This window comes from Desulfurococcus mucosus DSM 2162, from assembly GCF_000186365.1.
In the GTDB taxonomy this organism is placed as follows: Archaea; Thermoproteota; Thermoprotei_A; order Sulfolobales; family Desulfurococcaceae; genus Desulfurococcus; species Desulfurococcus mucosus.
In genome coordinates this window covers 1,199,166-1,256,836 of sequence record NC_014961.1, presented here as the reverse complement: position 1 = coordinate 1,256,836, position 57,671 = coordinate 1,199,166, and the positions used below count along the sequence as shown (strand labels likewise).

Annotated in this window: 54 protein-coding genes, 2 tRNA genes and 1 other RNA gene (2 of these 57 cut by a window edge); 26 read left to right on the top strand and 31 right to left on the bottom strand. The window is 53.8% G+C overall.

The features are described from left to right. Positions 1-1,032 carry the 3' portion of a glycosyltransferase family 39 protein gene (locus tag DESMU_RS06630; protein WP_013562818.1) on the top strand. Its footprint begins 381 nt before the window's first position, so 1,032 of the gene's 1,413 nt are visible here — the last part of the coding sequence; its start codon lies beyond the left edge, outside the window; the stop codon is at positions 1,030-1,032. Positions 1,033-1,104: 72 nt separating this feature from the next. After that, positions 1,105-1,284, top strand: coding sequence for a ribbon-helix-helix domain-containing protein (locus DESMU_RS06625; RefSeq protein WP_013562817.1), 180 nt, complete (start codon positions 1,105-1,107; stop codon positions 1,282-1,284). A 39-nt stretch (positions 1,285-1,323) separates the two neighbouring features. Here the strand turns inward: DESMU_RS06625 and DESMU_RS06620 are convergent, their stop codons facing one another. Then, positions 1,324-1,782, bottom strand: a complete 459-nt coding sequence (locus DESMU_RS06620; RefSeq protein WP_013562816.1) for an ASCH domain-containing protein — start codon at positions 1,780-1,782, stop codon at positions 1,324-1,326. A gap of 115 nt (positions 1,783-1,897) precedes the next feature. Between DESMU_RS06620 and DESMU_RS06615 the strand changes: the two genes are divergently transcribed. Together DESMU_RS06615 and DESMU_RS06610 are read left to right on the top strand one after the other, a co-directional pair. After that, the gene (locus DESMU_RS06615) at positions 1,898-2,680 is read left to right on the top strand and encodes a tRNA (adenine-N1)-methyltransferase (protein WP_013562815.1); all 783 of its coding nucleotides are present in this window, start codon (positions 1,898-1,900) and stop codon (positions 2,678-2,680) included. 194 nt (positions 2,681-2,874) lie between these two features. Next, positions 2,875-3,531, top strand: coding sequence for an ABC transporter permease (locus DESMU_RS06610; protein WP_013562814.1), 657 nt, complete (start codon positions 2,875-2,877; stop codon positions 3,529-3,531). Between the two features lie 386 nt (positions 3,532-3,917). On the opposite strand, the gene DESMU_RS06605 is transcribed toward DESMU_RS06610, so the two are convergent. Beyond that, positions 3,918-4,940 (bottom strand): dipeptidase, encoded by a 1,023-nt coding sequence (locus DESMU_RS06605; RefSeq protein WP_013562813.1) that lies wholly within the window; start codon positions 4,938-4,940, stop codon positions 3,918-3,920. A gap of 92 nt (positions 4,941-5,032) precedes the next feature. On the opposite strand from DESMU_RS06605, the gene DESMU_RS06600 reads away from it, so the two are divergent. Both DESMU_RS06600 and DESMU_RS06595 read left to right on the top strand, forming a co-directional pair. Continuing rightward, the gene (locus DESMU_RS06600) at positions 5,033-6,466 is read left to right on the top strand and encodes an APC family permease (protein ID WP_013562812.1); all 1,434 of its coding nucleotides are present in this window, start codon (positions 5,033-5,035) and stop codon (positions 6,464-6,466) included. Positions 6,467-6,509: 43 nt separating this feature from the next. Further along, positions 6,510-7,358, top strand: coding sequence for a M55 family metallopeptidase (locus DESMU_RS06595; RefSeq protein WP_013562811.1), 849 nt, complete (start codon positions 6,510-6,512; stop codon positions 7,356-7,358). 305 nt (positions 7,359-7,663) lie between these two features. On the opposite strand, the gene DESMU_RS06590 is transcribed toward DESMU_RS06595, so the two are convergent. The 11 genes from DESMU_RS06590 to DESMU_RS06550 all read right to left on the bottom strand — a co-directional run bounded on the left by DESMU_RS06590 (position 7,664) and on the right by DESMU_RS06550 (position 18,589). After that, on the bottom strand, positions 7,664-8,695 hold the full coding sequence (locus DESMU_RS06590) for an aspartate aminotransferase family protein (RefSeq protein ID WP_280980701.1): 1,032 nt from the start codon (positions 8,693-8,695) through the stop codon (positions 7,664-7,666). A 7-nt stretch (positions 8,696-8,702) separates the two neighbouring features. Further along, positions 8,703-9,044 (bottom strand): aminotransferase class III-fold pyridoxal phosphate-dependent enzyme, encoded by a 342-nt coding sequence (locus DESMU_RS07285; protein ID WP_280980699.1) that lies wholly within the window; start codon positions 9,042-9,044, stop codon positions 8,703-8,705. A 682-nt stretch (positions 9,045-9,726) separates the two neighbouring features. Next, the gene (locus DESMU_RS06585) at positions 9,727-10,413 is read right to left on the bottom strand and encodes a hypothetical protein (RefSeq protein WP_013562810.1); all 687 of its coding nucleotides are present in this window, start codon (positions 10,411-10,413) and stop codon (positions 9,727-9,729) included. Continuing rightward, positions 10,410-13,160, bottom strand: coding sequence for a hypothetical protein (locus DESMU_RS06580; protein WP_013562809.1), 2,751 nt, complete (start codon positions 13,158-13,160; stop codon positions 10,410-10,412). Before DESMU_RS06580 ends, DESMU_RS06585 begins: the two co-directional genes overlap by 4 nt. A 6-nt stretch (positions 13,161-13,166) precedes the next feature. After that, the gene (locus DESMU_RS06575) at positions 13,167-15,980 is read right to left on the bottom strand and encodes a DUF1156 domain-containing protein (RefSeq protein ID WP_013562808.1); all 2,814 of its coding nucleotides are present in this window, start codon (positions 15,978-15,980) and stop codon (positions 13,167-13,169) included. A gap of 2 nt (positions 15,981-15,982) precedes the next feature. Further along, the gene (locus DESMU_RS06570; protein WP_013562807.1) at positions 15,983-16,432 is read right to left on the bottom strand and encodes a hypothetical protein; all 450 of its coding nucleotides are present in this window, start codon (positions 16,430-16,432) and stop codon (positions 15,983-15,985) included. 318 nt (positions 16,433-16,750) lie between these two features. Further along, on the bottom strand, positions 16,751-16,897 hold the full coding sequence (locus DESMU_RS07215; RefSeq protein WP_187286334.1) for a hypothetical protein: 147 nt from the start codon (positions 16,895-16,897) through the stop codon (positions 16,751-16,753). A 229-nt stretch (positions 16,898-17,126) separates the two neighbouring features. Beyond that, positions 17,127-17,255: a hypothetical protein gene (locus DESMU_RS07280; RefSeq protein ID WP_280980694.1), complete on the bottom strand. Its 129-nt coding sequence runs from the start codon at positions 17,253-17,255 to the stop codon at positions 17,127-17,129. 84 nt (positions 17,256-17,339) lie between these two features. Next, entirely contained in the window at positions 17,340-17,822 is a 483-nt protein-coding gene (locus tag DESMU_RS06560) for a protein-lysine N-methyltransferase (protein WP_013562806.1), read from the bottom strand. Positions 17,823-17,869: 47 nt separating this feature from the next. Beyond that, complete coding sequence (locus DESMU_RS06555) at positions 17,870-18,202, bottom strand: hypothetical protein (RefSeq protein ID WP_013562805.1); 333 nt, start codon at positions 18,200-18,202, stop codon at positions 17,870-17,872. A 99-nt stretch (positions 18,203-18,301) separates the two neighbouring features. Further along, entirely contained in the window at positions 18,302-18,589 is a 288-nt protein-coding gene (locus DESMU_RS06550; RefSeq protein WP_013562804.1) for a 30S ribosomal protein S26e, read from the bottom strand. Positions 18,590-18,729: 140 nt separating this feature from the next. Here DESMU_RS06550 and DESMU_RS06545 point away from each other — a divergent pair, with 140 nt between their 5' ends. After that, positions 18,730-19,791: a threonine synthase gene (locus tag DESMU_RS06545; protein ID WP_013562803.1), complete on the top strand. Its 1,062-nt coding sequence runs from the start codon at positions 18,730-18,732 to the stop codon at positions 19,789-19,791. Between the two features lie 29 nt (positions 19,792-19,820). Here the strand turns inward: DESMU_RS06545 and ffs are convergent. Both ffs and DESMU_RS06540 read right to left on the bottom strand, forming a co-directional pair. Beyond that, positions 19,821-20,088, bottom strand: an RNA gene (gene ffs / locus DESMU_RS07055) — signal recognition particle sRNA. Positions 20,089-20,156: 68 nt separating this feature from the next. Further along, on the bottom strand, positions 20,157-21,239 hold the full coding sequence (locus tag DESMU_RS06540) for a site-2 protease family protein (protein WP_245526437.1): 1,083 nt from the start codon (positions 21,237-21,239) through the stop codon (positions 20,157-20,159). 168 nt (positions 21,240-21,407) lie between these two features. On the opposite strand from DESMU_RS06540, the gene DESMU_RS06535 reads away from it, so the two are divergent. Next, entirely contained in the window at positions 21,408-22,127 is a 720-nt protein-coding gene (locus DESMU_RS06535) for a nucleotidyltransferase domain-containing protein (protein WP_013562801.1), read from the top strand. Here the strand turns inward: DESMU_RS06535 and DESMU_RS06530 are convergent. Further along, the gene (locus tag DESMU_RS06530) at positions 22,113-23,171 is read right to left on the bottom strand and encodes an mRNA surveillance protein pelota (protein ID WP_013562800.1); all 1,059 of its coding nucleotides are present in this window, start codon (positions 23,169-23,171) and stop codon (positions 22,113-22,115) included. The two genes, DESMU_RS06535 and DESMU_RS06530, sit on opposite strands and share 15 nt — an antisense overlap. 118 nt (positions 23,172-23,289) lie before the next feature. Here DESMU_RS06530 and DESMU_RS06525 point away from each other — a divergent pair, with 118 nt between their 5' ends. The 6 genes from DESMU_RS06525 to DESMU_RS06500 all read left to right on the top strand — a co-directional run bounded on the left by DESMU_RS06525 (position 23,290) and on the right by DESMU_RS06500 (position 29,187). Continuing rightward, complete coding sequence (locus DESMU_RS06525) at positions 23,290-25,689, top strand: DNA-directed DNA polymerase (RefSeq protein WP_013562799.1); 2,400 nt, start codon at positions 23,290-23,292, stop codon at positions 25,687-25,689. 120 nt (positions 25,690-25,809) lie between these two features. Then, entirely contained in the window at positions 25,810-26,037 is a 228-nt protein-coding gene (locus tag DESMU_RS06520; protein WP_013562798.1) for an LSM domain-containing protein, read from the top strand. Positions 26,038-26,054: 17 nt separating this feature from the next. Then, entirely contained in the window at positions 26,055-26,243 is a 189-nt protein-coding gene (locus DESMU_RS06515; protein ID WP_013562797.1) for a 50S ribosomal protein L37e, read from the top strand. 82 nt (positions 26,244-26,325) lie between these two features. Further along, a complete protein-coding gene (dnaG, locus tag DESMU_RS06510) occupies positions 26,326-27,555 on the top strand; it encodes a DNA primase DnaG (RefSeq protein ID WP_013562796.1) in 1,230 nt (409 codons plus the stop codon). 394 nt (positions 27,556-27,949) lie between these two features. Continuing rightward, positions 27,950-28,423 (top strand): DUF1947 domain-containing protein, encoded by a 474-nt coding sequence (locus DESMU_RS06505; protein WP_013562795.1) that lies wholly within the window; start codon positions 27,950-27,952, stop codon positions 28,421-28,423. Between the two features lie 41 nt (positions 28,424-28,464). Next, positions 28,465-29,187: an FKBP-type peptidyl-prolyl cis-trans isomerase gene (locus tag DESMU_RS06500; protein ID WP_245526436.1), complete on the top strand. Its 723-nt coding sequence runs from the start codon at positions 28,465-28,467 to the stop codon at positions 29,185-29,187. A 37-nt stretch (positions 29,188-29,224) separates the two neighbouring features. On the opposite strand, the gene DESMU_RS06495 is transcribed toward DESMU_RS06500, so the two are convergent. After that, positions 29,225-30,283 (bottom strand): NAD(P)-dependent glycerol-1-phosphate dehydrogenase, encoded by a 1,059-nt coding sequence (locus DESMU_RS06495; protein WP_013562793.1) that lies wholly within the window; start codon positions 30,281-30,283, stop codon positions 29,225-29,227. 78 nt (positions 30,284-30,361) lie between these two features. Here DESMU_RS06495 and DESMU_RS06490 point away from each other — a divergent pair, with 78 nt between their 5' ends. The 4 genes from DESMU_RS06490 to rtcA all read left to right on the top strand — a co-directional run bounded on the left by DESMU_RS06490 (position 30,362) and on the right by rtcA (position 34,683). Then, a complete protein-coding gene (locus tag DESMU_RS06490) occupies positions 30,362-30,988 on the top strand; it encodes an Ntn hydrolase family protein (RefSeq protein ID WP_013562792.1) in 627 nt (208 codons plus the stop codon). 129 nt (positions 30,989-31,117) lie between these two features. After that, positions 31,118-33,061, top strand: a complete 1,944-nt coding sequence (locus tag DESMU_RS06485; protein WP_013562791.1) for a beta-CASP ribonuclease aCPSF1 — start codon at positions 31,118-31,120, stop codon at positions 33,059-33,061. 40 nt (positions 33,062-33,101) lie between these two features. Next, a complete protein-coding gene (locus DESMU_RS06480; RefSeq protein WP_013562790.1) occupies positions 33,102-33,635 on the top strand; it encodes a nicotinamide-nucleotide adenylyltransferase in 534 nt (177 codons plus the stop codon). Continuing rightward, complete coding sequence (rtcA, locus tag DESMU_RS06475) at positions 33,610-34,683, top strand: RNA 3'-terminal phosphate cyclase (protein ID WP_013562789.1); 1,074 nt, start codon at positions 33,610-33,612, stop codon at positions 34,681-34,683. Before DESMU_RS06480 ends, rtcA begins: the two co-directional genes overlap by 26 nt. Here rtcA and DESMU_RS06470 read toward each other — a convergent pair. The 6 genes from DESMU_RS06470 to DESMU_RS06445 form a co-directional block, all read right to left on the bottom strand. Next, on the bottom strand, positions 34,655-35,671 hold the full coding sequence (locus DESMU_RS06470; RefSeq protein ID WP_013562788.1) for a GTPase: 1,017 nt from the start codon (positions 35,669-35,671) through the stop codon (positions 34,655-34,657). The two genes, rtcA and DESMU_RS06470, sit on opposite strands and share 29 nt — an antisense overlap. A gap of 166 nt (positions 35,672-35,837) precedes the next feature. Continuing rightward, positions 35,838-36,635: a hypothetical protein gene (locus DESMU_RS06465; RefSeq protein ID WP_013562787.1), complete on the bottom strand. Its 798-nt coding sequence runs from the start codon at positions 36,633-36,635 to the stop codon at positions 35,838-35,840. Positions 36,636-36,779: 144 nt separating this feature from the next. Then, a tRNA-Arg gene (locus tag DESMU_RS06460) sits at positions 36,780-36,854 on the bottom strand. 41 nt (positions 36,855-36,895) lie between these two features. Then, complete coding sequence (locus tag DESMU_RS06455; RefSeq protein WP_013562786.1) at positions 36,896-37,525, bottom strand: Ntn hydrolase family protein; 630 nt, start codon at positions 37,523-37,525, stop codon at positions 36,896-36,898. 368 nt (positions 37,526-37,893) lie between these two features. Continuing rightward, on the bottom strand, positions 37,894-38,397 hold the full coding sequence (locus tag DESMU_RS06450) for a ribbon-helix-helix protein, CopG family (protein ID WP_013562785.1): 504 nt from the start codon (positions 38,395-38,397) through the stop codon (positions 37,894-37,896). Beyond that, complete coding sequence (locus tag DESMU_RS06445; RefSeq protein WP_013562784.1) at positions 38,384-38,971, bottom strand: hypothetical protein; 588 nt, start codon at positions 38,969-38,971, stop codon at positions 38,384-38,386. The genes DESMU_RS06450 and DESMU_RS06445 overlap by 14 nt, the downstream gene beginning before the upstream one ends. 257 nt (positions 38,972-39,228) lie before the next feature. On the opposite strand from DESMU_RS06445, the gene DESMU_RS06440 reads away from it, so the two are divergent. The 3 genes from DESMU_RS06440 (at position 39,229) to DESMU_RS06430 (ending at position 47,321) form a co-directional block, all read left to right on the top strand. Further along, the gene (locus tag DESMU_RS06440; protein ID WP_013562783.1) at positions 39,229-43,104 is read left to right on the top strand and encodes a S8 family serine peptidase; all 3,876 of its coding nucleotides are present in this window, start codon (positions 39,229-39,231) and stop codon (positions 43,102-43,104) included. Positions 43,105-43,287: 183 nt separating this feature from the next. Further along, positions 43,288-46,002 carry a hypothetical protein gene (locus DESMU_RS06435; RefSeq protein WP_013562782.1) on the top strand — a complete coding sequence of 905 codons (2,715 nt, stop codon included), beginning with the start codon at positions 43,288-43,290 and terminating at the stop codon, positions 46,000-46,002. A 368-nt stretch (positions 46,003-46,370) separates the two neighbouring features. Further along, the gene (locus DESMU_RS06430) at positions 46,371-47,321 is read left to right on the top strand and encodes a hypothetical protein (protein WP_013562781.1); all 951 of its coding nucleotides are present in this window, start codon (positions 46,371-46,373) and stop codon (positions 47,319-47,321) included. Between the two features lie 14 nt (positions 47,322-47,335). On the opposite strand, the gene DESMU_RS06425 is transcribed toward DESMU_RS06430, so the two are convergent. The 4 genes from DESMU_RS06425 to DESMU_RS06410 form a co-directional block, all read right to left on the bottom strand. After that, on the bottom strand, positions 47,336-47,878 hold the full coding sequence (locus DESMU_RS06425) for a tRNA (cytidine(56)-2'-O)-methyltransferase (RefSeq protein WP_013562780.1): 543 nt from the start codon (positions 47,876-47,878) through the stop codon (positions 47,336-47,338). Continuing rightward, positions 47,875-48,930: a GTPase HflX gene (hflX, locus tag DESMU_RS06420; protein WP_013562779.1), complete on the bottom strand. Its 1,056-nt coding sequence runs from the start codon at positions 48,928-48,930 to the stop codon at positions 47,875-47,877. The genes DESMU_RS06425 and hflX overlap by 4 nt, the downstream gene beginning before the upstream one ends. Before the next feature lie 15 nt (positions 48,931-48,945). Next, positions 48,946-49,431: a multiprotein bridging factor aMBF1 gene (locus DESMU_RS06415; protein WP_013562778.1), complete on the bottom strand. Its 486-nt coding sequence runs from the start codon at positions 49,429-49,431 to the stop codon at positions 48,946-48,948. A gap of 177 nt (positions 49,432-49,608) precedes the next feature. Next, on the bottom strand, positions 49,609-50,559 hold the full coding sequence (locus DESMU_RS06410) for an aldo/keto reductase (protein ID WP_013562777.1): 951 nt from the start codon (positions 50,557-50,559) through the stop codon (positions 49,609-49,611). A gap of 157 nt (positions 50,560-50,716) precedes the next feature. On the opposite strand from DESMU_RS06410, the gene DESMU_RS06405 reads away from it, so the two are divergent. Further along, on the top strand, positions 50,717-51,724 hold the full coding sequence (locus tag DESMU_RS06405) for an NAD(P)/FAD-dependent oxidoreductase (protein ID WP_013562776.1): 1,008 nt from the start codon (positions 50,717-50,719) through the stop codon (positions 51,722-51,724). Positions 51,725-51,807: 83 nt separating this feature from the next. Beyond that, positions 51,808-51,881: transfer RNA gene (locus DESMU_RS06400), tRNA-Ile, on the top strand. Positions 51,882-52,024: 143 nt separating this feature from the next. Here the strand turns inward: DESMU_RS06400 and DESMU_RS06395 are convergent. From DESMU_RS06395 to DESMU_RS06380, 4 genes are all read right to left on the bottom strand, one after another. Continuing rightward, positions 52,025-53,242, bottom strand: a complete 1,218-nt coding sequence (locus tag DESMU_RS06395; protein WP_013562775.1) for a proteasome-activating nucleotidase — start codon at positions 53,240-53,242, stop codon at positions 52,025-52,027. Between the two features lie 94 nt (positions 53,243-53,336). Continuing rightward, positions 53,337-53,783 carry a RecB-family nuclease gene (locus DESMU_RS06390; protein WP_013562774.1) on the bottom strand — a complete coding sequence of 149 codons (447 nt, stop codon included), beginning with the start codon at positions 53,781-53,783 and terminating at the stop codon, positions 53,337-53,339. Beyond that, positions 53,783-54,754, bottom strand: coding sequence for a DNA cytosine methyltransferase (locus tag DESMU_RS06385; protein WP_013562773.1), 972 nt, complete (start codon positions 54,752-54,754; stop codon positions 53,783-53,785). The genes DESMU_RS06390 and DESMU_RS06385 overlap by 1 nt, the downstream gene beginning before the upstream one ends. Further along, on the bottom strand, positions 54,751-55,314 hold the full coding sequence (locus DESMU_RS06380) for a transcription factor TFIIE (RefSeq protein WP_013562772.1): 564 nt from the start codon (positions 55,312-55,314) through the stop codon (positions 54,751-54,753). The genes DESMU_RS06385 and DESMU_RS06380 overlap by 4 nt, the downstream gene beginning before the upstream one ends. Before the next feature lie 171 nt (positions 55,315-55,485). On the opposite strand from DESMU_RS06380, the gene DESMU_RS06375 reads away from it, so the two are divergent. The 3 genes from DESMU_RS06375 to ahcY all read left to right on the top strand — a co-directional run. Beyond that, positions 55,486-55,740, top strand: coding sequence for a hypothetical protein (locus DESMU_RS06375; RefSeq protein WP_013562771.1), 255 nt, complete (start codon positions 55,486-55,488; stop codon positions 55,738-55,740). 118 nt (positions 55,741-55,858) lie between these two features. Further along, complete coding sequence (gene thsB / locus DESMU_RS06370) at positions 55,859-57,508, top strand: thermosome subunit beta (RefSeq protein ID WP_013562770.1); 1,650 nt, start codon at positions 55,859-55,861, stop codon at positions 57,506-57,508. A gap of 152 nt (positions 57,509-57,660) precedes the next feature. Next, positions 57,661-57,671 carry the 5' portion of an adenosylhomocysteinase gene (gene ahcY, locus DESMU_RS06365; protein ID WP_013562769.1) on the top strand. The gene runs 1,246 nt beyond the window's last position, so only the first 11 of its 1,257 coding nucleotides appear in the window; it begins with the start codon at positions 57,661-57,663; its stop codon lies off the right edge, out of view.

The following is a 57,671-nucleotide window of genomic DNA, read 5'->3' as shown; positions in this document are numbered from 1 at the left end:
GAGGTGGGCGACGTGATCCCTGGTTGGATGATGCCTGATCACAGCGGGATAAACAACTACTTGAACCAGGAGCACCCCCCGCTCGGGAAGTACATTATAGCGTTCACAATGTACGTGCTTGGGGATAGGCCTTTCTACTGGAGGATCCCGTTGATAGTGCTCGGTGCCTCCACCACTATACTACTATACCTCTCGCTTAGAAGGCTCACCGGCAGCACTATAGCAGCGCTGGCGGCTTCACTGCTCTTCACAGCCGACCCACTGGTTAGAACCCTCTTCTCCATAGCGCTCCTCGACGGCTTCGTAGCCTTCACATCCACGCTTGCATTCTACCTTGCAGTGGAGAGGAGGCATGGTTTAGCTGTTGCAGCAAGCCTGGTGGGCGGGCTCTTCAAGTTCACCGGGTTGTTCACGCTGATACCGCTCCTCGTACTGTACCTACGGCAGGGGTTGAGGAGGAGGCCTTCACCATACATGCTGGTGTACACGCTTACAGCCTTCACCCTGCTATCCGGGCTTCTCTTCCTCACAGTGCTCGCAGCCGTCTCCCTCCCCTTGATCAACTACATGGGGCTGGGTAACTGGGTCAAGTACTCCCTGCTCGGCTCGATCACATGGCACACCAGCATCAAGTGCAACGGCCCCTGTCCAGGCAGCTCCGCCCCATGGGACTGGTTCCTGGGCGTGAACGCTTTCACCGTCTACGTGGATCCAACGGTGGCGGCCATAGGGTTCTACCCGCTCTGGTCTACTGTGCTCGTCGCATCCATAGTGCTCGCCCCCCTGGTCTTCAGGGATAAGAGGTATGGGCTTCAATGGGTCTTCCTAACCGGGGTTCTCGCAGGCTACGTGGCCGTGTGGCTTGCAGGGGGTAGATCCCAGTACAGCTTCTACAGTGTGCAGCTCGCCCCGTTCGTCTACGGGGGCCTCGTCTACACGGCTGCCTACGCGTTGCGCAGGGAGAACCTGGCTTACCTGGCCGGCTTCTACAGGAGGGTTTCCGCGCTCACAGTATGGTTGCTGACCCGGTGATGCACGGCGGCGTCAAGTGGTCTAGGATTTTTAAGCTTTACGGTTGCCCCATAATATCCACGGGTTTGAGGCATGTCGGGCGTCATACCCAGGATGCGTTTGATAACGGTGAAGATGCCTGAGCTATATGTTGAAGGGATTGATGAACTAGTGAGGATAGGGAGGTATAGTAGTAGGAGTGAGGTTATAAGGGTTGCTATAAGGGACCTGTTGAAGAAGGAGCTCTGGGTTAAGGAGGCTTCTGAAATATAGTGTTTTTAACCCGGCTGGGGAGGCGTAAGGGCAGCACCCCTATGCATCCATACTGCTGGAGAACTCCCTCGCCTTGTCGAAAACCATTCTTACAACGGGGTCAAGTGGATCCAGGAGCCTCATGCTCATAGGCGGGTTGAAGTCCGGGAAAACCCTCCTCAACGCCTGGAGCCTTATGGGCTGCCTGTACATCAAGGGGTCCACGACCTCTATAGCCATGGCGTCCCTTGAGCCAGCTATATACCTGTAGTCCTCGCCTGAAACACCTGTGTCGCCTATTGCTTTAAGCCTCTTCCACACGTACTCGGGCCGCCCCCTTATCACTCTGCCAGCCGTGAACTCCCCCATGACTGCTTTCACCCTCCCCGTCACGTAGAGTATCACCCGGTCTCCTCTCTCAACGCTGAGCCCGAGGAACCTCCGTAGCTCGAATTTCTTGGAGCCTGTGAAAACCCTGTATGCGTAAACGGGTTTAATGCTGAACAGGTATACCTGCATGGCTTCCCGCCGTGCTATGTTTATAAGGATGACGAGGCCTCTTATAGGGATCGATGTTGAGGGTTGGTATTTCTGAGCAGTGATGAGTGACGCCAGGACTGAACGGTTGTTGCCTATGAGCAGCGTGATACGTGAAGGCGACGATGTACTCGTGGTTATAGATGATAAGAGGAGGTTTGTGGCTAAGGCTAGGAGGGGCGGTGTACTGGGCACTGATAAAGGGGTTGTAAGACTCGACGACGTCGTCGGGAAGCCCTATGGCTCCACCGTGGAGACATCGCTGGGGGCTAGGGCACTCGTCTTCAAGCCTCTCCCACACGACTACGCCCTGCTAGCGTCGAGGGTCACACAGATAATATACCCTAAGGACGCCGGCTTAATGATATATCTATCAGGGGTTAAACCCGGGTCAAGGATAGGTGAAGCAGGCGTGGGCTCAGGCGCCCTCACCATAGCCCTAGCAAGCATCATAGGTGAAACCGGCATCCTCTACGGCTTCGACATCTCCGAGAAAAGCCTCGAGAACACGAGGATCAACCTGGAGAAAACAGGCCTCCTAAACAGGGTGAGGCTCCAGAAACACGATGTAAGAGAACCCGTGAAACTCCCCCACGCACTCAACGCATTCTTCCTCGACATACCGGACCCCTGGAACGCCGTAAACACCATCGCAGAACTCCTCGAACCCGGGGGAACCCTACTAGCCTACATCCCCACAGTAAACCAAGTGGAGAAAACCGTGATAACACTACGGGAACACGGAGGCTTCGCAGACATCCACACATATGAAACCCTCCTAAGAGAATACAAAGTAGAGAAAAACGCTGTAAGACCCTTCACCAGGATGATCGGGCACACAGGATACATAGTCTTCGCGAGAAAACTAGCACAACAATAACACATACCACCCTCGCCATATGTCACATTTGTTAAACCTGGCCTCAATATAAAGAGGATTGAAAGAAATAGGTTTACACCTGTACCAGCTATAGTGGTTAATTCAACCTCAATGCAAAGAGGATTGAAAGCTGGGACGTTGTTAATCAACCCTTCCTACCGCCTTCGCCGAAGCACCTACTGGGCACAAACGACGTGGGTCAGGACATATTTAGCGAGCTTGTGTATGGCTCTCGCATATCGCTCTTAGTGGGCCTCTCAGCCGCCTTGGCCACGGTGGTGCTGGGGACTCTAGTGGGCCTCATCGCTGGCTACTACGGCGGCCTCGTGGACGATATCCTCTCCACGATCACCGACATCATGCTCCTGCTTCCGGTGCTGCCCTTCATGATATTGATGGCCGCGTTCATGGGACAGGACTACCAGAACATCGTGATAGCCATAGCGGCCTTCACATGGCCCGGTGTAGCCAGGCTTGTGAGGGCCCAAGTGGCCTCGCTCAAGGGTAGCCTCTACATCGAGGCTGCGAAGGCGTACGGTGCAGGCTCGGGTAGGATAATGAGGGTTCACATACTGCCCCAGCTCTACCCCCTGCTTGTCGCGTTTGTGGTGCTCAGGACGGGTGGTGCGATAATAGCCGAGGCCTCGCTGAGCTTCTTAGGCCTCGGGGATCCCACCCAGAAGTCCTGGGGAGGTATGATCTACTGGGCAATGAACAGCGGGGCCATCTCGAGCGGCAAGTGGTGGTGGATAGTGGCGCCAGGGCTCATGATAACCCTGACGGTCGAGGCCACGGCACTAATAGGGTACGCGATCGAGGAGTACGTCAACCCGAGACTCAGGCATCTCTGAGGCCTTGACACCGTCTAGTGCAAGCATTGTGTCCCAGATACATTAGGAGGATTAAAAGCTTTAACCTTTGTCTTCCCGCTTCATTGACCCTTCGCTAGGCATGGGCAGTGCCTGGTCGCCGACGCTTTCCTCCTTAACTAAGCTCACCATATATGCATGTTTTACCGTTTCCGCTCCAGGCTCGCCTAATTCTCCAGCAGATCCTCGCCCTGCAAGTACCCCTAGGCACATTAGTGCTGGAGGCAGACCGCGAGTATTGCAACCCCTTACATAATATAGCTTCCTGCATTGGAGTCCGAACTATCGTGTATGTCCAGTAGCATTGTCACACTGCCCAAGGCGTAGAGCAACTGGTTACAAAGCAGGTTGAGGTTTGAGACAAAAAACTAGGCAAGGTTGGACTTTATAACCCTCAATGCATTCTCGTAGGCTATTTTCCTTAGATCGTTATCGCCCAGCCCCTTCTCCCCTAACCTTTGAAGGAGCGACTGTATCTTGTCCACGGATTCCAGGCCCTCCGGCGCCGGGAGGCCTAGCAACCCATGGAAGTCCGTCCCTATCGCCAGCAAGTCCGCCCCATATCTTTCATGAATGTAAAGGAAGTGCTGAACAAGGTCCTCCATTGTCGGCTTTGGCTTGCTCGCAATTAGTGGGCCTATTACCGAGAGCCCTACGACGCCCCCGTTTTTATGAAGTGCCTCTAGGACTTCATCGTCAATGTTCCTGGGAGTGTCAACAAATTTTCGCACATTGGCGTGGCTTATTATCACGGGCTTCTTGCTGACGGCCATGGTCTCGAGGGCTGTTTTCTTTCCGGCGTGCGCTAGGTCGATGATTATGCCGAGCTTGTTCGCCATCCTCACAAGTTCCTCCCCCTCGGGTGTTAGCCCGTAGTCTTTTTTAGAGGTGCACCCGGAGCCGTACTTGTTGTTGTAGTTCCACGTAAGCCCAAGGCTCCTCAACCCCATCTTCTTCAGCAACACGAGGTCGTAGGGGTCGTCTATTGCCTCAGCTCCCTCCATGTGAATCAACAACCCTATCTTCCCGTCTTCCGACAGCACCCTCTCCGCATCGCCCGCAGACTCCACCAGGGTTATCTCAGGGTAGGCCTCCGCGAGCCTGTAGTATATCGCGAAGTGCTCTAAGACATCGGTTTGAGGGGCTCTGTAGCCGATCGCCGGGAGCCATTTCCCATACAGCTTTTCCAGCTTCTTGGACTCCTCCGGCCGAAAGGTCTCAATGCCAGGAAATATTGCGGCGAAGACCAGCTTCACATTTCCCCGGAAGTACTTGGGTATGTCGGCATCGCGCCCGGGTATGTCGCTCCTCAGATCTCCGAGTGGCTCGCCGCCTCCGTGGTATAAGAAGTACGCGGATACATCTTCGTGCATGTCTATGACTGGGTACACATTGTTCACCCAACCGATACGGTTTCTTCTTATACATCGAAAGATATATATATCTTTCCATGTATAACTAGAGAGAAGGTGGGGGTGACTATATGTCGCTTAAGAGGGTCCTCGATTGGTACCACATTCTAGCGCTCGGAGTCGCTGGAATTGTAGGGACGAGCTGGGTATACTTGAACACGACGTTCTACGACTTGTACGGCCCGGGAGGGGTAATATTAGGCTACATAGTCGCAACCGTTATGGCGTCGCTAATGGCACTAGCTTACTCCGAGATGGGGTCGGCCATAAACAGGGAGGGGGGCGAAGTCGCGTTCGTGTACCCCGCGCTGGGGGCAGCGGGCTCGTTCTTCGTGGCGTGGATGTTCCTCTTGGGGATGCTCGCCGCGGCTCTCTCGTTCTATGTAATAGGGATAGCGTTCCTCCTCAGCTGGGTGTTCCCCCAGCTAAACACCATGCCGCTCTACTATGTCGCAGGCTACCCGGTCTACCTGCCTTGGATAATAGTGGGCTACATTAGCGCTCTCATAGTGTTCGCACTAAACTACTTTGGCGCCAAGCTCACGGGCAACGTCCAGACCGCGCTCTTTATACTGCTGATACTGTGCGGGGCTATACTAGTCGCGGTGGCAGCTATATATGGCTCGTTAAACAACTTCATGCCCCCGTTCAAACCCGGAACTGACCCCGCTGTGAGTGCCTTCAGGTTCGCGCTCTTGGGCATAGGGTACCTGTCAGGCTTCGAGACCCTCCCCATGATCGCCGAGGAGAGCAAGGTCTCCCCGAGGAAGTTCGGGTACCTGGTGGCCCTCAGCGCTGTGTTGGCTGGCATGTTCTACACGCTAATGATGTTCGCGGGTGCTTTGATAATTCCGTGGCAGGGATCGTCCACCGTTGCCCCACGGGGGTTGATAGACGAGATGTCAATGATACACCCCGCATTGGGATGGGTAGCGTGGCTGGCCTCGTTCCTGGGACTCGTCACTTCATGGATTCCTGCTCTAATGACTGTGTCAAGGATGATCTACGCACTGGCCCGGGGAGGATTGTTCCCCAAGCAATTCGAATACCTCCACCCCAAGTACGGGGTGCCGACCAGGGCCATGGTGTTTGTGCTGGCGATCTCCCTCATCCTAGGCCTGCTGGGCAGGAAGGGCCTCGTGTGGTTCCTAGATGTGAGTGGTGTGACACTGGGTGTTTGCTGGCTAACGACGGTCATAACAATGCTGATATGCAGGAAGAGGTATCCGCAGCTCGAGAGGCCATTTAGAGTACCAGCGGCGTGGCTCGTCGGTCCGCTGGCTCTGATCATTGGTTTGATAGTCGTGGTGACCCCGCTAATTCCTGGAACGGATGTAAGCCTGGTGTGGCCCTACGAGTATGTGCTGCTGATAGCATGGGTGTTGCTGGGCATATTCGTATACTTCGCCTATGTGCGCAAGAGGATCAGGGAAATAGGGTTGGAGAAAGTCGCTAAGGGTTTACTCGGCGAGTACTACGACGAGTTGTACGGTGAAAGGAAGTGATTTTTTACTCCCACATAATCAAACCCGTCCGGGGCGACATTGTATGAGACTGTTCATGTCCATCGATATGGAGGGCATGCCCTTCATAGCCTCTGGCGAGCACCTGTATATAAAAGGCGCCCTCTTCAGTGAGGCTAGGAGAATAGCAACCAGGATAACCCTGTGGACAGCTGAGGCCTTCCACCAGAGGGGATTCAACGAGGTCGTGATTGCAGATAGCCATGGGCCGATGGTAAACCTAGATGTCGAGAGCCTGCCAGAATATGTGACACTCATAAGGGGTTTCCCGAGGCCCCTCAGCATGGTGACCGGGGTTGAGAAGGCTGACGCTGTCGTTTTCTTAGGCTACCACTCAAAGGCTGGGACCCCAAAGTCGACGTTCGATCACACATATAGTAGTGCGATCATTGACTCGCTGGAAATAAACGGCACACCGGCAAGCGAGTTTCTTCTGAACACATATACTGCCGGCCACTTCAACAAGCCCGTGATAATGGTTGCCGGGGACAAGGCGCTGATAGAGGAAGATGTCGCGAGATACACCCCATGGGCCACTAGGGTTACACTTAAAGAGTCCTACTCCAGATTCGCCTCCTCGAGCCCAAGCCTCGAGAAAATTAGGAAAGAGCTTGAAAAAGCAGTTGTAGAGGCTGTGGAGAGGTTGAATAAGGGGGAGGCTAAGCCCCTCAGGGCAAGATACCCGGTTGAGGTCAAAGTGAGGTTTCTCGGCACTGAAATGGCCGATGTAGCCGAGCTACTACCGCTGATAGAAAGAATCGATGGTAAAACAGTGAAGTATGTTGCAAGGGATATCGTTGAGGCATACAGGATATTCGAGCTCCTACTGGCAGCCGCTCCCAAGCTATACCCATATAGCGTGATACCCACCTAGATTTTTATCTCTGCTGGAGCCTTGGAGACAGCTCTCACAATAGTTTCGGAATAGCCTTCCCCGCAGAGAATCGCAAGCCTAGTGTATCAAAGACCACTGGTGTTGAAGCCGAGGCCCACGAATCGCGTTTGTGCTGCGTCCCTTGAACATTCTCGCGGATTCACGCCTTACTATGTTGCAACCACGCTGCAGGCCCTCCAGCAGTTCCCACCGAAGGCCATGCATTCAAATCGAAGCCGGTTGAGTTATAGGGGCGGAATGAATAGTTGGAGAAGCGGGGCAGAAAAACTGTGGGCTTTCTTCTTTCACCATGGCCTCAGGAACTCCAGTACTTCATCGGGCACCCTTCCCTCGAGCACGTCCTTTATGGATTCCTCGATTATGTCTATGCCCCTGTCGAGGTCTTCCCGGGGTATGTTGAGCGGGGGTGCTATCCTGAGGACGTTGCTGTGTTTTCCGAATGTTATGAGTATTAGGCCCTTCTCCCATGCCCTCCAGCATATCTTGAGCGCTGTCTTCTTGTCGGGCTCCCTTGTCCCGGGGTTTTTCACTATGTCGACTCCTATCATTAGGCCTCTTCCCCTCACATCGCCGATCACATGGTATTTCTCCTTGAGTTCCGTGAGCCTCTTCAACGCGTAGTCGCCGAGTATGGCCGCCCTCTCCACCAGGCCCTCCCTCTTGATCGCGTTTATCGTGGCTATGGCGGCAGCCGCGCACACTGAGTGGCCTGTGTGAGTAAACGCGAAGAGCGGTGGAGGGACAGAGTCCAGTATCTCTGCCCTGCCCACCACGGCAGATATAGGCATTCCGCCACCAAGCGCCTTAGCCGATACGAGGAGGTCGGGGACCACCCCGAAGTGCTCCACCGCCCACCACTTGCCAGTCCTACCCATGCCGGCCTGAACCTCCTCGTCGACTAGGACTGCACCATGCTTGTCCGCGATCTCCCTGAGCCCCTTGATGAACTCGGCCGGCGGCACTACGACTCCTGCGTCTCCCTGTATGGGTTCAAATATTATCGCCGCCGCGCCAGCCTCCTTCACCCTTTCCTCAACCTCCTCCAGCGCCAGGTTTGCCAGCTCCACGGGCCTCTCGTAGCCGTCCACACCCCACTTGTTCCTATAGGGATCCGGGTACTCGGCGAACACCACTTCACTCATCGGGTGGACAGCCTCCTTAACGCTCGGCCCGACTATTCCCGTGGCGGAGAGGGCCCCATACGTCATTCCGTGATAGGAGTACAGGAAGGAGACCACCCCCTTCCTCCCCGTGTAGGCCCTCGCAGCCTTTATCGATGAGTCAACGGCGTCGGAGCCGCTGAAGCCGAAGACCACCTTCTTCTTATATCCCCCCGGGCGTTATCTCGACGAGCATTTTAGCGAGCTCAACCGGCTTGACCGCGTAGAAGTATGCAATAGTATAGTTGAGGAACTCGTCCACCTGCTCCTTGACAGCCTTAACCACCTCAGGGTGGCAGTGGCCAACATTGCAGACTGCCGCACTCGACAGGAAGTCAATGTACTCATTGCCGTCGAGATCCCAGACCCTGGACCCCCTGGCCCTGGCAACCGCCACCGGATAGTACTTGAGGGCCATAGCAGGAGGAAACAGCTCCCTGTCCAGCCTGACTACCTCGAGGCTTCTCTCAACCCTCCTGGATGTCAGAGCCCTAACCCTGTCCAAGCCCACCCCAGCCCCCTCAATCATTTAGGCTTTGGCAAGGCATAAAATATTAGCTATGGCACGCTCACCTAGGTGTTCACAGTAGTGTTCCTCGCATCCCTGGCGGCGAGCAGTGCCTACAAGTTGAGAAGGCAGACCGCTTAAACACCCCTTCAAGCGGAGAAGTTTTCCCGCTGCCCCGCACCACCGGATCCCCCATGGGGATCCAGCCTTACAGGGTGCACCAGGGCTACCGGTTGCGCAAAAGTACAGGGGTCCCAGCCTCTGAGGGCAGTAGGCCCCACCCGATCTACTGGGTGTGGGCTGGCACTCCCCGTTACCAGGGAGTGCTTGGCACGAATAAATTTTGGATGCCGGTGGCGGCTCCTTTACCCGGCCCTCGCCGCTCCCCAGTGCTGGTTGACCCAGCAACCCATGCGTCGAGGCTGATGTCTACAGGCTCCTAGCCTAGTTTCCCCGGGGTAATAGGCTTCAGGAGCCGGTTAGCCGGGGTAGGTCAGGGTTAGATGGAAGCATTATTGTTGACGCTGGTGTCGTGGGACGCCTTGGAGCATGGTTTAGCGGGAGGCGATTGCTTAAAGTACGTGTGCTGCGTAATTCATGGCTCCAGGGAATCCTTGTAGCAAGTGTTGAAGTATTTTAGAGATGCGAGGTAATCAATCATGAAGTGAGCAGTATGTTTTCACTTTTTCGATTTCATGATTATGAGCGGCGATATCTTGGCTAGCTTAATTGCTTCTCCATGCTCTAGATAGCACTTACCGTTTCTGCAACCGACATCGTAGCCGTGGTCTGCCACTATGATGGCGGCTCGACTATTTAGAGCATCCCTCGCTATGTCGTCCGCAAGAGGCTTTAACCTTGATTTAGCGAGCTCTACTAGGGTGTCCGGCTCCACGGGGTCCCCTAGGTCTCTGTGCACTGTTTTATCAATATATCTATGTATGGATGCGCCGAGCCTCTTGGCGACCTCAAGCATTGTACCCTCTCCGAAAGCGTATTTGAACCTGTATGTCATTGCCTTGCCGTTTATGTAGGCCTCTACTGTGATGGATAGTGGGTTAACAGCTTCAGCGACATATGTATATATCTCGTATAGCTCGGGGAGCCCTATGCAGTCGACAACAAGTAGTACGTAGCCTTTTCCCTCCAGCTCCCTTACACGGTTAACCATTAAGTCAAGGCTCTCGACAGCTGTGTCCACGGCGTGTGCGAGGCTTAGGAGCCGATTAGTAATAAAAGACACATCAGTTTCAAACCGTGCGGGCACACCGTAGATGGACATGAATGCCTTGAAAAAATCCCTGTACGTTATCTTCCTGTTTCTAGCGGTTTCAAAAACATCGATGATGAGCGACTGAATCCTCAACTACCGGCTCCCTTCCTGCTGTAATCCTTGATTTTAACATACTTCATGATTTGCGACAATGTCTCCTTGACGAGCTCGTAGTTATCCTTGGTTACCTCGATCTCTATTGTTACAACTCCGCCACCGTTCTCAGCAACAGAGTCTATTATCTCCATGATACTGGTAGCAGTGGATGGTCTGGGAGGCAGTACACTAGCCCTGACTGGTTGGTTTACTACTGCTATAGCTCCCTTCGGCTCTAACACTATTTCCATGCAGGTACCGTCGATTACTGTGCGAACCGTATAATCCTTCTCGAAGCTCTTTCTCACCTCCTCCCCAACGCTTTGGAAGGCTTTCTCGATAAAGGAGGGCGGTATATAGTATGATTTCTCGCCCTTCTGTAGCACCGTGTGATCCTTGCAGAGCCGGTACTTGTTTAAAGATTTTAAATCCTCGGTAACAGTGCTGTATATTACTCGCAATGCATCGGATTCCGAAGTGATGAATGATATAGGCCCCTGTGAAATCCACTGATATAACTCCTTCGCTGTATTCTCTATGATATCCATTCTTCTACTTCTCATGATGTCTATCGCCCTGTGCACGTCTTCGAGCCCTGATACCTCTCTCTTCACCGGGGTCAACTTCACATCGGCTTCTCTGACCTCCCCGCTCGGCATGTAGTACAACGCTTTATCCGGTAGGGATGCTACGGCCCTCGAGAACGATGCTAATGCATCGTTTATTTTCGCCACTACTTCAGCCACAATATCCTTGAACTCTATCTTTAGGAGTTCGCGGAAGAGCTCGTCTTCTTCGCTTCTACGGGTTGACTCGTCTTTCTCTACTTTTACAAGGTAGGTGTTAATTATATGGCTCGTCGCATCCTCTACGGCAAGATAGTCAGCCATATCCCTTATAAGGCTTTCCTTAATCCTCGGTAAAACGAAGACCACGTTGTGCATCGCCTTGCGCCTCAGGTATTCCCTAGCTTCATTTAACATTCTGCTGAATGTTCCATCACCTTTTGTCTCATCCCATTTTGATTGAGAGAGTAGGGGTGCATTGAAGTATATGTAGATATAGAGCTTATCCCTGGAATGCGGTGTTTTGTCAAGATCGTTCAGGTTGCCTACGACGGATTGTTGCACAAGAGCTTCATTAAGAGCCAGCTCGTTAACATATTCGCTTAGCTTCTCCACTACATTCTTCTCGTTATTCAAGTAGTTGTACCGATTCCTCGCGATAATATCCCTGTATATTGCTTTCACGTTTCGCGATGGTGCAACAAAGTATGCGTGAGCACCGCCTACGAGTTTAACGCTATGGATGTTTGGATGTATGCTTTCAAGATCCTTAACAACATCCACGACATCTGAGTCCCTGTATCCATGCACCTTGGTGAGTATTTCCTTCAATTCTAATTCCCTAACAAGCGGAATCGCCTCGTCCGAGACCTCTCTGGTTTTAGCAACTCTAACCATTTCAATTATTTTCTTAGCATCACCAACGATTGTGCCTGTGAATACTATGTTTACAGCCAACCGTAGGAGACCTTTCTTCCCTGTATTTTCCATGCTCTCCAATTTGTTGAGTATCTCACTGTATACGGCTCTATAGCGTCTAGCTATGTCTGAGTCTCCGAGCAATACGGTTACCACTGTATCGCTGAAGTGTGCGGGCGAGACTATGGGTGCATTTGATTCAAGAGCGTTCAACGCGTAGATGGCAAACGCCTTAATCAGCGACCTCATGTGGTGGGCGTCTGGAAAGTCGCTGTCAGCTTTAATAACTCTCTCGATAAACCCGTTGAAGGATTCGTGGAAGACCTCGTTAAACGGCTTTCCCAACTTGAGCCTCCTAGCAATGATTCTTTGAGCCTCAGCATTACTCATCCACCTTGATGCAGCCAACCCCTTTACCCGTTCCAGCTGATCAATAAAGGCCTCGAGAACCCCGGCAAAGTCTTTGTCCTCAAACACGGTCTTTATCTCGCTCCATCTTACAAAGTCTCTTCTCGCCGAGGCCACTACTAGTGCCACTCCTCCCCTCTTCTCTTTTTGAATCTCCTTCCTGTAACTCATAAGCGATGACACAAACTTCAGGAACTCCTTAACGATCTCTCTAGAGGACCTTGTGCCTAGAATAGCTGAGTAATGTAGCTCGTCTATGAGTATAAGGATGTGGTTCTTCAGGGGAATGCTTTGGGCGAGTTTCACAGGGTCGGGTAGCCTCCTGTTGCTCAGGGATTCCTCAATGTGGTTGGCAGCGTCTATCGCGCCAGCCCACCTGAGGATCCCGGCTGTCAGCTTAAGATACTCATATATGCTTTCAGGGGTCCTCATGTCGGCTGCTATCACAATGGTATTCTCAGCCAGCTCGAGGTTGAAGCCGGTCTTCTTCCCATAGTCCCTAATGTATCGCGTACAGACATTGGGGTTAAACCGGCAGGACGCGAACAAGTGTAACAGGAGTGTTAACAAGTGTGTTTTACCGGAGCCCATGTCGAGATCAAGAAATATCCCGTCAACGCCTCTGGAGCTGAGGGTGTTGACGATATTCTTGATGATTTCTGCGAAGCCCTCTGTGAGCTCCGTGTTATCGAAGAATACCTCTGGCCTATAGTACGGCCATGCCCCCGATGCATGCTGATCTACTAACGCTCTAATCACTGTTCCAAAGGATGGCGCTAGGTCATCCGGGCTTAGACGGATTATTTCCTCCAAATATGGTTTATCCAGTACTTCTTTGAGACGTGAAGCCATGGTGCGTCACTCACCCGTGCCTGTGGATAGAACCTTGAGTAACACATCCTTCTCGTCCGGCGGTATATTAAGCTTATCCCACGAGTATGCTGCAAGCAGTCTCGCCAGATCCACGGTGCTTCTATCGCTCTTCAACACTATATCCTCGGCTGCTCTCACACCAAGCTCCCTCATAGTCTTCCTCACTTGTTCTACTAATGTGATGCTTTCACCGATAACGGTCTCCGGGTATTTCTTCGCCACCTCCGTCGGGCTTCTCAGCTTAACGGTTCCCTTCCCGCTTCCACCTATCTTCAATTCTTTTACAATGGCTTCATCGACCCTAACTGCTTGACTAACCCTGTTCACGAAGTCGCTTGAAACCACTAGGGCCGGTGAGTTCCTGTCTTTCTCGGACGCCACCAGCAGGAACGTGTACAGCCTTGAAACACTGTCTAATCCACGCACATCGAGTCTGCTTATACCCTCCCTCTTAGCTAGGTACTCAAGGAACGCGTAGACTGCTTCCCTTAGAGCAATGCTCGCAAGGTTCTGGTATACTCCAAGCCACCCTGAGGCACCGATATATGAATACCTGGTCGCGGTCGCGAAGCCGTCGGCAATTGATACCACGGTAGCCTCCCTCAAGGCGTCTAAACCATAGGTGCCGAGTACAAAGCTGGCCACCGACTCAACGCTCCTCCTCACATCGTCTTTGAACATGTTGTCTTCATAGCTTACTATCTGCGTCCTCTTAACCCTCGGTCTAGCAACGATAACTATACTAGTGAAGAACGCGGAAGTATGGAGGGCAATCCTCCTCTGCCCCGACTGCGTCCAGACCTGCCATGTCTTTGTGACACCGTATCCGGCTTCATAGAGCCTGTAGAAGAGCTCCTCCCACCCGTGGAGCTTTCCATACGCATACCACACGACGAGGAGCCCATCGTCTTTGAGGATCCCCGAGGCCGCTTCAAGGAATCTCTTGAAGCTCCCTCCAAACTCGCTTACCTCGCCGACTTTCTTCGGCGGTGCACCCCTAATCTCGGCGTGCCTCGGCAACTCAGGAGACTCGGGCCCCCAGCCCTCGAGCTTCACCCTGTCCCCTGGGAACAGCCCCCTAAGTACGGGCCACACGGCTTTCTGGATAATGACCCAGAAGAACTCTGAGATGCCGGAGTAGTCGTGCTGGTCGTAGTAGGGTGGGTCGACATCGACCACGTCGACGCTCTTCTCGGGCAGATGCTTATCGATTTCCCTAGCATCCCACAGGTAGACGGCGTCCAGCCCGTCCTTCCAGAGGCCCTCGAGCCTATTGCACAGCAACCTGAGCACGGGCAGTATGCCGCCCCTCGTTGATTCAACCTCTTCAGCCTCCTCCTCGGCCTCGCCCTCCTCTACCTCTAAAGCCCATGGAATCGCTTTGAACGGTATGCTCCCCTCGGCATAGTCGCTTCCAAGTTCTACTCCACGGGTTAGAGCGTATTGCCCACCGACGAGGTCTCTTACAGTCCCGTCACCAGGATCCCATTGAGATAAAATGTTGTTAAAGTTCATGATCTTAGCTAACGCAATAGCCATGTATAGGGCCACCGCGTCTCCGAGCTCGCCGTACTGTTCGTGCAGTTGCCGGGCCCGCTCCCTAACGTACTTCGTGAGCTTGTATAGGGCCAACAGCTCGCGCGGCGTGAACAGCTGGTACCAGTACTTTATGCCGTATTTCCTCAGCTCGCTGAACACCTCGTTATCCTGCGGTATCTCGGACACCGGCAGATACCTCCTGATGCTGTCTCCCCTGCTCATCTCCTCGCGGGCGCACCTAGCCAGCTCCTTAGCGGCGTCGACCAGCCTCGCGGCATCCAGCTCGCTTGGCGGAGAATAGCGCTCCCTGGCCTTCTGCACGGCTGCTATCACGTAGGTTTTTCTTGCCTCCTCGGCCCTCTCCTCGTTTCCGTTGAGCAGTTCGCTTAGTATCTCCGTGTGCTTCTTCACCCACTTCATCCTTATGTACTCCTCGCCTAGGGGTTTCCCACAGTACGGGCAGAGAGCGGGGGAGAAGGAGGTGATCTCCGTTGTTATCTCAAAGCTCACGGACTTACTCTCCTTGTTGAAGACGGGCTTCACGTAGATGTGCCTGCTCCTGCTTAGAACTGGGTGCATGGCTAGTGGGATAGTGCCTCCGCAGTCGTGCTCTGCCGTAATGAAGTATATGTAACCTTTATCCTCTTCCCCGTAGAATCTCCCGAGCTCCCTCTCAGTGTACTCCTTCAGCATCCTGAACTCTTCTTCCACGAGCTTCAAGAGCTTCCGCCCGTACTTAGCGGGGAACTCTATCGTGGCCCTCAAGATGAGGTACGAGACCGGGTTGAGGTCGCCCGCAATGGTCCTGAAGCCGAGCCTCAGGCTCTCCAGAGGTATCGAGCCGCCGCCGGCCATCGGGTCGACGACCGTTATCTCCCGGGGATCCTTGCCGAGGAGCCGTTTAACGAGGCCCCTGTCCGGGTCGGCCATGTAGAGCGTGACCAGGGCCCCGCTCTTCTTCGCGAGCTCCCTAGCGTTATCCAGCCCCACGGCCCTCAAGAACACCTCCCTAGACACGGCTGGATCGTAGTTTAGGGCGGAGGCAAGGGTGACGGCCCTCGTCGCAGAAGGCGGTATCCTAGCGGGATAATACATGATGTTGCTGATTTTTGGCAGATTCCGTCCTTTCGGCTCTGGTAGATTATAAAGCTTGCGTAGAGCCTCCTTTAAATCCCTGGGTATCATCTTTAAAAAGCTCATCTCGTACTCCGAGATGAGGTTGACTTCTTTCAGCGGGAACTCTTTCTCGATGAGCTTCACGCCTACGTCACCCCGTGTATTTTGAGGTACCTGCGTATGGTTTTAGCGGTTTCGCGGAGCGTCGCCGCGTCCATGAGTGGCTGCGTCCAGTCCTCTACGACGCCGGGGCTTGACTCGATTTTCTTCCAGATTACGTCTGCAACAGCCTTAGGCGTGGCGTCGAGCAGTTTCTCGAGGAGCTCCTCGGATGGGCGCGCCCCGTATGACGCGGCCAGCCACACGGATACCGCTGGAAACGCTGTTATGGGCAGGAGGATGTCCCTGGAGCCATCGGGGTTATTTCTTGCCAGGAACCTCTTGGATAATGCTTTCCCAACCACCTCAACACTCCTACTGGAATAAGCTAGGATTGGGTTCGTCATCTCCTCATGTAGAAACAGCTTTAACTCGTTGCCGCGGATCTTGACTACTGGTGTGATTTTCCCCACACGATACATCGTGGTAGACTTCACGATCCCACCCACGATACCTTTAACGATCCGGGATTAACTCCGGTTTCCTCAAGGATTAATACCTCTTCGTCACTCACTGCACGCCCCTCGCAATATAGTCTGCTACTTTAAAAATAATAAATTTTCATCCAGCCTCAAAGAATATATGGCTCCATCACCGAGGAAAGCCAAGAGTGTAGAGCAGGTGATTCAGTTTCCCATGGGCTCATTAAGCCGGTGAATATTCTAGAGCACTCAAGGCCTTCCAGCCGAGCCAAGGTATTGGTTTAGCCGACTCACCGATTATACTATAGGATCGCGGGGAATAAGCTACCTGGCTCAGCTCTTCTTCACACGTCTCCCACCAATTTTTATCACATAGCTTTTATGCTTCCCGGTGGGGTCAACCTGGAGCCTGAATCTCCTGCCACACCCAGGGCATTCATAGAAGAAGACATCCCACAAACTATACCTCCAGCTCTTCAACAGTCTCATCTCCCCCTCGTATCCACAGTAGGGGCACTTGACCAGGGAGCCTCACCCATGTATTCTTCTCCAACACCGTAAATAAAAGTTTTTCCAGCGATGTGAAACCACCTGGAGAATGCTTCACGCTAACACATCCTACGCGTAGATTTAAATGCTTGAAGCAGTAAAAACCCAATGCCCCTCGCTGGTTTTTGGTCGAAGTGATCGCTTTATACAAACAGGTTGATCACCCGATTCTGGATCCCTCCCGTTGATACTGGTCGAAGTTGCTCCACGCATCCTCACCAGTTAAAACCGTAAGATATTTAAGGCTGCGACCCAGGAAACAGTAGAAGAGCTTCGACAAATGCCTCAATGTAAAGAGGATTGAAAGTTACTTTCCCAATAAAGTATCATATAAGGCAAAGGTTTACACCTCAATGTAAAGAGAATTGAAAGGTTACATGTGTTTTCCCTTGATGTACAGGTAGATTATGTGGGTTAGGTTGTTTTCGTCTTTTACTTCGGCTGTTTTCTCGTGTTTCCAGCCTGGTATTCTGAACTCGTGGCTTACTACTCTGGCTCCGTTTCTCAGTTCTCTCTCTAGTTTTGGGCGGAGCATTTCGTTGACTGATGTGAGTAGGAAGAGTGTTACTATTGTTGCCTCGCTGATGTCGACTTCGAAGAAGTCTCCTTGCACTACTATTGCCCTGTCCTCTATTCCCTCCTCGCTTATCCTTCTCCTCGCCTCCTTTATTCTCTCGCTGTCTCTCTCGACGCCGACGGCTTTCCTCACGTTGAACTCTTTCACGGCGACTATGAGGATGCGGCCGTCGCCGCAGCCGAGGTCGTATACTACGTCTCCTTCACCGGCCCCGGCGAGCCTGAGCATTTCCCTGACGACTGGGTATGGTGTGGGGACGTATGGTACAAAATAATACATGAGTCCTCCCGTCGACCAGTAATGGCTTTAAGCCGGCTTAGCAGTCCTCACGCAGCCGGGGTTTCAGCCCCGAGCTCCCTCAGCTTACCCAGCATGGTTTTCAAGGCTTCCTCCTCATCCGGCTGCAGCCTCTCGTTTAAGGGTAGCTGTGAGAGAAGCCATTGGACCCTGCCGTCGTCGAGCTCCACGAGTATCTGGGGGAGCCAGGACATGCCTAGGTCATCCTTGTCGCCGTGCTCCACGAGGTAGACGTAGTCCTCCTTCCTCACCTCGAGCTCTGAGCCAACCGCCTTACTGAGGGATTCAGCCAGCTTCAACCACAGCTTATGGTAGGGGTGGTGTTCAGCTGTAACCAGGACAACCTTCCTGACTTTAACCATGCATATCACCCTGCAGGCTACAGGGTTCTCCTCATGACTCCACTTGTTTAAATATCTTGAGGCCCCAGGGGGCCCCCGGTGTTAAAACACTATGCAACCCTAGACTGGCGCCGGCTTCTCCTTCCTCTCCTCCTCGGGGCGCACCTTAACTATGCCTAGGTGCACCGCGCAGGACACACAGTAGCATTTTGTAACAGGATACCTCTGTATTATAGCACCCTTCTTCTCAAGCTCCTCGGCGAGCTGCGGCGGCACCGGGCTATACATCCTCGTCACACATATCGCTTTATCGGCTGGAACCCTTCTACCACAGTTATCGCACTGCACGTATTCAACCTTACCCTTATCACCCTTCCTCCTACCCCTGCTCTCCCTCTTCTTAGGCATCCTAAACCACCACATGCAGCCTGGTTGAAACCGTATCCCGTTAAGCCATTAATAAACTTGAAGCACCCCCTGCCACACCCCTGGAGTGCAAGCATTATAATGCTGAAACCACATAGTTGAAGCCGATGGGGATGTGCTTCATGCATTGGAAATGCCCCTACTGCGGCTTCGAAGCAGACGCCTTGAAAGAATACTACTGGAAGTGCCCCCGGTGCGGTAAACCCCTAGTGCTCTCATACACTGGTAAACTAGGGAGACAGGGCTCCAGGAACATATGGGAGAGGTATGGGGACGCAGTACCCTTGAAGCCTGAGAAGACCAGGGGGGAGGGCAACACCCCACTGGTCTCCGAGAAAATGGACGGGGTCACAGTGCTCTTCAAGCTTGAATACCTTAACCCGGGCGGGAGCTTCAAGGACCGCGGGTCCTCCCTAGCCGTCTACTACGCCTATAAAACCGGCTTCCGCAGCGTGGTCGAGGATACAAGCGGTAACACAGGTATCTCCGTCGCCCTGTACTCGAGGCTCTACGGTTTAAACGCAAGGATATACATGCCTAGAACAGCGCCCGAGGGGAAGAAGAAGGCTGTCAGAATGCTGGGCGCCCAGGTTGTTGAAGCACCTTCACGGGGGGAGGCTGCTGAAATGGTTCTAAGGGAGACTGGTGGAGGAGCCTTCTACGTGGCGCACACGTGGAGCTACCTCTACATACTTGGAGCCTCAACAATAGCATGGGAGGTCCTCGAGGAGGATACACCGGACTACGTTATAGCCCCAGTCGGCTCAGGCGGGCTCTTCCTCGGACTAGTGAAAGGCTTCGAGAAAGCCCTTGAAGCGGGATGGATAACCAAGATGCCGAGGTTCATCGCTGTACAGGGATACTCAACGCAACCAGTGCACAAGGCTTTCAAAGGCGTTGAACAACCCGGCGAGGAGTCAACGCTCGCAGACGGCATAATGGTGCCGAACCCCCCGAGGCTGGAGGAAATAGTTGAAGCATTGAGAAGATACCAGGGAGACATACTACTCGTCGGCAACACCGAGGTGGAGAAAGCTTGGAGAGAACTGTGGGAACTAGGATTCCTCGTGGAGCCAACGTCAGCAGCCGCCTACGCCGCCCTCTCCAGGAGCAAGAACCAGTTCACGGGTAGGAAAACCCTCGTAGTGTTAACGGGCTCAGGCCTCAAGACGCTTACAGGGTGAGCCCTCCAGCGGGAAGCGTTGAAGCCGCGGGCACAGCCCCGTGGATGCACCAGGGAAACCGGCCAGAGCCTTATCCACACCGGTTCAACCCCGCTGACCCATGAACGCTGGCGTCCAGGGTTAGGTTGCTCCCTTCCGGGCCTAGCCGGGTTCCCCCGGCTAAGACGGTTAACCCCCTCCCTCCAGAGGGGGCCCCGTCTCCGCCAGCCCCATGGGACGGGGGTCATCACCTGGCGTGGGGGGTGACCGGTTCACACTGGTGCATCCACGGTTATCTGGCCCGGCTGGAGCCGGGCCCTCCCCGCGCCCGCGGCGTGTAAGAGTGATCCACGCTGGGCTTATTATTTCTAACCCGTGGAGGTGTTTCACGGCAGTATCATGGCGATGAATAATAGTAGTGAAGCCGCGTTTATCACACGCCCCCATTTCTCCCCGGCGAGCTCACCTATCACTCTACCACCATCCGTCACGAACAATGGGGCAGCGTTAAGCAGCGCCAGGCTGAAGTTCACAATCCACATCCACATGGTGAACCTGTATGCTGCGAGGGCTGCCGACGCCCCTAGGCTGCTTATAAGCCACGTGCTGGGCGCGGGCGACAAGTATACGCCTATCCTCTCGTCTCCAACCCCTATTGGGATAGTGAGGTTAACGATCCCTGACCCGCTTCTCCACACTGCTACCTCGAGCACAGTGGGCTTAGCCAGCTTCCTCACCACCGGTATATCCCCGATGCCCCTCACCGGGGTCCCGTTGACGCTTACTATTACATCGTATACTTGGACCCCGTGCTCGTACGCAGGGCTCCCCTCCTCAACCCCGGTGACGAGTACACCTATAGGGGAGGACATGGCTGAGAGCAGGAGCATTGATGCGAAGGCCAGGGCAAGGTTCACGGCTACACCCGCTGAGAGCACGCCGATCCTGCCTCCTCTCCCAGCCTTCCTGAAGGCCTCCTCATCGACCTCAACGTATGCGAGCGGGAGGATCAAGAGTAGCATCACGCCGTAGGATTTAACGGGTACACCGTTCCTCAACGCGAACACTGCGTGGAGATACTCGTGTAGGGATGCAGCAATACTCACACTAGCCAGGAAGAACAATAAGTCGACGCCAACTATGTTGACCCCGGGGACCAGTACCACTACCCCGGAGCTACCCGTCCTAAGCCTGCCGAGCACCGAGGCCAGGGCCGAGTACGTGAATAACGCTAGGGAGAGGAAGTATAAGAGTGTTGAAGCAGCATTGTAAACCCTTATCCTCCTAGACGGCCTTGGAGCCCATCCAACACCCTTCTTGAAAACCAGGATCACATAGCTGTGTAACTCGACCACGCCGCTCTCAGCGAGGCGGAGGCGCCTGTAGAACAGGTTCACAAGTATCCAGAACACTGCGAGCAGTACCGCGAAAACATATATTGCATCCATAGCGCGACACCAGGCATCCATGTTGACACGATTAGAGAGCCCCGTTTTTAACATGGATCCTGCTCCTTGAGGAACACGGGGCGTGAAGCCTCATAACACCCTAAAGCCTATGTACTACTCGTGAAACACTTAAACAAGCCGTCAACATAGTTCCATCCCGAAGCATGGGTAGACATGGTGAACCACTGGTTGAAGAGGATTCAGCCGCAGTCAACACCCGAGTTCAGGGAGGTTGTCTACAGTGCCGAGCACTGGGAGCTATTGAAGACTATTAGGAGAAGGGCCGCCGAGCTCCTAGGGCTACTCGTGGAGGGCGGTGTCAACGCGTATATACATGGAAGCGTGGCGAGGGGCGATGTATGGAGGGGGAGCGATATAGACGTGTTCATCCCTGACAACATCCCCAGCTACATTGTTGAAACCCTGCTGGAGAAACACGGGGTTAAACCCTATGCACGCATGATAGTTATGGCGACGCCTGTCAACACGCCTAAGGCATACATAGTGATGGACAGCGAGGAGAGGGAGACCATTAGCTTCCCCCTCTTGAAGCTCAAGCCGAGGGAGTACGAGTTCTACAGGTTCAGCGGCCTATTAGACTACAGGGGGCTCGTGGAGGGTAGAAGGGTCCCAGGCGTCAACAAGGCTTTAATACTCATAGACCCTACTCCAAGCGGGCACCAGGAGATCCCCGTGAAGGGCTTCGAGGAGTACGTTGCCAGGAGGCTGGGCGTGAGCCTGGACACTGTTCTCGAGAGGGAGAGGGTTTTAACGAGGAGGAGCAGTATTGGCAGGACAGGCGTCTTCATCAAGTACCAGTTGACCCCTGATGAATCCTTCGAGGATGCTTTAAGGGAGCTTTCACGTGGAAACATCTACCTCAGGAGGATGCTGTCATCCTCTGAATAACCTGTACCTGAGCACCGCGATCACTCCCCCGAAACCCTGGATCTCCGCGCCTACATCGCTCCTGCCTGGGACTATCACTACTTCCCCACCGGTTTCATGAGCCTTTTCAAGCACCTCGTATACACGGCTCCTCCTCTCGTCATCCGCCTCATGCAGCATCTCGTGGACCACCACTAGCTTCGACACCGAGCCATAGGATGCTGCCTCGTAGACGTCGTCGACACCGTAGGCGACGAGCTCCGGGTCCTTCACTATGAGCCTCTTAAACTCCTCCAGTATCTCCCCGGCTTTCACCAGGCTGAGCTCGCCCACGGCCTGCTTAACCACATCCCTCCTGAGTAGCTCGGCTACTCCTTGACAACCCCCGGTGGAGGTTGAATCCACATACACGTGTCTCCTCAAGGCTGTCTTCAACGCCTCTGCAACCCTGTTCTTCAAGTCCCCGGGTCCCGCGGCGATCACCGCGTCCACTCCCTCCTGCTGCACCGTGTTGATCGATGCTGAGACCACTTCGCTAAGGTAGTCCTCCACTGCTTTCTCATGGTTCACCCTGTACATTTTCCCGGGGAGCTCCGAGTGTACTTCATTAACGTATTTAACCCCCTGCTCCGTTAAAACCGCTATGCATGCATCCTCGTAGTCTAAGACCACTAGGAGCACCCTCTTCCTCTTAACGCTCTTCTTCAAGAGGTCTAGGCTGTGCCTGCTCCACGAGTCCCTCACTATGGTGAGCTGGTCGCCCGGCGACACGTTGATAGTGTGGTAGTGTCCTTTCACACCGTACTCCTCGGGCCCCTCAACCACCACGCCCCTGATCCTCAGTCTCTCCGTGAACTCCTGGAACTCGACTGCCTCCACGCGTACGCCGAGGGTCATAGGTATCCTTCTACTACTGCCTCCCTCACCTGGTTTAACCTCCCTCGTCGTCCTAGCGTATACTACATCCCCCTTCCTGAGCACCATGAATAAAACCCATAGGTCGTCCCGGTCCTCCACGAGGATCCTGACATACCCGTTTCTAAGGTCTTCTTCAAGCACCTTCATCCATACCTACCCTTCAACCACTGGGCCACCCGTGTACCCGCCTAGGGCGAGGCGTCTTCAGCCGTAAACGGTTTTATTGGAGGTAGAGCAATAAATTATTATCGTAGAAGTGAAAGACATGGAGGTAGAGTTCTACCTCTTAGACGTCACATACGAGGTCTCAGGCGGGGAGCCACATGTAATCCTATGGGGTATCACCCGTAGCGGTGAACGAGTGGTTTTAAGGGATAGGCGGTTCCGCCCCTACTTCTACGTGGTTGCAAGCGATAAAGCCAGCGTTGAAGCCCTTGCCAGGAAGATAAGGGCTCTCAGCGACCCCGAGTCACCGATAGTGGATGTCAGGCCCGTTGATAAAAGGTTCTTCGGTAAGCCTGTTAAAGCACTAAGGGTTACAACAGTGATACCCGAGTCAGTCCGCAAGTACAGGGAGAAAGCCAGGGGGCTCAGCGAGGTAGCCGAGGTGCTGGAGGCGGATATAAGGTTCAGCATGAGGTATGCGTTGGACAACGGGCTCGAGCCCTGCGGGTGGCATGTCGCCGAGGTGGCTGAAACCCCCGTGCCGTCGAGATACAGGGTTGCAAGGGCCTTCGATGTAACAGGCTTTATCAAGCCAACCGGGGACACGAGGCCTCCAAGCGACCTACGGGTGCTGGCATTCGACATAGAGGTGCTCACCGAGTCGGGTTCACCCCACCCGGAGAGGGACCCGGTGATAATAATAGGTGTGAAGACCAGTAGCGGTGAAACCAGGCAGTTCACCGCAGAGGACCTCGACGACAAGAAGGTTATAGCCGGCTTCACCGAGTTCATCCTCGACTACGACCCGGACATAGTCGTCGGGTACAACAGCAACCACTTCGACTGGCCCTACCTGCTTGAACGCTCGAAGATCCTCGGGTTAAAGCTCGACGTGGGGCGTAGAAGCGGGGGCGAGCCCTCCACCAGCACGTATGGCCACGTATCCATACCTGGAAGACTCAACGTCGACCTCCTCAACTACGCTGAGGAGATACCGGAGGTCAAGTTGAAGAGCCTCGACGTCGTGGCCGACTACCTCGGCGTGATGAAGAGAAGTGAGAGAGTCCTCGTCGACTACGTGGACTTCCCCAAGTACTGGAGGGACCCTGAGAAACGCAGGGTTCTCCTGAGATACAACCTCGACGACGTTGAGTCAACCATGGGGTTAGCCGGCAAGTTCCTCCCCTTCGCAATGCAGTTGGCGAACATAACCGGGCTACCCTTAGACCAGGTTGGGGCAGCCAGCGTGGGGCACAGGTTGGAGTGGTTCCTGATGAAGGAGGCTACGCGTAGAGGGGAGTTAATCCCCAACAGGGTTGAAAAGGAGGCTGAACCCTACAAGGGGGCAGTCGTACTCCAGCCTCTCCCAGGGATACATGAGAACATAGCTGTATTAGACTTCACAAGCATGTACCCGAACATCATGATAAAGTACAACATAGGCCCCGACACCATATTGAGGGGCGGGGAGTGCAGTAGCGAGGAGCATAATGTGGCACCGGAGGTAGGCCACTGCTTCCTCAGGGAGCCCCAGGGCTTCTTCAAAGGCGTGCTGCAAGCCCTCCTCGCATTAAGGAGGCAGCTCAGGGCCGAGATGAAGAAGCACCCGGTTGACTCACCGGAGTACAGGCTGCTTGATGAAAGGCAGAGAGCCGTCAAGATCCTCGCTAACGCCGCCTACGGGTACATGGGGTGGGTTGGAGCCAGATGGTACTGCAGGGAGTGCGCTGAAGCCGTCACGGCATGGGGCCGTAGAACGATTTCAACCGTGATAGAGCACGCTAAGTCCATGGGGCTTAAAGTAATATACGGTGACACAGACTCCCTCTTCGTTGAAAACATACCTGAGAAAGTCAAGGAGCTCGCCGACTTCGTTGAGAAGGAAATGGGCTTCGAGATCAAGGTGGACAAGGTTTACAGGAGGGTCTTCTTCACCGAGGCCAAGAAACGCTACGCGGGGCTACTCGAGGATGGACGCGTAGACATAGTGGGGTTCGAAGCCGTTAGAGGAGACTGGGCTGAGATAGCCAAGGAGGTCCAGGAGAAGGTGACGGAGATCCTCTTGAGCGAGAAGAACATTGAGAAGGCAATAGACTACGTGAGGAGCATTGTATCCGAGTTAAACCAGGGTAGGATACCCTTGGAGAAGCTAGTCATATGGAAGACCCTTACCAAGCAGGTCGACGAGTACGAGGCGGAAGCCCCCCATGTGAACGCTGCGAAGAAGCTTAGGAGAATGGGGATTATGGTCGAGGTGGGCGATAAAGTAGGATACATAGTGGTGAAGGGGCCGGGCAAGATCTCCGAGAGAGCGGAGCCCTACATGTTCGTGAAGGACCCGAGACTGGTTGACGCATCATACTACATCGACCACCAGATAATACCAGCCGCCCTCAGGATACTAGGGTACTTCGGGGTCACGGACACCCAGTTGAAGAAGGCGGCTGGCTCAGCCGGTAGGAGAAGCCTCTTCGACTACACGAGGAAAACACAGGGTTAAGCAGGCTCCAGCCGTAAACGTAGATTTATAAGGTTACACCGGGCTTAGAACTCATTAAAACGGAGCCCAGTATCGGGATCCATGGTTCAACACATGCATTGGTGAAACGGGTGGTGGCAGTTGAGTGAGACAGCACACAAGATACTCGAGGACAGCATTGGGAGACTCGTGTTGATAAAGACCAAGGACAGCGTCTCACTGAGAGGTAAGCTCAGGAGCTTCGACCAGCACTTAAACATAGTGCTAGATGACACAGAGGAGATCCGTGGAGACGGCTCGGTTAGGAAGCTCGGCACAGTGGTCATCAGGGGGGACACAGTCGTATTAATATCCCCCTTAAGCGAGTAGGCAGCGGGGTGGCCTAGATGGTTAAAGGCACCACGAGCATGGGTAAGCACGGCAGGAGCAAGACGCATATAAGGTGCAGGAGGTGCGGTAGACACAGCTTCAACGTTGCTAAAGGCTACTGTGCTGCATGCGGCTTCGGCAGGAGTAAGAGGATTAGACGCTACAGCTGGGCCAACAAGAAGGTTAACAGGGTGAGGATTGTCTAAGGGTGCTTAAGCACCCTGCCTAAGCTGGTGCGGCAATATTAATCTCTGACACCTAAAGTATTATTTTGAGTGGTGTGAGTAAATGGCCAAGTACCTTATAAGAGCCAGGATAGAGGTCGACGGCGTAGTAGAGAAGCACGACATAATAGGCGCCATATTCGGGCAGACCGAGGGATTATTCGGCAACGAGTTCGACCTGAGAGTACTCCAGGACAAGGGGCGGATAGGGAGGATACAGGTAAACACGAAGATCCAGGGCAACAAGATAGTTGGGGAAATACTTATACCAAGCAACCTAGACAGGGTTGAAACAGCCCTCCTCGCAGCCCTAATAGAAACAGTCGACAAGGTTGGACCCTACGACTCCTCCATAAGCGTCGTAGACATAGTTGACTTAAGGATGGAGAGGATAAAGAAGATCATGGAGAGGACCATAGAGATACTGAGGAAGTGGGGTAAGGAGAAGACGCCCGACGTAAGGGAGCTGATAAAGTCGATACAGGAGTCAATGAAGGCGCCTGAATCAGTCTCCTACGGCCCCGAGGAGCTCCCAGCAGGCCCCGACGTGGATAAATCAGAGGAACTCATACTCGTAGAGGGGAGAGCCGACGTAATAAACCTCCTACGCTACGGCTACACTAACACCATAGCGCTTGGAGGAGCGAGACGCGTACCTGAAACCATAAAGAGGCTTGCAGAACACAAGAAGACCACGCTGTTCGTCGACGGAGACCACGGCGGGGACCTCATAATAAAGGAGGTTTTAAGAAACGTGAAAGTCGACTACATAGCGCGGGCGCCGCCGGATCGCGAAGTAGAGGAGTTAAGCAGCCGTGAAGTCGAGGAGGCTCTCTCAAGGAAAACAGATGTCTTCCAGTACCTCGAGGAGCAGGTTAAACAAGGCAATAAGGACGCCCAGTTCCTACTGCAGGTCCAGAGGAAGCTCCACAAGCTACCCGAGGAGGCAGGTAAGCCGCCGGAGAAGCTTGTGAAAGAGGTAGCGGAGACCCTGACCCTCCCAGCAAGCCTCCTAGACGACGTTAAAAGCCTCTACGGGACCCTTGAAGCCAAACTCTACTCAGGGGACTGGAGCCTCGTTAAACAGGTACCCGTGAAAGACCTGGTGCAGGAACTCCAAGGAGTGGAACCAGGGAGAGTGTACGCAGTAGTGTTCGACGGCATCGTGACACAGAGGCTGCTCGAGGTGGCCGCTGAGAAGCAGGTTAAAGCACTCATCGGGGCGAGACTCGGGAAAATCACGTTTAAACCACCGGAGCTACTGGTTTTAACCTTCAACGAGCTCACTCATTGAGCCACCCGCCTACACCCTGCAGCCCGGTGTAGGCGGGCTCCTCCTCCCACAGCACAGGGATCCATAAGCTTTTAACTAGGCGTCCACGAGTAGTATCACAGTTACAACCGAAAGCCTCGTCTTTCAAGGCGGGAATGAAGGTTTATAAGTTTGTTTTTTATGTATGGGTAATGGTGATGAGGAAACATATTTAGCGATGAGGGGGCTACAACCCCTCGTTCACGAGGGGTTGTTCCCGAGCAGAGACAACCAGATGGGGGGATCTCTGACCACCCCGACTGCCCCGCAAATGACAGATGTAAACCCGAACAAATGCGGGGAACCCATGAACCGCCCCAAAGAAAACCCCCTTTAGGGCGGAGAGGAGGTCAGCCGAGGCCCGGAGGCACTGTAAATGAAGAGGTACCCGCTCTCGAAGAAGGATAGGAGGCTGATCACAGGGGAGCTCCAGAAGTACGGTGTGCAGGTCTCCGACGACGATGTCCTCGAATACTACAGTGACGGGGTCAACGAGTACATACTTGTCAACAAGGCGCCGGCGCTCATGAAGCACGGGGATCTATGGATACCCTGCCTCAACTATGTTTCAAGAAACCAGTTAACCCTATCCCTGCCAAGCCTACTCGTGGATAAGGGAGCTGTTCAAGCCGTGCTAGGGGGCGCCGACCTAATGGTGCCAGGCATAGTGGAGGCGAGAGGCGGATTCAAAGCCGGGCAGCTTGTAGCAGTCGTCGACGCCGAGGGCGGCAGGGTTATCGCCCTTGGAACCGCTTTAATAGACTCAGAGGCCTTGAAGAACGGTGTGAGGAAGGGGAAGGCTGTGAAGGTACTGCACCGCCTAGGCGACGACACGTGTAGTCCTGGTTAGATTTAAAATGAGCTCACCCTCTTAATGGATACTGTTGAAGCATGAAACGGTTGCTCACGGTGGTCGACATGGCTTTAAGCAAAGGAGACTTCATACTGGTCGAGTACAATGTAAGGGTTAAGGAGACGAACACCCTGCTCGACACGACGGACGCCGAGCTCGCTAAGAAGGAGAATATATATGAGGAGGGCAAGGTGTACGGGCCAACCCTGATAATACTTGGGAGAGGCTGGCTGAACGAGAGCGTTGAGGAGGAACTGTTGAAGCATGACGTCGGGAGCGAAGTAGAGGTCGAGGTGCCGCCTGAGAAAGCCTTCGGGGAGAGATCCCCTGACAAGGTGAAGACGTTCAGCCTGAGAGAGTTCCAGAGAAGAGGGTTGAGCGTCAGCGTTGGAGACGTGGTGGAGGTTGAGGGCAGGCAGGGCGTGGTTAAAAACATAAGCGGCGGGAGGGTTACAATAGACTTCAACCACCCGTTGGCAGGGAAAACCCTTGTCTTCAAGGTTAAGATAGTTGGAAAGCTGGAGGACACCGTGGAGAAGCTTAAAGCATTAGCGTCGAGGTATCTGAAGATACCTTCAAGCGAGATCGAGGTATCCCTCCTCAGCGATGAGAAGAAGCTCACTGTAACGATACCGGGCAAGTATCTCTCAAAGAGGGATCTCGGCTACTCGAAGCTAGCGTTAGCCGCCGACGTCTTCGACACGTTCAAGGACTCCGTGTCAACCCTTGTATTCCAGGACGTGGTGAGCAGGCCTAGCTGACGAAGCGCTTCGAGAGCAGGGTGGACACTGTTTTTAACTAGTCGATGACCCCGGTCTCCTTCGCAACCCTGTACGCTGCCTCAGGGGTTAGCCCGCTCTCCCCTAGTATAGTGTATCTCTCAGGCCTAATGGTGTGCGCTATGGTGAGGGCTTTAACGACTTCCTCAGGCTTGAAGCCGAGTTGCCTGGCGCTTGTCGGCAGCCCTATCCTCTCCATGGCCTCCTTAACCAGCCTCCACCTGGGGTCCCCATGTATGTAGAGCATCATTATGGTGCCTAATGCCACCTGCTCCCCGTGGAGCGCTCTCCCCGGTGCTATCAAGTCTAATGCATGGCTGAACAAGTGCTCGCTCCCGCTTGCAGGCCTGCTTGAGCCTGCTATGCACATTGCCACCCCGCTGCTGATCAATGCCTCCACGAGTATCCTTATCCCCTCCTGGGAGCCGCTTCCTATCAGCTCATGGTACCTTAACACGTGTTTAGCGCTGAGCAACGCTAGCTGTGCAGCGTACTCCCCGTAGTACTCGCCCTTCAACCTGTGTGCTAGACGCCAGTCTTTGACAGCCACCAGCTTGCCGAGGAGGTCGCCCACGCCTGACAGTATCAGCCTCCTCGGTGCCCTTGAAATCAGGTCTGTGTCCGCTATTATAGCGTAGGGCGTCCTAGTGTACACGCTCGTAGGCCTTGAAGCACCCTTGAGGCTTGCGAAGGGGCTGGCGATCCCGTCGTGGCTCGGCGCGAGGGGGACGCTCACCACGTGTATATTGTTCCTGAACCCTATGTACTTGGCTACATCTATTACGCGTCCTCCCCCAACACCCACCACTAGGCTTACACCGTGCTCCCCGGCTTCAGACGCCACTCTCTCAGCCGTCGACACAGCTGCATCCCCGATCACCCATGTCTTAACCTCGCCGACCTTGCTGAGCACCTCCTCAACCAGCCTGCCGCCAGCCCTATACGTGTTTTCACCGGTCACCAACCCGATTCTCCCCGAGCCCCGTGGCACTGCTTCAACAATGTCTCTCACTCTGGCGGCCGCGCCGGGCCCCACGATCACCTTGCTTGGCAGTGTTATCTCATGGATGCTGCTCAAAACCAGTACACCAGCATCAAGGTATCTTTATAATGCGTTGAGCCTTATATCCTATACACTGAGCTGGAGGTGTGGCTTTTGAAGAAGGCTGAGTCGAAGACCACTACTGTAGGCCTAGTAGTCGGCGACTACGTTGTCCTCGCAGCGGATAAGAGGGCTACGGCCGGGCCAATGGTTTACCACAAAGCCGTCAAGAAGATATCGAGGATCACTGACTACGCGGCTTTAACGATCTCAGGGCTCGTTGCAGACGCACAGTACATAGTTGAATACGCCAGGTTCCTTGCAAGGGACTACGAGGCTGAAACCGGGAAACCCATATCCGTCGGCGCACTCGCCTCAAGGATATCCCTGGTTCTCTCCGTGTACCTCAGGTACGTGCCCTTCATAGTGCAACTCCTCCTCGGGGGAAGAGATCACACGGGTGCAAGCCTATACTACATGGATCTATACGGTAGCGTTACACGTGAAAAATACATGGCGACCGGTAGCGGTTCACCAGTGGCCTTCGGGGTCCTCGAGCAGGGTTATAGAAGCGATCTAAGCCTCGAGGAGGCCAAGGCACTAGCGTTCAAAGCCGTCTCCTCAGCCATAATGAGGGATGGGTTCACCGGTGAAGGCGTCGACGTAGTAGTCATAGGCCCACAGGGCTACATGGAGGAGACGATCCCGCTTAAAAGAATCGTTGAAGAGGCCAAGCCTTAGCAGCCCCGTGGAGCCGGTTGCAGCGCCCCAAATGGTTTGGGATAAGGTTAAAAACCCTCCTGGATGATTCAATAATCAGCGCCATGTAACGGTTATTCCTAGAAGCACCTAGGAGTGAAGTGATGGCTCGTGAAACTAGACAGGATACTGCTGGAGAAGAATAAGCTGGAGCTATTGAAGAACATAATGGAGGAGATACCGGCTGAGCTCGAGCTGTCGAACATAGAGTTCGAAGGCCCCTTCATAGTCATATATGTGAGGAACAGGGAGGCCATCGAGAAGTACCTGGATCTAGCGCAGAACATAGCTAAGAAGGTGCGGAAGAGAGTGGTCATCAGGGTGGCGCCTGAAAGCCGTCTCCCACCCGGGGAGGCAAAGGAGAAGATCAAGGAGCTAGCGCCGAAGGACGCTGGAGTAGACCCCAACGGCATATACTTCGACGAGGCATCGGGGGAAGTATGGGTTAAAGTAGAGAAGCCAGGCTACCTTGTCGGTAAAGGAAGCACTATGAGGCATCTAATCCTTGCTAAAACCGGGTGGCGCGTCATACCCCAGCGGTCCTCCCCCCTGGAGTCCAAGGCGCTCTACGAGGTACTCAACAATGTGTTGAAGCAGAGCAGTTACAGGGTTGAATTCCTCAGGAGGCTCGGGGAGAGGATACACAGGGACGTTGTGTTCAAGAACAACTATGTTAAGGTCACAGGGCTCGGAGGCTTCCGTGAAGTAGGCAGGTCCTCCATACTCGTTGAGACACGTGAAAGCAAGGTGCTACTAGACCTAGGGATAAACACGGGGGCCATAGACGACCCGGGTAAAGCATACCCGTTGCTCGAAGTAGACTCACTGAGGCTTGACGAGCTCGACGGCGTCATAGTGACACATGCACACCTGGATCACGTTGGGCTCGTGCCAGTGCTCTACAAGTATGGTTACCGGGGACCCGTCTACGTAACCAAGCCCACCAGGGAGCTCATGATCGTGATGCTCAAGGACCTCGTGGATGTGACGAGGAGGTCCGGTAGATACATACCTTTCTCGGAGAAGGATATTTCAACAATGCTGCTCCACACTATAACAGTGGACTACGATGAGGTAACCGATGTAGCGCCAGACATAAAGCTCACCATGTATAACGCCGGCCACATCCTGGGGTCCGCAATAGTCCACCTCCATGTTGGAATGGGGCTCCACAACATAGTGTACACGGGTGACTTCAAGTACTCTGATTCAAGGCTCCTAAACAAGGCGAACACGGTGTTCCCACGCGTGGAGACGCTGATAATGGAGGGAACCTATGGTGCAACACTCCAGGAGAACAGGGCTCAAGCCGAGCAGGGGCTCGTAGACATAGTGAAGAGGACTGCTGAGAGGAAGGGCATAGTGCTGATACCGGTTTTCGCCGTGGGGAGAGGGCAGGAGATAATACTCATATTGAATGAGGCCATGAAAACCGGTAGGATACCGAGGATGAACATCTACGTGGAGGGATTAGTGAACGAGGTGACAGCCATCCACACACAGTACCCGGAGTACCTGAATAGGTCGCTGAGGGAAGCCATATACAACGGTGACAACCCGTTTACATCGGAATGGTTGAAGCCCATAGAGTCAGGGGTTGCAAGGCCCGACATAGTGGAGGACAGGCCCTCCGTGATCATAGCTACAAGCGGCATGCTCACAGGCGGCCCGGCAGTCGACTACCTGAGGCTCCTCGCAGGAGACGAGAGGAACTCCCTCGTGTTCGTCGGCTACCAGGCGGAGGGCACGCTGGGCAGGAAGATAAAGGACGGTGCGAGAGAGGTCACAATGGTGTCGGAGAACAGGGTTGAAGCAATACATATAAAGCTGGAGGTCTACAGCATCGAGGGGTTCAGCGGCCACAGTGATCAACGCGAGCTACTCGAATACGCCAGGGACATCTCCCCGAGGCCTAGGAGAATACTGTTGAACCACGGGGAGCCCTCAGCGCTCAGCGCGCTGTCAACACTGCTGAAAGGCGACAGGGAGCTCAGGGCCAGGGGGAGGCCCGAGGTATTAGTGCCCAACATACTGGACACTATTAATTTGACTTAAAGGGATCAATGGATCCAGGAAGCCTGATCCAGGTGTCTAAATGAACAGGGTTCTATTCCCAGGGAGGTTCCAGCCCTTCCACAGGGGCCACCTAGCCGTCGTGGAGAGGCTCCTCGAAGAGTTCGACGAGATAGTTGTAGTAATAGGGAGCGCGCAGGAGGGTTTCACCTGTAGAAACCCTTTCACAGCCGGTGAGAGAATAGAGATGCTTACACGCCTCTTCAGGGATGAACACGTCTTCGACAGAGTGTGGCTCATACCAGTGCCAGACATATATATGCCGATGGCGTGGACCACGCACGTGCTCTCCTTGACGCCGAGGGTTAACGCTGTCGCCTCAGGCAACCCGCATGTACTCGAGCTATTCAAATGGGTTGGCTTCAAAACAGTTAGGATAGAGCCGGTGGAGCCCGATAAGTATAGTGGTACACGCATAAGGCAGCTAATAGTGGAGGGTAGTGAAGAATGGAGGAGCCTGGTCCCATACACTGTAGCCGAGTACATGGAGGAGGTTGGAGGAGTGGAGAGGATAAGGGAGGTGTGCGTTGATGAGCATTCTAGAAATAGACGGTAGCATAGGTGAGGGAGGCGGGCAGATACTGAGGTACGCGCTGGCACTCTCCTCCCTGACGCTTAGACCCGTCAGGATCTACAATATAAGGGCTAAGAGAGACAACCCAGGCCTCCGCCCCCAGCACCTCACCGCTGTCGAAGCCCTGAGGAAGGTGACTGGAGCCGAGGTGGAGAAGGCTGAAGTAGGGAGCACTGAGATAGTGTTCAAGCCTACTGAGAGGAGGAGCGGGGCGATGGAGATAGATATAGGGACGGCTGGAAGCATCTCGCTAGTGCTGCAGGCACTGCTACCAGTCCTGGTCTTCGGGGAGCGGGATTCAAGGATAAGGCTTAAAGGGGGAACCAATGTACCGTGGAGTCCTCCAATAGACTACATCAGCCACGTGTTCCTATACAATGTGAGACACATGGGTGTCGAGGCGAAGGTAAGCGTCGCCAGGAGAGGGCATTACCCCAAGGGGGGCGGAGTAGTGGATGTAGAGGTGAGACACCTCAAGGAGCCCCTTAAACCAGTCATGATCGTTAAAAGGGGGCGTATAACGGGTTTCACCATACACAGCTACTGTGTTAAACTACCCCACCACGTGGCGGTTAGACAGCTGGAGTCAGCCAGGAGCACCCTGGCAAGAGTCTTCGGGGAGAAGATAGATGGAAGCATTGAAACCTACCCGCCTGACAGGGACCCCCACCTGGGGCCGGGGAGCGGTGTACTCGTCTACGCTGAAGCCGAGCCAGGGGTGAGGCTGGGCAGCGACTCCCTGGGTGAGAAAGGGAAGCCGGCTGAGAAAGTAGGCGAGGAGGCTGCTTTAAGGCTCATAGAGGAGTTGGAGACAGGGATGGCCTTCGACAGGCATATGGGTGACATGTTGATCCCATACATGTTCCTGGCTAGAGGGGTGAGCAGGATAGGTGTCTCAAGGATAACCCTCCACCTGCTCACGGCGATCGAGGTGGGGAAACTCTTCTTCCCTGGTGCAGACCCCGTGGTCGACGGCGAGCTGGGTAAGCCGGGGATAGTAACTATAAGGGGCGTTGGCTTCCAGCCCTGAACGCCTTGACCAACTCCTCCCTCAGGAAATCCAGGTTGACGCCGAGGAGGGCTGACACAGGGATAGGCTTCAACCCTGTCTTCGATTCAACTGATTCAACAACTTCTTCGACAAGCTCCTTGGGCAGGGAGTCAACCTTGTTCACCACGAGTGTCACAGGCTTCCCCTCTACGAGCCTCCTAGCGGTCTCCAACACTCTTAACTGCTCCTCCAGGGAGTAGTAGAAGGAGGGGTTTGCATCGATCACGAAGAGAAGGTGGTCTGCAAGGTGTTTTAAGGCGAGCACAGCCCGCTTCTCCACGATGTTCTTCTCCTCGAGCGGCGTGTCCAGTATGCCGGGTGAATCTATCAACACTATCCTGCCGGCTTCATCCACGTCAATGTGGCCTACAATTATGTTGCGGGTTGTAAACGGGTATGACCCTATCACCGGCCTCGCCCTAGTCAGCTTGGAGAGGAGTGTCGACTTACCTACCTGCGGCACCCCTGCTATAACCACCCTGTAGTCCCCGGATACATCGGGCATTCCTGAGACCTCGGCGACATACTTCTTCACGAGCCCTATGACCCTAGCCTTCCTCTTGTAGAGGGATAGAAGCCTCCCCACCCCGCTTCTGAAAGCCTCCCTGGGGCTGCCTCCCGGCCTACGGATGGCATCCCTGTGCTCCAAGTATATTCTCCGTGCAATCCTGAGAAGCCTCCTGAAGCCGCGTGCAGTGTCAGCTGGCTCCTCACCGACATACATCCTGTACAGCTCCCTGAAGAATAAGGGTAAACCCTCCACCAGCTCAGCGACCTCCACTAGGACTTCAAGCTCCCTGGACACCGTGCTGTACACTGCTTCAAGCCCGCTGAGCAGCAAGCCCTCCCCGCTGGAACCCCGCACACCCAGAGCCCGGAGCCTTGCATCCACGAGCCCCAGCAACTCCCCATGCGTCTTCACATGAAGCCTCCCTAGGATGCCTGGATCCCCCGTCCTCTCCCTCACACAGCCTCCCTCACGCCAGTCTAATACTCAACCACCCTAATGAATACACTGAATCCTTGAAGCCGTGTAGCAGGCAACGGGGAGACACGTGGATCAACAAGTTTAAAGCGGGCTAGGGCTGAGAGGCACATTACCCCCGGGTTCTTTAACGCTGTGCCCGGTGGAACTATCCCGCCGGGAAGCTCACGGTTTGAGTTATAGTGAACCGCTGTGATGCCCCCACGATGCTCAGGGGGAAATCCACCTGGATGGTTTTCCCCGCATAGTATGTTTTTTCATCAACCTCGAGTACTCCAGCGTAGTCCTTTGTTTCGCCGGGCATGATGACTACTTCACTGGGCCCCCTTATCCTACCTATGAGCGTCCCAGAATGCTCTATTCCAACACCATACAGGATTACTGGTACATCACCGGTGTTGGTTACGGTTACCGTGATGTTTTCATCCCAGGATCGCCATGTAGTCGGAGATATTCTTGCTGTAAGCGCCATTCTAAGGTTGAGGATCCTTGTGAAGAGCATTGTCCTATTCTGGTAGGGACCATACAGGAACACTGTGATATTGTACGCCCCCTCCAACCTGGGCTCCTCGTACCATTTAGTCGGTATATAGACGTCTATTGTCTTCACCCCTCTCAGCAGTCTGAAGGTGTCGGAAATACTCGCATAGTCTCCTGCTTCATGGATCCGCTCCTCCTCCCTTCCATCTGGGAGCCAGACCTTGAACACCCCGATCCAATCCGTGTCTCTGAGGTCGACATCCCCGTAAACCTTCAACCTCATGTAGAGGTCGCCGCCCACGTAGAGGAATCCCTCCAGTGTTATATTGGAAATATATGGTTGCAGAGGGGTTGGATGCGGTGAAACCCCGGGCCCACTTCCCTTCGGCGCCGCCAGGAGGTAAAGCACCGCTGACGCTGAGAGCACTATTGCTATCAATAGGACTACGGCGACTCTACTATTCAACAGACCACCATGGGAAGTATGATCACAGCCCCTTAAAAAGCTGGCCCCGCCTGGAGAACCTCTCCACGGTGAAGCAGCTCACCCATGCCCTCAGCGGGAAGCAGGGTGGTGGAAGCGGGGATCAAGGCGTCTTTGATTGTTCAACGGGCCCGCCGGGACTTGAACCCGGGGCCTCCGGCTCCGCAGGCCGGCGCCCTATCCTGGCTAGGCGACGGGCCCACTGGGTTAGTATTATGTGGTCTTTGAGAAATATAAACTCGTTAATGCTGCCCGCGGCCTTGTTGATCGGTGACCTTGAAAAGTATCTCCTTGAACCTGTACCCGCTCCTGGTTATAGTGGCTAGGTCTATTCCATCCCCTGACAGTACGTCTCTCTCCACGACTGTCCTTATAGCGTTCACCGCTAGCTCCTCTGCCTCAGCCAGCGTTATGCTTGGCGAGTACCTTGGCTCTATGTAGCCTAGTGCCAGCTGTGCTCCTGAGCCAACCGCCACGTACTTCTCCTCTATCAGGCTGCCAACGGGGTCGAGGATGTAGAGTGATGGGCCCTCGTCGTCGAAGCCTCCTACAACCACCTCTGTGAGCATCGGTGCAAGCTTATAGTTGTAGAGGATTAGGGAGAGGAGTTTAGCCATGCTCCTAGCCCTGATCTCCCTCCCATGCTGTAGCTCATAGTTCTTGGCTTCAAGCCTGAGCACCTTCACCAGGAAGCCTACGTCGCCCATTAAGCCCGCGAAGCCTACGCCGACATGGTCTGTCACCATGTGTATCTTCCTAGCGTTCCTGCTGAGCACGAAGCCATCGTATGAGAGCCTTTTCTCAGCAGCCAGTACAACGCCCTCACTCGTCTTCAACCCTATGGCTGTACCCGGTAGAACACCCTCACCCATTTAATCCACGCTCACTTAGCTAGGCATTCACCTACTACTATATCAGGGACACGGATTATAAACATCCAACCTCCTCCCCGCCCTAAATGGCGAGGCTTCCAGTTGTAAAGCTATTGAGTACAATGCACCAGTGGTTTTCATGGATCCGAAGAACACCTCATCTACATGTCCAAGATGCAGATTCATGGCTGATGGAGATACTGTTGGAGCCATGAATATTTGGCTCAGAGCTCTATACGCACATGTAGGGGAGCCAGGGGTCCCTGAACACTCCTGTAATGAACAGTGAAGCCCGAGGGAGCAGGGAAACAATAAATGAAATGAAGAGGTGAAGTAAATAACTAGAAGTATTCTGGCTGACCCGAATCCTAGAGGATGGGCTTTCTCGGTGATATTATCACGAGGCTACCGCTGGATGAGATGGATAAGCCGGCGCCCTTCGCCATACCCCTGATCAAGTGGAGCATCCTGGATTTCAAAGGGTTCTCCTGCGGTATAAGTATTATCGACTCTCCTTGAGAGATCGCCGTGCCAGTCCCAACCCCCAGTAGCTCGACGAGCTTCACCGGGTCCACGCCCAGCTCCACGAGCGTTGACCCAAGCCTCTCCCCCCTTCTCTCCAACTCCACGGGGTCGCTTACCTCGAGTACCTCCGGGTACACGTAGGTGAAGCCCACCTTGGAGAGAAGTATCTCAATCCACCTCTCCATGAGGGCCCTGGGAGCATAGTAGCCCGCTGACTCGATCCTTAGGACTTCATCTATTAGCTGCCTCATGTAGCTGGAGATACTTGTCCCCCTCCTCTTCGCAACCTCCTTAAGGGCCTCCACGTACTCCGCGTCCACTCCTATGGTCTTCCTACTCTTTCTCAAGGAACCCCGTCACCCTTACAACCACAGTGTTGACATTGGATGCGAGGTCAAGGATCTTGACGTCGTAGCCCGCCGCAATACCCGTCACCACCTTCTCGAGGAGGCGGATCATCCTGGGGGAGGCGTCAGCCATTGAGACAATGAACTTGTAGACGCCGTCCCCCTCTGCAACCATGTCAACCGTTGTAGCCGGGATCCACAGGGAGAGGGATACCTGGAACTCCCTGGGTGAACTGCCCCGTTTAACCCTGCTCAGCTCGCCGAACCATCTCGCCGACCTTGAAACCTCGTCGAGTAGCTGGGTGAAGAGCTCCTCATCCACCTCGTCGATCACCCTTCTAGCTACATGGGATGGCAGGAATATGAGACCCAGCCTCCTTAAGTCGTCAACGGCGTCGACTAGCACCAGGCTCTCAAGGATAGACGACTTATACCTCATCACCCTGAGCAAGCCGCCCAGGGCCTTCTCTATGAGGACGCTGTAGGGCATCCCATACCTCTCGGAGACGCTGAGAGCCTCCTGTATAACCTCATCTGATAACGGTACAAACCTCCTTCTTACCTCCCTAGACATGGAACCCCACCGGGTTAACGGGTTTTAAACACGCCACGGGGCGCCGGGTTCCTCGAGGACCCGCCGGCCTAAGCATGAAGCCAGTGGGATGCATACCGTCAGGGTCTCCCCCACCGTCTAGAGAGGTAGAAGCCTCTGTAAGCCTAATAAAGCTTTCATAAGCCGGCCTCCGGAGGCACCGAGGGATCCCCTGTGGCACTTGAGTGGTGAAAACTTATATATTGGGGGATACTATTCCTAATGCTTAGGTGTGTGAAATGAAAACCTCTAGAATATACCTTATACCCATATTAGTGTTACTTCTCGCAGTAATAGTCTCCGGGGTACCTATAGCGGCGAAAACCACTGTGCAGGCGAAGGGGGTAAGAGACATTGTGAGCATGTTGAACAGGGTTGACGGCGACTACGTTTCAGTAGTGGTCTCGATAGATAAGTCGACGCCTCCCCAGGCCGTTTACGAGCTGTACAACAGGTTGCAGTCCACGAGCTTCGAGTACTATGGCGTAGAGGTGAACATGGCTGCCTCAAGGCTCGTGAGGGATAAGCTTGGCAACTACGTGTTCAAGGTATTCGGGCCCAGAGACCTCGTGGCCCGGGTACTAGGCGACGCCAAGGAAGTTGCCTTCAGCAACGCTATCGTCAAGCCGGCGTTGACGCTGATGAACCGTGGACTCGATGCAAGAGCCGTTGACTCAGCACCCTTCAAGGAGACCCCTGAAGCCGACACCATGTACGTGAGACTGATCACCGGTGTAGACTTAACGAGCCAAGTATACGGTTTAAACGGTAGCGGAGTAACCGTCGCAGTCGTCGACACAGGCGTGGACTACGGGCACCCCAACCTCCAGAACAAGCTCATATACTGGACCGGTGAATACATGGATGCCTACGGCAACCTAGTGAACATCACGGAGCCACTCGTCCTAGACGCTGATGAATCACAGGTAATACTCTTCCAGGGTTACACTGCGGACAGCAGCGGCTACATCAACATACCGGCTGAGACAGTTTTCCAGGTTATAACCCCATCCATGGTGAACCTGACCCTGACCACCAGCAGGAGCCTCTACGTCGGCAACATACCCTCGGCTAGCGGAGTATACAAGGTGGGCTTAACATACCTCAGTCTTCCCGGTGTATCAGGTGCCGTAGTCAGGTTCGTCCTGCTGGCCGACCCAGATACACCGGGCGTCTACACTAAGCTATACATAGACTTCAACAGGAACAATGTTTTCACAGACTCCGTCGACATGAGCGCCTCATACAATGGTAGTAGGCTACTCGTGTCGCCGAGCCAGGCGAACCCGAGCTACAGCTTCGGCATCGCAGGCGGCTTCTTCTTCGACCTCGGCTGGTGGTTCGGCTCCGGCAGGTTCCTCCCAGGCTGGGATCTACAGGGCAACTACATGAGCATATTCTACGACTTCAATGGGCATGGAACAGCGTGTGCCTCAGCCGTTGCAGGCGAAGACGTCCTCTACGGGGGTCTACTCGAGGGCATAGCACCCGGCGCCAAGGTCATCGGTGTCAAGTCGCTGTGGATGGGTAACACGGAGCTTGGAATGCTGTGGGCAGCCGGCTTCGACGTCGACCCCAATGGGTTACTCTACTACACTGGGAGCAGGAAGGCTGATGTGATAAGCAATAGCTGGGGTATAAGCAGCTTCATATACGATATCTCGGGCTTCGGCTACGACTTCACCTCGATACTTGAAAACGGCTTGGTGACACCGGGCTTCCTCGACCCTGCTTTCCCAGGCATAGTAATAGTGCAGGCAGCCGGTAACGGTGGAGGAGGCTACGGGACGGTTACAGCACCAGGCTCCGCTGCAGGCGTTATAACGGTTGGTGCTTCAACCTCATGGTGGCCCTACTACTACCTCTACGGGTATGCTGACATAACATACGATCAGATAATAAGCTGGTCGGCCAGAGGCCCCACGCCAGCCGGCTACTTGAAGCCGGATGTAGTCAACGTGGGAGCATTCGGCTTCACTGCCTCGGTGATAGGGTGGAATAGGCCTAAGTACACTGTGTTCGGCGGCACCAGCTACGCCACCCCGCTGACAGCCGGCTCCATTGCACTCCTCCTAGGCGCGTTAATGGAGAAGCTTGGAGACGCCGGGAGGTACACGAGCCCGTTCACGGTTAAACAGATCCTGATGAACACTGCTGACTTCCTCAACTACCCGCCACTCGACCAGGGTGCCGGCAGGGTCAACGTGTACAGGGCTGTCTCAAGCATACTGGAGAACAGTGAGCCACTCATATACTCCAGGAGCTACTACACGGGTGTCTCAGGGAAGCTCTCAGAGATATGGTTCTACTACTGGAGAGACTACATACCTTCAAGCCTACTCTACTGGTATGGTGTAGCCCTGTTCCCGGCGAACCCGTCCATCCCATCCACATGGAGCAGCACAGGATACTACGGCATCTACGTGCCTGACATACCGAGGGGGCTATCCAGGGTCTTCGACCTCTCAGTATCCAACCCGTCCTCGACGCCCATAACGGTCTCATTCACCAGCGTTAAATACGTGGTGTCCACTGTTAAGACATATAATTTCACAGCGAGCCTGCTGAAGGGTATGACCGACTACTCCTTCTACCTGATCCTTGACAGGAGCGAGATACCCGGCGACACAGCCTTGATGAGTGTTGAAGTAAACATGCCGTTCAAATACTTCGACGGCGACGGCGACTACGTGCCAGACTACGATGCACTAGTCTACACCTATATATGGGTCAACGACGCGGATGGAAACGGCTACCCATACGACCCCTCGACACCCAACAACCTGTTGCAGGTAGGAGAAGTGGCCTACGTCAACTACGGGCTGCATACATCCTCACACAACAGGCTACAGGTGGCCGACCCGCTTAAATGGCTCAACTACTTCGCCTCAAAGTACGGTGACGCCAAGCTGGTTATAAGGGGTAGATTATGGAACGACACCGATACGAGCAAGGGCTTCCCGGAGCTAGTCAACGTCCCAGTCACCTTGACGATAACCTACTATAAGACCGTCGCAGACACCTCCATCATGCTGCCGTCCACAGCTTTCACAGTCTACCCTGGTAGAACCGTGACCATATATGGAACCATTAAGACCACCTCCACTATGGCTCCAACAGTCTACCAGTCCTACGTGAAGGTCACGGTGAGCGACGGCTCCTCCGTGAAAGAATACTATGTGCCACTCACATACACGGTTGTAGCATCCCTGACCACCGGTGTTGAAACAGTATTGAACCCGATGCAGGACACCGCGTCACCCATGCCTGCCTCACACATCAGGGGAGAAAACGACTGGGACTGGAGGTATGAGGCAGGCGACTGGAGGTTCTTCTACGTCAATGTGAGCAGCCCGGCCATAGCCTACATGCAGGTCAAGGCCTCGTGGAGCATGCCTAACACCTCGCTTGTAACATACACGCTCGGCCCCAACGGGTTCCTAGCAGGCATATTCCTGGGTGAATCAGTATCATGGCACATGCACCTCGGTAGCGGTAGATTCATGTGGCATGCGACAGGTGGAGTAGGCGGCAACACGTCGACGATAACGTTCCCGAGTACATCCTACAGGTACGGTCTCTACCCGTCGAGCAAGCCCACGCTCGGAGTCTACACTATAGTTGTGAGAACAGTGCTGTTCGATGCAGGCGTCAACCTAGAGCGGTTCACCCTATCGGTTTGGCCGCAGAGCATCCCGGCGAGACTGCCCTCGGTGAACGCTGCTGCAACAGGTGTTGCAAGATTCAGCGTTAGATTCCCATACCCGGTGACAGAGTCAAGCGCCGTGGTCGATGCATCACCATACCCGACCGTGGTCAATGCATCATCATACCCGGTCTTCAGCTCGCAGAACGCGGACATAAGGGAGTACAGTGTTGCACCCGTAAGCTACACAGGTAACTACCCGCCGTTCTACGTGTTCTCCTACACTGTGTCATGGGCGAACACAGGTGGAACACTAGACAGGAAGGATATATCACTACTAGTGTTCATGACCAGCAGCAGCCTCCCCGTCTACAGCAGGGTTGGATCAAGCTACTACCTTAACACAACCACATATGTGATCGAGGACTGGGTTATCACAGGACTACAGTACGCGTGGCTCTACCCATAGCTTTTTCCCTGAATCATCAATCCTGAGAGGGGCCCCTTACGGGTTCCCCGAGTCCCCGGGGGGCCCGATCACCCTTGGATCGGGTTGAATTCATGTATACACTTGTATACACAATGTATATACCTGTGTAAACACCCCTCTTAAAACCCTGCCAGTGTATAAGGTGAACAACGGTGAAGTATCATGTCCAAGAGGATAATCTCCATAATACTCGCATTAACAATCTTGACGCCTATACTGGTGAACCTAGCATTCATTGCGCCGGTGACCAGCGCGCAGGGCATAATAGTGAGCGTGACCGGGGCAGACAGCCAGGGAGTATACCCTGGTGGAACCATAAACGTCACAGTAACAGTGCCCCTCACCGCTGCAGTAACCATTGAGGTATCCAACGCGTTCACAGGCCAGGTATACGCCACCCAGACATTCTACCCGCCTAGCCCAGGTACATACAGCATCCTGGTCCCCATACCGAAAAACCTGCCTAACATTGGAACCAATGATCCTCCAGCACTATTGGTCACAGCAAGCATACCCTTCATAGGTCAGGATCAGAGAACCCTCTACGTGTACCCGTTGATCGAGGTAACGCCCTCAGTAACAACAATAGTGGATGGTAAGCGCAACTTCAACAGCATAGTCGTTAACGGATACGGGTTCCCTGAGGGGGCTTCCATAACCGCCGTGAACTTCGATGGCGCAACATACAGCACGACATACACTGTCTCAGCTACCGCGGGCGCCGACGGCTCCGTGAGCATTCCGATACAGTTCTCATACGACGAATCCCTAATATTCGTGCTACCCGCTGACAAGTACAATGTGAACTTCACCTCCACTGCGACACTCATGTACAGGGCTAAGGTGGGAGTGCTAACAGTGATACCGCAGGTCGTCGTATCCCCCAGCGAGGGGAACGGCAAAGCTGATGAAGCAATTTCGCTAGAGGGCTTCGGGTTCCCTGCGGGAGCCTCTATAAGCATCATAGAGCTCTACAACACTAACTTCACCAAGGTAGTATACGTGTTCAATGTGGCTGGGAGCGTGGCTGCAGACAGCGTCGGACACTTCAATATATCGAACCTAAAGGACTACAACGGAACCAACATGGCTGCCGGACTCTACATACCTAGAGTCACACTCAGCGATGGAACCAAGTACGAGTTCAGGAACACCTACCACCTGGTCAGGCCAATACTATGCTACGTTGACAACAGCGGACCACAGTGCGGTGGGCCTGCCCCCTCAGTGCTCCCAGGCCAAGTGATAACCATAGTGGCATATGGATACGGGCCTGGAGCAGCATGGGGCTACAACGAGAACTACCTGGATGTCTCCTATGATAAGATAATGCCGTTAGACACCATCCCCAAGCCAGTGGTGCTGGACAAGGATGGAAACGCCACGTTCCAGGTGACTATACCCCTCAACACATCGTTCGGAGCCCACTACATCTGGGGCATCGACAGCTGGGACTACGAATACAGCCTGGCTGTAATAGTGGGCACCACAGCCTACTGGGTTGGATTAAACCCGTTGACCAATGAACCAATGAAAAACACTACAAAGGTGTCTGCCGGCCTCTATGATGGAGAGAAGTATTATGTGCTCAAGATATGCCCATGTGAAACAGCGGTTGGAACAGCCTACTGTGGCGAGTGCGTTGTATACGGTGGTGAATGCGACTACCTCGGCAACATTATACAGGTGGTTGCCTACGGTCTCGCCTCCGGTGAGCAGGTCACAGTGTACTTCGGGAGCATCCAGGTGGCAAGCGGTGCAGCCGACGATAATGGATTCTTCTCAGCGAAATTCGTTGTACCAACGCTGCCTGAAGGCGAGTACACTATAAGGATCATTGGATCCGTTACAGGCGAACACATTGTGGACTTCTCGATGAACGTTAACAACTATGCCAACCCGTATGTGGCACCCAAGATAGTGCTGGCATCACTCTCAGGAGACTACATACCGATCCTTGTTGGAAGCGGTATAGTGAGAGTACTGGGCACCGGGTTCACGCCCGGTGTAGCCTTCGCAGGCGTGCTAATCAATGACACCGATGCATTAATGAGTGTCACAACCAACGTCCTAAGGTGGACCTCGGACTCCAACGGTGTCCTGGTAAGCCAGTTCACAGGCACACTAGGGTTATGGATACCTATGGTGCAGCCGGGCAAGTACGCTGTGTCACTAGTATACTCGGTAAACAACACCTTCATGAAGAGCATGCCGGGCTTCGTATACGTGGTCAACAACATATCGAGGGCTGCCACGATCGACAATGTGAAGGAGGTTGGAAGCAAGGTTGACCAGGTGGCCGGCACACTGAACGGGTTAGTGAACACCGTCTCCTCAGTGTCAGCAGTAGTCAACAACATAAAGAGCGCGGTGGACACCGTGAACAGCAAGCTCGACGCACTCAGCTCAACCGTTGCATCGAAGACCGACGTCAACAATGTCGCAAGCAAGGTGGATGCATTATCGACAAGCGTTAGCAGCGTTGTAAGCAAGCTTGACAGCGTGACAAGCCAGCTCAACTCAGCCGTGCAGAGCTTGAACACTATATCCAGCGACATATCCGGCTTGAAGACCGGTGTCAACGACGTGAAGACAGCGGTGAGCGGTGTCGCAAGCAAGGTTGACAACGTAGCCAGCACACTGAGCACGGTGTCCAGTGACGTATCCGGCTTGAAGACAAGCGTAGGCAGCCTGCAGAACACCCTCAACACGGTGAGCGGTAAGGTAGACACAGCGATAAGCAAGGCGGACGCCGCAGGTGCATCAGCAACCAACGCCTTCTACATCGGGCTAGTCGCAGTGATATTCGCACTACTGGCAACAGTGTTCGCCCTACTAGCATACCTGACCGTTAGGAGAAGCATAGTCTCGAAATAACCCCTTTTAACCAACACGTTTTTTAAACACGCTTAACACTGTCTCCCCACGCAGCGGGGAGAACCCTCCTCCCACATCCATCTCTAACCTCTGTTCACTCCTAGACACCCATCTCCTCACGCTCCTTCACACCCGGGGGCTCCAGCCTCGTCCAAAGCCACAGGCAAGCACTCCGGAGGTCGTGGATTGCCACCGGGCACAACGACATGGATCCACCTAGGCTCATGCATCACTGCATGGTACCCTTATTCAGCACCCGCTGCTCCGCCGCAATGTAGGGTACATGGTATATAAGACTTCCCAAGTATTCATCAAAATGGATGCAGCTCCGGATCCATTGATAAGTTTAGAGGTTGGTGGTGTGCTATATGAGTATTGAGATCAAGGTGAGCATGGGTGTCCTGGCGTGGCTTGTAATAGCCTTGTTCTCCATGGCTGCATCAGTATACATATACCAGCAGGATTCATCAGCATCCTACACATGGGTGACGCCTTTAAACAGCCCGCAGAGCATCCACCTGTACTTCAAGCAGGGCACGGGGCTGGCACTCGTAGATGTAGCAAGGGGTTCTGAAACAATCACTATCTCCACAGGTGCCCCTTCCACGCTTACACTGGCTCCGTCCCCATCCAGCTACGCGGTAGTGGTTGCGAAGGGCGCCAGCATATATGTTGAAGCCGTTAACATCGTTAACACAGCCGTGGTACTGGCATCGGCCTGGGTGATCTCGAGAAGGATGAGCGGCCTGCGGCTAGCACTATCTCTAACCGTGATTGCTATGCTCGTAGCCCTTGTATCAGCCTCCTCCCTGCTCTACATTGGCACAGGGTTCACCACCGGGTACACCGCTGTTGATAAGAGGCTCTACGCGCAGTTCTCACAGCTAGAGTACATTACGCTGGAGAACCAGACCTACAACTACTCCTACGTCCTCAGGGACTCATTCAGGGATGCAGCACTAGTAAACATATCGATCGAGCTAAGGGACCCCTACATACCGGTTGTACTTGTAAGGGTCAACAGTAGTCAGGGAGCACAGGATATACCTTTATCCACAATAATATCCCCGGGCGGCGGCTCCATCACATACGCCTGGACATTCTACACTGCGAACAGTAACCTAACAATCTACGTGCTCTCACAGGGGAAACTAGAGAACTCAACCATAACCTACTATAAGGTTGAATTCCAGAGGAAAGGCGACCCTCCAACGCTACCCGTGATCCTGCTACCCTTAATCTCGCTGGCAGCGAGCACCACTGCATGCATACTACTGGTGAAGAAGACGCCAGTTCAAAGAGAGGGTGGAACCCGGTAGCCCATGAACAAGGATCACTCCACGCCGGCTCCAAGCCTCCTAACCTTCTTGCCACGGGGAGACGGCACTATTTCAACCTTTGCATCAGGGAACCTCAGGTAGAGTTCTCTCCCAGTGAACAGTCTGTCGAGGAAGACCGCTAAGGCGGCTACCTCTGAGTGGGGTTGATGACCTATTGCTACATTATAGTCTGCCACCTCGTAGAAGAACCCCGGCACCTTCCTGGATCCCACAACCACCAGTATATCCCTACCCAGCCTCCTCACCTCGTCGATCACGCTGTCAACGTGGAGGCCGTACATTGTTAAATGAACCACTAAGCCGCCGTTCCTCTTCCACTCCCTACAGTACTTCTGCGAGTCAACCCCCATCTCAAAGTGGATCCTGCCACCCCATATCTCCGATACCTTCTCAATCGACTCCTTCACTGATTCATCGGCAACATCGCCAAGGATGAACCCGTCTGCCCCGAAGGCACGTGCCACGAGTGCAACATGGGTTGTAACCCTTTTATCCCTGCCAGGCCTATGCCCGTATCTCAACACATATATCTTCAAGCAGTCCCACCCCTCAAAACCCTATAAAGAGCCTCCATTAATAGCTCGAGATTAAACCTCATAGTTGATGAAACCGGTATCAACTCCTCATTACCCGCGAGGAGGCCCTCTACATCCCTCACCTTAGCAGTGTAGTCACCCAGCAAGTCCACTTTGTTCAATGCGACTATGACTGGTTTCCCGTGGACACCTATCTTGCTGAACACCCCTCTCGTAGTCTCCAACTCCACCCGGATCCTTTCAAGAGGCTTGGAGGCGTCCACAACGTTTACAAGCACATCTGCACTACTGATCTCCTCTAGTGTCGCGTAAAACGCCTCAATGATCTCCGGGGGAAGATCCCTGATAAACCCCACTGTGTCTGTGAGGATGAAGCATACATCCCTGTAGGCAACCCTGCTGGATTTAGGTGCAAGAGTTGTAAAGGGCTCGGGTCCCACGGGCTTACCGAGCCCTGTTAAAGCGTTGAAGAGGCTTGTCTTACCTGCACAGGTGTACCCTGTGATCGCGACGTGGGGGAGTCCTGATTCAATCCTCTGCTTCCTCCTGACGCCACGTATCCTCCTCAGCTCCTCGAGCTCTCTTCGAACCCTGGCCTCCTTCCTCTTAAGCATGAGATAATATTTCTCGTAGCCATACCTGCCGGCACCGAGGAAGCCGTGTAGCTCACCCATCTTAGCATACCTCACAGCCTCCCTCACGAGTGGAATATAGTATTTCAGCCGGGCCAGCTCTATCTGCATCTTCGCCTCCTTGGAGCCAGCGTGCTCAGCGAATATCTCGAGTATCAACATAACCCTGTCCACGACATCCCTCTTCAACTCTCTCGCCAGGTTAACTACCTGCACCGGTTTAAGCCTATCCATGACAACAAGCTTCTCGAACCCGCATTCCCCGAGCTCCCTGAGCCTCTCACTCGACAAGTATGTCCCCGGCGAGGGCTTCCCCACCTTCACAACACACTGTATGTCACTATAGATGGTCTTCACAAGTCCAAGCTCCTCCTCGAGGAAGCCCCAGTACCTCCTGGGTACGGCTACAGCGACCCTCAACCCTCTCTGAGCCCTCTACTCGCGTTTCAACCTGATCAAGTCACCTATCGTTAAATCATCGCTTCCCCCACCGGTTGCAGAAGCCCCTTCATCAACCACTGGCTCAAGGAGCTTCACGCCTAGAACCTTCTCAAGCCTCCTGGCAAGGTCGAGGCCCGGCTTCAGTTTCCCGGCCTCAATCCTCTTGATTATGTTTTCACTCTCCCTCACCTTCTGCGCTAAAACCTGCTGAGTCCAGCCAAGCCTCTCCCTGGCCTCCCTGATCCTCTTAGCGTAGTCCTCAACCACCTCGAACTCCTCCCTAACCCTTGGCTTCAACGGCCTGGGTGCTTGTCTAGCAGGCTGCTGCCTCTTCTCCTCCACAAACGGCCTAGCCTTACCCTGCCCGACAAGCCTGGCGTAGCACTGAGGGCACACGGTGAGGACGCTGCCTTCAACAACCACCTTCCTGCACTCGTTTTTCCCAACCTCCCGTCCGCAGACCTCGCAGTAGCAGGACAAAGCCATCACCCTTACCTGCCTACCCTATCGCCATTATCCTAGTTAAGGTTTATTTATGGATACTGTGCCAGTGCTCCAGGCACCGTCCCGTAGCAATGGCTACGAGGAATACGGCTTGGGAAAAACAGGTTTTCAACCCTCCCCGGTTCTGGGAGGCCACAGCTGTTCTACGATGGCCTACCATGTCACATAGGTTATCCTTACTCCCTTTGCAACCTCGTACAGCCTCATCCAGTCCTCGAAGCTCAGCTCCCATCCAACCGCGCCCGCATTCTCTACGACTTGCTCAGGGGTTTTCGCACCGGGTATTGGGACTACTACTGGGCTGTATTTTATCAGCCAGTTTAACGCTACCTGTGAAGGCGTTCTACCGTACTTGGATGCCACCTCTTTCAGCGTGTTGATCAACGGTGTCAGCTTCTCGAAGTTAGAGGGGTGGAACACTGGTTCATTACTCCTTAGATCCTTGAAGCCGCCTATGTTCTCCAACGTGTACTTACCTGTCAATGCACCCTTGGCGAGAGGGCTCCATGGTATGAAGGTGAAGTCGTTTGCCTCCGCGTAGGGTATCAACTCCTCCTCAGCCCACCTCTCAGCGAGGTTAAACCTGTACTGCATGCTCACGATATCCGTGAAGGAGAATGCCTCCCTGAGCTCCTCTATCAATGCTATAGGGTAGTTGCTTACACCGATATACCTCACCTTACCGTGGAGTATGAGTCTTTCAAGGGCGCGGGCATAGGATGCAGTGGGATAGTTATGCCAGCATGGAGGCCAGTGCAACTGAAGGAGGTCCACCGTGTTCACTCCCAGCCTCTTCAAAGACCGCTCAACCGATTTAAAGACGTCATCAGGGTTCAGGAAGTCCCCGGGTATCTTAGTCGCTATGAATACCTCATCCCTCTTTACCCCGAGCTCCCTCAGCGACCTGCCCAGGAACTCCTCGCTCATCCCCCTGCCATACACCATCGCGGTGTCGATGAAGTTCATGCCGACCTCCACTGCTTTGGCAATAACCTTCTTCGCAGCCTCATACTCTGTTAAACCCCATGTCTCACTATACTGCCATGTACCGAGGCCTATCCTAGATATCTTCTCATCAGTCCAGCCAAGCGTAGTGTACTCCATGGAATCCACCATTAAAATATACTGGGAAACACCCTTAAAACAATGGGCACCCGGCTTAACCCGCAGGCCTCCGGGTGGGACTACAAGCCGATGCCGGGCAAGGCATCCTTGAAAACTTTAAAAGACATGTGTCAAGTAGTGGGAGATGGTGACGGTTATGGGCTTCAAATTCAGGATAACCGGGTTAAGCGGGGCGGCATACAGGAGTGGTGAAACCTACGATGTCATAGTGGTTGGAGGCGGGCCAGCTGGATTAACCGCCGCACTCTACAGTGCAAGATACGGGTTTAAAACCATAGTTGTCACAAAGCTGGTGGGAGGCGCCGTCACAGAGGCACCCCTCGTCGACGACTACCCAGGGATCCCTGAAATACCCGGCAACGACCTCGTCGACAAGTTCGTCAAGCATGTTCGAAAATACAATGTACCAGTGGTAGTCGATGAGGTCGTCAACGTATCGAGGAGGCCGGAGGATAATAAGTGGTGTGTCGAACTGAGAAGCGGTGGCATGCTCTGCAGCTACGCAGTCATAATAGCTGTTGGAAGCGAGAAGAGGAAGCTGGGTGTACCCGGCGAGAAAGAACTGGTGGGGAGAGGCGTCTCCTACTGCGCCACATGCGACGGCCCCTTGTTCAAGGACAAGGTGGTCGCGGTGGTTGGAGGTGGGAACGCCGCGTTTACTTCAGCACTATACCTAGCCAAGCTTGCCTCACACGTGTACATCATACATAGGAGAGACGAGTTCAGAGCCTTCAAGATATACGTTGACGCCGCCCGTAGCAACCCGAAGATAACGCTCCTAACGAACACCGTGGTTAAAGAACTACTGGGCAGCGAGCACCTGGAAGCCGTGAAAATATACAATACTCAGACCCAGAGAGAGGAAGTGTTGAAGGTAGACGGGCTCTTCATAGAGATAGGGCTTCAGCCACCCGTAGAATTCTTCAAGAAGATAGGGTTAAACGTGGATGAAACCGGTAGAGCAGTGGTTAACCTGGATAGAAGCACGAACCTACCCGGTATATTCGTAGCCGGGGACGCTGCCGGAGGACCCTACAAATACAGGTTTGAACAGGTCATAACGGCTGCTGCAGACGGAGCTATAGCGGCTGACGCAGCCTGCAAATACATCTGCGCGTTGAAGGGGCAGGAGTACTCTAGGTGAAACCGGGAACAGCTTCAATGAGTCCCTGACACATTGATTCGTGAAATTATTTAAATCCCCTTCCAGCTCAATAAATAGAGACGGGGCCCGTAGCTCAGCCTGGTAGAGCGCCCGGCTCATAACCGGGTGGACCGGGGTTCGAATCCCCGCGGGCCCACTACGGGATCCTCCACCGCTGGCAACTACGAGTACTCCGCCATGGTGCTTCACGGATTGAAGACAATTCCTAAGGGAACCGTCACATGGCTGAAAATGGGAATCCTTGAAAACACATGCATGTAGATGTCTCAGGCGGCTCAGCTATTGGAAGACCAGTGTCTGCGTGCCGTCCCGTTCCCTTCTATCGTATTCCTCCACACCACGCAGCCTCTTCTTCTCCCGCAGCTTCTCCACTGCTTTCAGGAAGTCCCTCATCGAGACCTGCCTGCGGTTTTCACGGATCGCATTGTATCCGGCTTCTGTTACCACGGCTTTTATCTCTGCACCGGTGAACCCGTTGGTTAACCTGGCTAGCTCCATGAAGTCCACGTCGCCTGCGAGCCTCATTCTACGCGTATGTATCCTGAATATCTCTAGTCTACCGTTGAGGTCTGGCAACGGGACCTCTATTATCCTGTCGAACCTCCCAGGCCTCAGTATAGCGGGGTCGAGTATGTCTATCCTGTTCGTTGCAGCTATTATTTTAACCCTGTCGAGGGGTTTGAACCCATCTATCTCTGCTAGGAGCTGCATAAGGGTTCTCTGAACCTCTCTTTCACCACTGGTACCTATATCTATCCTCTTAGCTGCTATGGCGTCTATTTCATCGATGAAGACTATTGAGGGAGCCTTCCTCCTCGCCAGCTCGAAGAGCTCCCTGACTATCCTGGCGCCCTCCCCGATGAATTTTTGAACGAGCTCGCTGCCAACTATAGCTATGAATGTTGCATTCGACTCGGCTGCAACAGCCTTCGCAAGCAGTGTTTTACCGCATCCAGGTGGGCCGTATAGGAGGACCCCCTTAGGGGGCTCGATACCTATCTCCTCGAATAGCTCGGGGTTCTTCAACGGCATCTCAACGACTTCCCTTAGCTCCCTTATCTGCTCTGCAAGCCCACCTATATCCTCGTATCTCACCCCAGGCTTCTCCACTACCTCCATTGATTGAACATATGTGTCGACGTGTGAGGGAAGTACTTCAACTATCACTGAGCCACGCTGGTTTAAAGCCACTCTAACACCGGGCTTGATTAGGCTTCTATCAATGTTGTCCGCTAACGCCACCACTAGGTTGGGTCCCGTGGAGCTTTTAACCACGGCCCTCCCATCGCTTAAAACATACTCCACAACGCCCTCTATGAGAGGGGGAGAGATCATTTTTTCAAGCTCGCTCCTATAGTAGTTTATCTTCGTTAAAAGCTTCTCGCGTTCAGCCTCAAGGAGCCTGACCTTGGATTCAAGATACCTTATGTAGTCCTCCTCGTTCACCACTGCATCAAGCTTCTCAAGCTTCTCCCTGTTATCCATCCCGCTACTCATAGCCTGAAACCCTTCATCATTATTGCTTAATGAAACCAATTTAAACCATTGAGCAGGGTGTTGCAGCGATCCAGGAGTAGGCTGAAGCTTTTTACTAGGGCTTCACAGTCCTCCGGTAGAATTCGTAGACAAGTACACCGGTTAGGGCTGTAACCGGCAACCCCCTTGGCACGTTGCTTGGCCACACTGCTTCAAGCCCCTCGACCTCCCTCCTGCTCGGCTCCTGGTCGCCGGAGCCCAGGAGTATCGCCACCCTGCCACCTGTGTTAACGATCTCCGGGAGCTGTGCCTCCACACCCGACTCATCAATGTAGAATACTCGTTCACACCCTAGTACACTGCGGAGATCGCTTACCTCGGGTAGCACTATGAGCGGCTTGCCCTGCTTGATCGCCACCTTATGTGCCTCGGGCACCCCGATCTGCGCGGCTGCACCGATTGGTTTTATCACAACAGGCACGAGGCCGTCTAACACGTAGACTGTCTTAACGAAGTCCATGAGCTTCTGAATACTTGACGGCGAGTACAACGCTATATACATTACACCACCCCTTCATCCAGTGCTCTTGCAAGGTGCCCCGCAATGGCCTTAGCCAGCGGGGCTGGTACGGCTTCACCCACCATGTTGTATTGTTCCTCCCTTCCACCTATAAAGATGAATGTGTCGGTGAAACCCATTAGCCTAGCCTGCTCTCTCACGGTGAGCAATCTATCCTCGAAGGGGTGGATGAACCTCGAGGAGCCGAGCACCGTGGGTGCGATACTGTTAGGGTTAAGCCTCACCATGTTTGGAAGGGTTTTCTCAGCTCCCTGATAATGTATCATTGCATCACCCCACCTCAACCTATGCATCCTCTTAAGCTTCCTCCACGAGGGATCCGGGGGCCTCTCATGGTTCGGCAGGCCCCGGCCAGGTGGAGGTAGGTCGCGTAGGGCATCCCATACAACCCTTCTCCCTGTTTTCTCAGGCTCTATACGGATGTTCGAGATGAAGACTCTCTTCCTATGGCTAGGGGTCCCGTAGTCTTCGGCGAGCAGTATGTTGAAGTAGACCTCACCGTAGCCGACACGCCTGAACTCGCGTAGCAGGGCGTCGCGCAGCCCGTCCTCGGTTATCGCCGGCACGTTCTCCATGACGAATACTCTCGGGCGATAATGCCCTATGATCCTTATGAAGTGCAGTGTTAACTGCCCCATGGGGTCACTGTATAAGCGGTCCAATGGGTTTTTCTCGCGTCTAGGGTTGGCTCCCGTGAAGGGCTCGCAGGGCGGGCTACCTATGACCACGTCGACTTCATCCGGCTTCACGAGCCCCGTGAGGATTTCACCGGTGAGGTCTTTCACATCCTCGTTAACCACCAGGGTGTGCGGGAAGTTCGCTTTATATGTCTCGGCAGCCGGCTTAAAGCTGTCCACCGCGAGCAGGGACTTGAATCTACCTGATAGATGGAAGCCTAGTGAGAAGCCGCCGGCCCCCGAGAAGACATCTATATACTTGTAAACCGGCTTCACTCTCGAACCCGTTCCAGCCTTCTAATCAACGCGTCGATCCTGCTTATGGATTCCTGGAGAACCCTTACCGCCTCACCCTTGTTTGACTCGACGAGTACCTCGCCGTCGGAGGGGCAGATGAAGTCGTTCACGTATGCCTCGTCGAGAGTATATCTTTTACCGCATCTCGGACACTCGTACACTATGTTCCCTGCCTCGAAGCTCAACCTGGCTGCAAGCTTCTCCCTTGCCTTGCGGAGCCTCATCAGTACAGCGCTCCTCAACCCAGGCTTATTGAGCCTCCATATGTGGAGCACGCCGTCCCCGGTTCTGAGTTTACCGGGTACAACAATGTTCTCCTCTGACATCTTCTGGAGTATCCTTCTCCCCTCGTTCGATTTTATCCCAGTGTCGCGTGTAAGCAGCTCCTCTGCAACATAGCCGTGCTCCAACATGAATCTAAGTAGCTTGAGGCCCGGCTCACCGTAGACGCCGCGCACCAGATCCTCCAATACCTCGAGGACCTCTCCATCCTCCTCAACCAGTGTGTCCTCCGCTCTGGCAGTTTTACTCAGCTTCATTCACCTTTAACGGGTTTACTCACCAAGTATATACTTGGCTTAGGGGGCTTATATCCAATTCCAAAAACTAGTGAACCCGGGTCTCCCCAGTGTGCTTCACGAATATATATAAGTGCTTCACCGGTATCACCAGGTTATTGAAGCATGAAGCAATAGTGCGGTGGCACCGCCATGTGGACGCTTGTATTGAGGATTGAAAGCAAAGGGTGCGCTAGCTGCGTGGCCACAGCCTTAACCCATTTATTCAAGATTAAGGGTGTGAGCGGTGTGAAGGTTCGTGGCCGAGAAATACTGGTGCTCTTAAGGGACAGGAGCCTAGCTGAGGAGGTTGTGAATAACCCGGTTCTCAGGGAGTACTATGTTGTTAAAGAGTGGAGAATCGTCGACGGCAACCTGCTCAGCGAAGCCCACGTGTTCAAGCTTTAAGGCGTCGTGGATCCCCGGCTTGCATACCACATGATCCTTTAAACAACCATTGAAGAAAAATTTATATAGAAGCCCTTCCATGAGATACCAGTGGATTCTATTGTGCGTGGTGATTGCAATGGCGGTTGAACCCACGGGCATACCCGTGCTGATATTGAAGGAGGGCACCCAGCGAACAACTGGAAGAGATGCTTTGAGAACAAACATACTGGCTGCAAGAGCCATCTCAGAGATGATTAAGACCACGTATGGCCCGAAAGGCATGGATAAAATGCTGGTCGACGCCCTCGGCGATGTAACGATAACCAATGATGGTGCGACAATCCTCGACAAGGCTGAGATACAGCATCCAGCAGCAAAGATGCTTGTGCAGGTTGCTAAGAGCCAGGACAGCGAGGTTGGCGATGGAACAAAGCGTGCTGTAATACTGGCAGGCGAGCTCTTAAAGTACGCTGAGGAGCTACTCGACAAGAACATTCATCCAACAGTGATAATCTCCGGTTACAGGATGGCGATGGAGGAAGCGTTGAAGATACTGGATCAGATGGCTGAGCCAATAGACTTGAACAACGAGGAGCTGTTGAGGAAGGTCGCGAGAACATCCCTCACAAGCAAGGCTGTGCATGATGCACGCGAGTTCTTCGCGGACATAGCTGTTAAAGCAGTGAAGCAGGTGGTTGAGAAGAGGGGCGACAAGAACTACGTTGACCTAGACAATATTCAGATAATAAAGAAGTATGGTGGAGCACTACTGGACTCCATGCTCGTCTACGGCATAGTCCTCGACAAGGAGGTAGTGCACCCAGGCATGCCGAGAAGGGTTGAGAACGCTAAGATAGTACTGCTCGACGCACCACTAGAAATAGAGAAACCCGAGATAGACGCCGAGATAAGGATAAACGACCCCGAGCAACTGGAGAAGTTCCTGCAGCAGGAGGAAGAGATCCTGATGAAGATGGTTGACAAGATAGCGAGCGTTGGGGCAAACGTGGTGGTCTGCCAGAAGGGTATCGATGAGGTTGCACAGCACTTCCTCGCGAAGAAAGGCATACTCGCAGTGAGAAGGGTGAAGAGAAGCGACCTGGAGAAGCTTGAGAGGGCGACAGGCGGGAGAATAGTCAGCAACATAGAGGACTTGACGCCGGAGGACCTCGGCTACGCTGCACTAGTAGAGGAGAGGAAGGTTGGAGAAGATAAAATGGTGTTCATAGAGGGATGCAAGAACCCGAGGTCTGTCAGCATAGTGATAAGGGGCGGCCTAGAGAGGCTGGTCGATGAGGCTGAGAGAAGCATCAGAGACGCCTTGTCAGCTGTGGCAGACGCCCTAAGGGATGGAAAGGTAATACCCGGCGGTGGAGCAGCTGAGATAGAGTTGGCCAAGCACATAAGGAGGCTGGCTACAAGGGTTGGAGGCAAGGAGCAGCTTGCCATAGAGGCTTTCGCAAAGGCTCTCGAGGGACTCGCCGTTACACTAGTCGAGAACGCTGGATTAGACCCCATAGACATGGTGATGAAGCTGAGGGCTGCACACGAGAGGGAGGACGGCAAGTACCTGAGCATAGACTTAGCCACCGGGGACCTCGTCAACATGAGGGAGAAGGGTGTAATAGAGCCTGTCAGCATACTGGCGAACGCTATAAAGGCTGGTACAGAGGCCGCGACAATAATAATGAGGATAGACGACGTCATAGCGGCCAGCAAGCTTGAGAAGGGTAAGGAGGAAACCGGTAAGAAGCCCGGCGAAGAGGAAAAGGAGAAGGAGGATTAGAGGCGTCCACGTTTTTTAACGGCTTCCGTAAGGCTAACACATTCCTGGCATCAATCCAGCAGCCTGCTCCCTGATTCCTCTTCTAAAACCATCTTTCACCAGTTCATATTATTAAAGCCCGGGCTCCATGAGGTATGAATGGTGGATGAGAAATGGATTACAG

Excerpts from the sequence above, each read along its gene's own strand:
- DESMU_RS06625 (WP_013562817.1), top strand. The coding sequence starts at position 1,105 with ATGTCGGGCGTCATACCCAGGATGCGTTTGATAACGGTGAAGATGCCT.
- DESMU_RS06620 (WP_013562816.1), bottom strand. The coding sequence starts at position 1,782 with ATGCAGGTATACCTGTTCAGCATTAAACCCGTTTACGCATACAGGGTT.
- DESMU_RS06615 (WP_013562815.1), top strand. The coding sequence starts at position 1,898 with ATGAGCAGCGTGATACGTGAAGGCGACGATGTACTCGTGGTTATAGAT.
- DESMU_RS06600 (WP_013562812.1), top strand. The coding sequence starts at position 5,033 with ATGTCGCTTAAGAGGGTCCTCGATTGGTACCACATTCTAGCGCTCGGA.
- DESMU_RS06595 (WP_013562811.1), top strand. The coding sequence starts at position 6,510 with ATGAGACTGTTCATGTCCATCGATATGGAGGGCATGCCCTTCATAGCC.
- DESMU_RS06580 (WP_013562809.1), bottom strand. The coding sequence starts at position 13,160 with ATGGCTTCACGTCTCAAAGAAGTACTGGATAAACCATATTTGGAGGAA.
- DESMU_RS06560 (WP_013562806.1), bottom strand. The coding sequence starts at position 17,822 with ATGTATTATTTTGTACCATACGTCCCCACACCATACCCAGTCGTCAGG.
- DESMU_RS06555 (WP_013562805.1), bottom strand. The coding sequence starts at position 18,202 with ATGGTTAAAGTCAGGAAGGTTGTCCTGGTTACAGCTGAACACCACCCC.
- DESMU_RS06550 (WP_013562804.1), bottom strand. The coding sequence starts at position 18,589 with ATGCCTAAGAAGAGGGAGAGCAGGGGTAGGAGGAAGGGTGATAAGGGT.
- DESMU_RS06545 (WP_013562803.1), top strand. The coding sequence starts at position 18,730 with ATGCATTGGAAATGCCCCTACTGCGGCTTCGAAGCAGACGCCTTGAAA.
- DESMU_RS06540 (WP_245526437.1), bottom strand. The coding sequence starts at position 21,239 with ATGGATGCCTGGTGTCGCGCTATGGATGCAATATATGTTTTCGCGGTA.
- DESMU_RS06530 (WP_013562800.1), bottom strand. The coding sequence starts at position 23,171 with ATGAAGGTGCTTGAAGAAGACCTTAGAAACGGGTATGTCAGGATCCTC.
- DESMU_RS06525 (WP_013562799.1), top strand. The coding sequence starts at position 23,290 with ATGGAGGTAGAGTTCTACCTCTTAGACGTCACATACGAGGTCTCAGGC.
- DESMU_RS06515 (WP_013562797.1), top strand. The coding sequence starts at position 26,055 with ATGGTTAAAGGCACCACGAGCATGGGTAAGCACGGCAGGAGCAAGACG.
- dnaG (WP_013562796.1), top strand. The coding sequence starts at position 26,326 with ATGGCCAAGTACCTTATAAGAGCCAGGATAGAGGTCGACGGCGTAGTA.
- DESMU_RS06505 (WP_013562795.1), top strand. The coding sequence starts at position 27,950 with ATGAAGAGGTACCCGCTCTCGAAGAAGGATAGGAGGCTGATCACAGGG.
- DESMU_RS06500 (WP_245526436.1), top strand. The coding sequence starts at position 28,465 with ATGAAACGGTTGCTCACGGTGGTCGACATGGCTTTAAGCAAAGGAGAC.
- DESMU_RS06480 (WP_013562790.1), top strand. The coding sequence starts at position 33,102 with ATGAACAGGGTTCTATTCCCAGGGAGGTTCCAGCCCTTCCACAGGGGC.
- rtcA (WP_013562789.1), top strand. The coding sequence starts at position 33,610 with ATGAGCATTCTAGAAATAGACGGTAGCATAGGTGAGGGAGGCGGGCAG.
- DESMU_RS06455 (WP_013562786.1), bottom strand. The coding sequence starts at position 37,525 with ATGGGTGAGGGTGTTCTACCGGGTACAGCCATAGGGTTGAAGACGAGT.
- DESMU_RS06445 (WP_013562784.1), bottom strand. The coding sequence starts at position 38,971 with ATGTCTAGGGAGGTAAGAAGGAGGTTTGTACCGTTATCAGATGAGGTT.
- DESMU_RS06440 (WP_013562783.1), top strand. The coding sequence starts at position 39,229 with ATGAAAACCTCTAGAATATACCTTATACCCATATTAGTGTTACTTCTC.
- DESMU_RS06435 (WP_013562782.1), top strand. The coding sequence starts at position 43,288 with ATGTCCAAGAGGATAATCTCCATAATACTCGCATTAACAATCTTGACG.
- DESMU_RS06430 (WP_013562781.1), top strand. The coding sequence starts at position 46,371 with ATGAGTATTGAGATCAAGGTGAGCATGGGTGTCCTGGCGTGGCTTGTA.
- DESMU_RS06410 (WP_013562777.1), bottom strand. The coding sequence starts at position 50,559 with ATGGAGTACACTACGCTTGGCTGGACTGATGAGAAGATATCTAGGATA.
- DESMU_RS06405 (WP_013562776.1), top strand. The coding sequence starts at position 50,717 with ATGGGCTTCAAATTCAGGATAACCGGGTTAAGCGGGGCGGCATACAGG.
- DESMU_RS06395 (WP_013562775.1), bottom strand. The coding sequence starts at position 53,242 with ATGAGTAGCGGGATGGATAACAGGGAGAAGCTTGAGAAGCTTGATGCA.
- DESMU_RS06390 (WP_013562774.1), bottom strand. The coding sequence starts at position 53,783 with ATGTATATAGCGTTGTACTCGCCGTCAAGTATTCAGAAGCTCATGGAC.
- DESMU_RS06380 (WP_013562772.1), bottom strand. The coding sequence starts at position 55,314 with ATGAAGCTGAGTAAAACTGCCAGAGCGGAGGACACACTGGTTGAGGAG.
- DESMU_RS06375 (WP_013562771.1), top strand. The coding sequence starts at position 55,486 with ATGTGGACGCTTGTATTGAGGATTGAAAGCAAAGGGTGCGCTAGCTGC.
- thsB (WP_013562770.1), top strand. The coding sequence starts at position 55,859 with ATGGCGGTTGAACCCACGGGCATACCCGTGCTGATATTGAAGGAGGGC.